Source organism: Paraburkholderia sp. Cy-641 (assembly GCF_011752945.1).
In the GTDB taxonomy this organism is placed as follows: Bacteria; Pseudomonadota; Gammaproteobacteria; order Burkholderiales; family Burkholderiaceae; genus Paraburkholderia.
On sequence record NZ_VWWM01000061.1, the window covers coordinates 1 to 47603 of the forward strand.

Genomic DNA, 47603 nt, shown 5'->3' on the forward strand with positions numbered 1-47603 from the left:
ATCAGCGGCGACCCGAAGCGCGATCCCAGCCGCCGCGTGCCGCGGCGCGCGAAACGGCGCGAGGGCGATGATCCGGTGGTGCCGCGCCCGTGAGCCGGGCGTTCGAGATTGTCCTTCGCCATCCTGTAGCCCATAGATCAGTCTTTGGTTTTTAGCTTTTTGACGTCCGCCGGACGGCTTTTGAGCGAACTGCGCAGGTCGTCGTAGATATGCTCGAACAGTCCCGCGATGCCGCGCGCGCCGACGCGCAGCACGTGCGACAGGCCGCGCAGCGGCGTGTCCTGCTCGCGGCCCTCGGCCCAGCCGGTCCACGCGTCCGCGCGCGCGAACGTGGTCTTGACGAACTCGTACTCCTGCTCGCGCGACAGCGACGAGAAGCGCAGCCCCACGCGGCCCGCCTCGCTGAAGCTGACGGTGGCGGGAAACGCGTATTCCTCGTCGCCGCGAAAGAGCGACACGGTCACGCGCTCGTGCATCGGCACCTCGATGCGGTTGGGCAGCGCCACGCCGACGCCGCCTTCCGAGTAGTCGATCGTTTCGCAGGCGAGCGTGCGGCCGGTCGAAAACTTCAGCATGACCGGCATCTTCATCGCGACGCGGTGCACCGCGCGGATCTGCCGGCGCTCGCTCGCGGCGGCCACGCTCGCGCCGAGAATCAGCATGTTGTAGCCGGTCCACGCGAGGTTGAGCAGCGTCGTCTCGACGATGCTGCGCACGTGCCAGTTCAGATAGATATGCACGAGGCCCGCGATGAAGCCGAGCAGGTTCAGCAGCAGCAGGAACAGATACGGCCGCGAGATCGACCAGTCGAAGTAGTTCTTCTCGATCTGCCCGCCCTTGGCCGTCACGTTGAACTTGCCGAGCTTCGGGTTGATGAGCGCGAGCAGCGTCGGCGCGGTGATGTACGAGGCGAGCACCGACTCGTACACCTCGGCCCAGAACGAATGGCGGAACAGGCGCTGCATGCGCGAATTCGTAATGCTCGCGTGCATCATGTGGGGCATCGCGTAGATCGCGATCGTGCTGGCGGCGGCCTCGATCACGTGCGCGCCGAAGAACAGGTACGACAGCGGCGCGGTCAGGAACACGAGGCGCGGCACGCCGTAGAAGAAGTGCAGCATGCCGTTCAGATAGCAGAGCCGCTGGCCGAGCTTCAGCCCGCGGCCGGTGAGCGGATTGTCGATGCGGAAAATCTGCGTCATGCCGCGCGCCCAGCGGATGCGCTGGCCGATGTGGCCGGACAGGCTTTCGGTCGCGAGACCGGCGGCCTGCGGAATCGCCAGATAGGCGGTGGTGTAGCCGAGCCGGTGCAGCTTGAGCGCCGTGTGCGCGTCTTCGGTGACGGTTTCGACCGCGATGCCGCCGATCTCCTCGACCATGCTGCGGCGCAGGAGCGCGCACGAGCCGCAGAAGAACGTCGCGTTCCACAGGTCGTTGCCGTCCTGCACGAGGCCGTAGAACAGCTCGCCCTCGTTCGGCACCTTGCGGAAGGTGCCGAGGTTGCGCTCGAACGGGTCGGCGGAGAAGAAGTGGTGCGGCGTCTGCAGCATCGACATCAGCTTGTCGCGCAGGAACCAGCCGAGGCCGATCTGCAGGAACGAGCGGGTCGGAATGTGATCGCAGTCGAAGATCGCGAGGTATTCGCCGTTCGTGATCTTGAGCGCCTCGTTGATGTTGCCGGCCTTCGCGTGGCGGTTGTGCGTGCGGATCGTCCAGTTCACGCCGACTTCCTCGCAGAACGCCTTGAACTCGGGGCGGCGGCCGTCGTCGAGCACGTGGATCGACAGCTTCTCGACCGGATAGTCGAGTGCGAGCGCGGCGTAGATGGTCGGCTTCACGACGCCGAGCGGCTCGTTGTAGGTCGGGATGAAGACGTCGACGCTCGGCCATTCGTCGCGGTTGGCGGGCAGCGGCAGCGGCTTGCGCTGCAGCGGCCATGCGGTCTGGAAATAGCCGAGCATCAGCACGAGCGTCGAATAGACCTCGGCGGTGACGAGCAGCAGACCCCAGGCGGCGTCGAGCGGATGCTCCCAGTAGGTGGTCTCGGTGAGGCGCCAGTACATATAGCGGCCCGAGGCCACCAGCGACAGCATGATCATCACCATCGTCGCGTAACGGCCGGGCAGGCGGCGAAACAGCAGCGCGAGCAGGAAGCAGCAGGTCGCGAAGGTGAGCTGCTGGGCGAAGCCGAGCGGCACCGTGAACACGAAGTACAGCATGTACAGCGCGAACAGCGTGACGAGCCCGGTGACGATGCGGCTGTTCCAGAAGCGCGCGTCGATGAAGCGGGCGAAGCGCGAGGGCTCGCTGCCCTCGGGCTCCCGCGAGGCAGCGGGACGGCTCATGCGACGCTCCTTGGCGCGGCGATCGCGTCGACCGCCGCCGCGAGCCATGTGCCGCACGAACGGAAGTCCGCGGCGGCCTGGCTCAGTGGGTCGTAGTGAATCAGCGTGGTGTCGCACGCGAGCGCTTCGCCCACGCCTTCGTCGAGATGGATCACGCCCGGGAAGACGCGCGGGCCGAGCATCTGGCGCAGCACCTTGAGCACGTCCTTGGTCAGCTGGCGCGACTGGTCGATCTGGTTGACCACGTAGCCGACGCCGCCGAATTCCGCGCGCGGCGCCGCGTAGGCTTCGATGAGCCGTTCCATCTGCGGGATCGCCGCGTACGAGGCCGCATCGGCGAGCACGGTGTTCAGCGCGAAGGTAGCAGCGGTGAGCGCGGTGCGCACGTAGGCCGACGAACCGGGCGGCGTGTCGACGATGACGATGTCGGACGCGTCGAGCCGCAGGTTCTGCAGCGACTGCGCAAGCCACTGCGGATGCTGGTCGATGTAGGCCTCGAAGCGGCGGCGGTCGTCCTCGAGCACGGCGCCGTAGGGCAGCACGGTCACGCCGTCGACGCCGTCGAACATTACCGTTTGCCACGGGTCGCCGGCGAGCGTCGCGCGCGAGAGGCCGTCGATGCTGTCGAGCGGCACGCCGAAGTGCAGACGCAGCGCGTTCTGCGGGTCGAGGTCGAGCGCGATCACGCGCCGGCCGCTGCTCGCGAGCACCGAGGCGAGATTGGCGGCGAGGGTGGTCTTGCCGACCCCGCCTTTGGCGGACACCACCGCAATGACTTTCATGAGCGACGCGGACCGTTGTTGAGCCACGAGGGGCGGGCGCCGGGCGCGGCGGGGCTGGCTGCGTGGGTCTGTGCCGGTGTTTGCGCTTGTGCCGGCGTTGGTGTCGGTATCGCGGCGGCTTGCGCGGGCGTGCCGCGCAGACGGTCGAATACCGATTGCAGCGGCGGGGGCGCGTGAGCGGCCACCGCCGGTTGTTGCGGGGCGGTGAAGAGTTTGCCGAGGATCGAGGCGGGTTGGGCGGGTTGCGTGGGTTGTGTTGCTTGGGCCGGTGCGGTGGCGTGCGCCCATGCGGGGGCGGCCGGCTGTGCGGGTTGTGCCGGCGGAATCGGTTGCGGCGCAGTTGGCGCCCGGAACTGCGGCGCGGACGACGCGCTTGCGCGCGGCATCGCAGTTGGCGTTATGGCTGGCATCGCGGGCGGGATCGGTGCGCTCGGTGCTGCCGACGCGGTGGTGGTTCCCGATGCGTACCAGGCGGGTGTCGTTGGTGCTGGCGGGATCGGCGCGGCAGTGGGTTGGGGCGGTGTTACGGTAGCGGCCGGCGGGATGGGCGCCGTGGGTTGGGCGGCCGTCGGAGCGGCGGCGAAAACCGGCGCGGTTGATGAAGCGATTCCCGAAGCACCAGCCGGTGCAACAGCGGCCGCCGTAACCGCAGCGAACCCAGGCGCCGGGGTCGTGGCCGGCACAGCAACCGAAGCCGCCGCAGACGCACCCGCCGCACCAGCACCACTCGCGCCAGCACCCGCACCTTCCGCTTCCGCCCGCGCCAGCGCCTCGTCCTGCGTGCCGAAGCGCCACGACGCGTCGCTCGGCATGACGGGCTTCCCGGCGGCCGCGGCCACCGGTGGAATGTCGCGCCGATGCGGCCGGGCGAAGAGCGGCGCATTCGCGCGCGTCACCGCGGTGTCGTCCTTCAGGGTGGCATCGCGACGCTGCGCGGCCACGGGCTGCTGCGGTGCCGCTTCGCGAGGCTGTCCGATTTCCGGAATCGCCGGTTGCGTCAGATCCAGCGTCACGAGCAGCGGCCAGCGTGTGCGCGCGATGCGCGCATCGTTCTCGCGGCTGATTTCCTGATACGCGTTGGCGTCGCCGCCAAACTGCTCGAACAGTTTTTCGATATCGCTCGATGAACTCATGATGCCGTTGTTTGTAATAGCAGTTTTAGCATGCGCGGCCTCACGGCCTCGGCGGCGGTGTTCCCGTACTCGCCGGCGCCCCTCAGCACCGATGCTGCGAGCACGTACGTTCGTATCAGGCCGGATGACGGCCCAGGCGAAACTCGAGCGCGCTGTCCGCGCCGAATGCGCTCGTCTGCGCGACCGACAGGCCCTGTGCGCCCAACGCGCACATCCACGTCTGGTAGACGCCTTCGAGAAACGCCGGCGTCCAGGCGAGCGCCGCGTCGCCGAACGCCTGGAGCGGCGCGCAGTAGTGCACGATGCGCAGCGCCTCGGCTTCGTCGGCGAGTTCGACGTAGCCCCAATCCATCTCGTGCCAGTAGAGATTCAGCGCCTGCTCCAGCTCGACCGTCGACGCGCATTCGGGCAGCGGATGCGCGGCGGCGAAGCGGCTGCCGACGCGATGCATCAACTGGCGCAGTTCGTCATGCCCGATCTGTGCCTCGAATTCGCTGGCGAGCGCGCTCAGCATGCCGCGCCACTGCGGCGAGATTTGGCGTTGCAGCAGGTAGTCGAGAATTGGGACCATGTTTTCCGGAAGCGATCGTCGTTCAATCCGCATGAGCGGATACAACGGTCGGGCAGGTTGAAAGGCATTTCGGAAATTCGCGCATTGCGTGCCTTACGTCTCTTTTACCGCGCTGTCTAGTCTGTCCGGCACACTTCGGACGAAGTTTACTGAAGGCACTGACTTTTAGCTACTTTCCAATCGTCAGCTTGTACATTGATTGACCTGGATTGGCGGCGACGCAACAGCGTAATTTTTGCCTGTGACGTTCTATTGAAACGTTTTCTCCCGCTGGACGCCGCATGGTGCCTGATTCGCCTTCGGCATATCGGCCGACCATGACGGCCTGTTTCGCGTCTTCGCATTGCGCGCCGGATGCGGTATCGGGGTCGCGCCGGAACAACGTCTGCCGCGCCGGCGCAGGCCGCGCGACGATCGCTGTCACAGGCATGAGGCACAATAGGGCCAGGCGCATGGGGATGCGCCGGTAGCGGAATTTTTTTCCGCAGGCTCGTCGGGCGAGCGGGGCGACATGAAAGCGGACAGGCGCGGACCAACAGCCGCCTCGAGGCTCGATGTATGAATCGTCCGTACGAGTTGCAGGAAATAATCGGCGCGAGCCGATCAAAGAGGCCAGCGCAAAGCACGCCGAATGCTTTGCGACGTTGTTCGATTCAAACAGATTGCAATGCTCAATCCACTTACGATTCTGCTGGTCACGGTCTTGTCGGGCGCGATGGCAATGGCCGTGCTCGGCTCGTTATGGCGCGCGGCGATTCCGGGCGTCGGTTGCTGGATTGTGGCAAACGTGTGCGCGATCGTCGCGCTGCTCGCCTTTGCCTCGCAGGGGCACGCGTCGCGCTGGCTGACCTTCGTCGCGGCCAACGGACTGCTTGCCCTCGCCCTGCTGCTCGTGCTCGAAGGCGCGTTGCGTTTTCTGGGGCGGAACACGCGGCCGTGGTGCGCCTATGCGGGCCTCGTGGCGCTGCTCGCCGCCATCGGCTACTGGACCTTCGTCGCGCCGAATTTCAACGCGCGCGTGACGGTCGTGTCGGCGTATCACGCGGTGCTCTATGCGGAACTGTTCGTGCTGATGATGGGCGGGCGTCCCGAGCACCGGCCGCGCTACAGCTATTACTTCATCGCGACCGTGGCGCTGCTGCTGGGCGCCGGGCACGCCTCGCGCGGCATCCTCTACGGCTTCGGCCTGATTGCGCAGACCGATCTGATGCAGGTCACGCCGTCCAATATCGTGTTTCTCGCGGTCGGCGTTCTCGCGCCGCCGTTCCTGTCGATCGGCGTCGTGATGCTCGCGCACGACCGCCTCGCCGAGCGGCTCGAACGGCTCGCCAACGTCGACGACCTGACCGGCGCGCTATCGCGCCGCGCGTTCCTGCAGATCGGCGGCGCGCTGCTGAACGCGTCGCTGCGCAGCGGCTCGCCGGTCGCGCTCGCGATCGTCGACATCGATTCGTTCAAGTCGGTCAACGATACGCACGGTCATGCGGCCGGCGACGAGGTGCTCGGTCATTTCTCGGCGTTCGTCGCGCGCGAGCTGCGTGTCGGCGACGTGTTCGGGCGGCTCGGCGGCGAGGAGTTCGGCGTGCTGTGTCCGGCGACTTCGGTCGCCGAGGCGGTCGTGCTGCTCGAACGGCTGCGCGCGCGGCTCGCGGCGAGCGCACCGGGTGTGCTGCCGCGCGGCCTGCGCTATACGTTCAGCGTCGGCGTGGACCAGCACCGGCGCGGCGAATCGCTCGAGCAACTGATGAGCCGCGCCGATCGTGCGCTCTATGCGGCGAAGGCGGCGGGGCGCAACCGCGTGATGGCGGCGTAGGCGGGGTAGGAGATGTAGGCAGTGCAGGCGGAGCGGCCGCTCGCGGGACGAGCCCGCATCGTCACCTCGCTGCGCGCCGCCGTGAAGTGAGCCATAAATATTTGTAAGATGTTTGCCGTTAACCGTTGGCGGAGTCACCCGAACCCCAGTCCGATACCGTTCTATGTCTGCCATCCCGACGCAGCACCAGCCTGAGCCCGGTTTGCGCGAGCGCTTTCATCGGCGCTCGCTCGAACATCAGCGGCCGCTGTCCACCGTGACGATGGCTTTCACGGTGATCGCGTTCCTGTGCATGGTGGCGGCGCGCGATCTCGCGGGCGGCACCGTCGCGCCGCTCGGCTATCGGCTGCTTTGCGCGCTCGTGCTCGCGCTGCTGGTGCTGGCGATCCCGGGCACGAAGTCGACGTGGCTATTCGGCGCGATCGGCGTCGTGTACATGCAGGTGCTGATCGGCGGACTCGTGCTCAATGCCAGTGGCGTCGCGCATCCGTTGATGTGGCTGTTGCCCGCGCTCGTCGTGATCCCGATCTGCGCGGCGCCGCTGTGGCTGACGCCCGTGCATTTTTTCACCGGCAGCGCATTGTTCTATGCGGTGGCCGTCGCGCTACTGCTGCTCGGCAAGAGCCATCCGCGCGACATCGACGCGGCCGTGTGGGCATGGGTCGTCGCGGTCGGCGCACCGACCGCGGCGGTGTTTCATTTCGGCTTCTACCGGTTCCGGCGCAATCACTTTCTGCTCGAGAGCCAACTGGCGCAGCTCGCCGCAACCGATCCGCTGACCGGCCTGCAAAACCGCCGCGCGTTCGTCAAGCGCGCCGAGGAGCGGCTTGCGATGCTCGCGCCGGACGCGCGCATCAGCGCGATCTTTCTCGACCTCGACAGCTTCAAGTCGCTCAACGACCGCTTCGGCCATGCGGTCGGCGACCGGGCGCTGCACGAGGTCGGGCAGGTGCTGATGGGGCAGGTGACGCCGTGCGACGGCGCGAGCCGCGTCGGCGGCGAGGAGTTCGCGGTGCTGCTCGACGCCGATCTCGCCGGCGCGCTGCAACTGGCCGAGCGGCTGCGCGGCGCGATTGGCGCGATCGAGCGGCCGGACGGTCTTCTGACCGCGAGCTTCGGCGTTGCCGAATATCGGCGCGGCGAAAGCTTCATGGTGCTGCTCGATCGCGCGGACGAAGCGCTGCTGCGTGCGAAGCATTCGGGCAGGAACCGCGTTTGCGCGGAACGTGCCCTGCCGCTCGACGCGCGGCAGCCGACGTTCGGCGGCCTTTCGGCGCAGGACGGCGCGCGGGATGGTGCGCGGGATGGTGCGCAAGATAGTCAGGGCAGCGAACAAGGCAGTGGCGAGGCGCCGCGCTATCGCTGGGACGGCTTCCGTCTGATCTCGCACTTCCAGCCGCTCTACAGCCTCTCGCATCAGAAGCAGGTCGGCTTCGAGGCGCTGTTGCGCGGCGAGCGGGACGACGGCACGCTCGTGCCGCCGGTCGTGATGTTCGCGCCGAAACCGTCGAGCGACGAAGGCGCGCTCGATCGCGCGAGCCATGCGGTACACCTCGGCAACGCATGCCGCCAGTTGCCCGGCGGCGCATGGCTGTTCCTGAACATCCTGCCGGCCACCTTCATCGCCGACGGCTACGCCGATCAGTTGACGAAGATCGTGCGCGGCGCGGGGCTCGAACCCGAGCGCGTGATCCTCGAAATTCTCGAATCGCACGGCGGCAGCGTCGACGATATGTCGCGCGCGGCCGCGCTGTACCGGCGGCATGGCTTTCTGATCGCCGTCGACGATTTCGGCGCGGGGCAATCGAATCTCGACCGGCTGCTGCGGATTCGCCCCGACCTCGTCAAGCTCGACGGCGAACTGATTCGCGCGACCATGCAGCATACGCAGCAGCCGATCCTGCCGACGCTCGTGTCGCTGCTGCATCAGGCGGGCATGCTCGTCGTCGTGGAGGGCGTCGAGACCGCCGACGAGCTGATTCTCGCGGTCGAGTCGAACGTCGATTTCGCGCAGGGCTATCTGCTTGGCCGGCCCGCGAGCGAGATTGCGTCGCCCGAGTCGGTGCGCCGGCAGATCGACGATGCATTCGACGTGATCGCGCAGGGGCGCGCGCATCAGCATGCGTTGTTCGAATCCGAGGTGGAGCCGTACCGGCGCGAACTGCGGCGCGCCGCCGATGCGTTGCTCGCCGGCGCCGCGATGGCCGACGCGTTCGAGGCGCTCGCGCGCCTCGAACACAGCATCAGTTGCTTCGTGCTCGACGAGACCGGCCGGCAGATCGGCCACGAAGTGCGCGGGCCGGCATGGAGCGAGGCCATGGCGTCGCTGCAGCCGGTCGCGAATCCATACGATGCGCGCTGGGACCATCGGCCGTACTTCCGCAATGCGGTGCTGATGCCGGGCGAGGAGATCACGAGCAGTCCGTATCTATCGCTCGCGTGCGGGGGACGGCCCTGTATCGCGGTGACGCTAGCCGAGCATCTTGCTGCCGGGCGGTGTGTGATCGGTGTCGAGCTCGACTGGTCGGCGCGCGGGTTGCCGTGGCCGGGGCGGGATTAACGCCTTGGATACCCGATGCATGCTCAAGTCCACGTTGGGTGCTTGCCCGTAGCCGCTCTGTATCTGCGCAATATCCCGTTCAATACCCACCCTTAACCGCCGCCGCCACAGCCGGCGCATTTCTATACGACGCCGCGAGATCCGCGGCCGCGCGGCTCAGCAGACCCGTATCGGTGCCGACTGCGACGAAGCTCGCGCCGGCCGCGAGATATTCGGCGGCAAGCGCCGGGTCGGGCGCGAGCACGCCTGCTGCCTTGCCCGCGCCGCGCACGGTATCGATGCCGTGGCGAATCGCGTCGCGCACGCGCGCGTCGCCCGGCTTGCCGAGTAGACCCATCGACGCGCTCAGATCCGATGGCCCGAAAAACACGCCGTCGACACCCTCCACGCGCGCGATTTCCGCGAGATTGTCGAGGCTCTGCACGGTTTCCGCCTGCACGATCACGCACAATTCCTCGCCCGCGGTGTGCAGATAATCGGGCACGCGATTCCAGCGCGACGCTCGCGCGAGCGCGCTGCCGACGCCGCGAATGCCCTGCGGCGGATAACGCGTGGCCGCGACCGCGTCGAGTGCCTGCGCGGTCGTGTCGATCATCGGCAGCAGCAGCGTTTGCGCGCCGATGTCGAGCAGTTGCTTGATCAGCGCGGCGTCGCTGCGCACCGGTCGCACGACCGGATGCGACGGGTACGCGGCCACCGCCTGCAATTGCGACAGTGTGCTGCGCACGTCGTTCGGCGCGTGCTCGTTGTCGATTAGCAGCCAGTCGAAGCCGGCGGTGGCGAGCAATTCGGTCACGTACGCGTCGGCGAGCGCGGCCCACAGGCCGAATTGCGGCTTGCCTTCGGCGAGCGCGCGTTTGAAGGGGTTGTTCGGCAGGACCATGTCGATGCTCTCAGATGAAATTCAAACCGATGCCGCCGAGCGGACCATAGTCGACGTGAAACGTGTCGCCGGCGCGCGCCGGAATCGGGCTCGTGAACGAGCCGCTCAGGATCACGTCGTGCGCGTTCAATGATTCGTCATACGGAGCAATCTTGTTCGCGAGCCAGGCGACGCCGGTGGCCGGATGGTTGAGCACGGCTGCCGCGAGTCCGCTTTCCTCGACCGCGCCGTTTTTATAGAGCAGCGCGCCGACCCAGCGCAGATCGACGTCGAGCGGACGCACGGGCCGGCCGCCGAGCACGACGCCCGCGTTCGCGGCGAAGTCGGAGATCGTGTCGTAGACCTTGCGCGGTGCGTGCGTCTCGCGATCGAACTGCTCGATGCGCGCGTCGATGATCTCGACGGCCGGGCTCACGTAAGCGGTCGCGTCGAGCACGTCGAATAGTGTGACGCCGGGGCCTTTCAGCGGCTTGCTCAGCACGAACGCGAGTTCCACTTCGACGCGCGGCGCGATGAAGCGGTCCGCGCGAATGTCCTGGCCGTTTTCGATAAACATGCTGTCGAGCAGCGGTGCATAGTCGGGTTCGTCGATCTGCGACGAGCGCTGCATCGCGCGCGAGGTCAGGCCGATTTTTCTGCCCTTGATTACGCGGCCCTCGGCGAGCTTGAGCCTGACCCATTCGCGCTGGATCGCATAACCGTCCTGTACGGTCATCTGCGGGTATTGCGCGGAAAAATGGCGCAATTGCGTGCGGGTCTTCTCCGCGCGATCGAGTTGCGCCGCGAGATCGCGGATGGTCTGTTCGTCTAGCATGGTGAGATTCTCGGCTCTTTGCTTTTAGCTCTTGCGTTTAACCCCGCGCTTTTAACTCCGCTCCTAACCCTTCAACCGCGCGTGCAGATTGTTATGCTTCCAGGTGCCCGCTTCGCTGAACTCACTGATTTCGAGCGACAACGCGAGCCCGTGCTGTTCGAACTCCGTGGCGAAGTGCTGCTTGATCCGCGCGAAGAGCGCATCGCCGCTCGCCTTCCTGACCGCTTCCGAACGGCCCGCGGCAATCTTCAGGTTCGCGTGCAGGAACGCGGCGTCGGGCCGGCCGTCGGCGATGCAGTACTGCTCGCAGCGCAACGCGCGCACGCGAATACCGCCGAGCGGAAACACGCGCTCGCCGTTCTCGCGCTGCGCATCGAGGCACTGCGCGAGGTCTTTGCATAACCGGCCGATGCGTTGTGCGTCGGCGAGATTGGCGCTGTATTCGAGTGTCAGATGGGGCATGGCGATTCCTTTGCGAGTGTCAGACGGGTAGCGGCGTAACCGGGAAGATCGCGTTGATCTGCCCCGTGCCCGAACTGCCGAAATACGGCGTGACGACCTCGGCCTTGCCGTCGTAGCGATCCCAGCCGAGCGCGCCGAGCAGCATTGCGGTGTCGTGCATGCCGCCTTCGCCCCAGCATTTTTCGTTATAGAGCGGCAGCATGTCGCAGAACGTCTTCCAGTCGCCGGTTTCCCACAGACGCACGGCGCTGCGGTCCATCTGTTCGAGAAACGGGCTCCATACCTTGTGCATGAATTGCTCGGCCGTGCCGTTGTTCGCGAAGTGGTGGGAGAGCGAACCGCTCGCGAGAATCGCGACCGTGCCGTCGTAACGCTCCTCGATCGCGCGGCGCACCGCGAGACCGAAACGCGCGCTCGTTGCGAGGTCGTGCCACATGCACCAGCCTGCTATCGACACGGTCTTGAAGTGCTGGTCGCTATTCATATAGCGCATCGGCACCAGCGTGCCGTATTCGAGTTCGAGCGTGGTCTCGCTGTGCGCGCGGCTTTTCACGCCCATTTCGTTGGCGACGTCCGCGATCAGATGGCCGAGCCCGGCATTGCCGGGGTAGGCGTACGGCATGTTTCTGATGAAGTGCGGCAGTTCGTTGCTCGTGTACACCCCTTCGAATTGCGGCGCGCAATTGATGTGGTATTCGCTATTCACGAGCCAGTGCACGTCGAAGACGACGATCGTATCGACGCCGAGTTCGCGGCAGCGCCGGCCGATCTCATGATGACCGTCGATGGCGGCCTGACGGCAGCCCTTGTGCGGACCGTCGAGTTCGGACAGATACAACGACGGTACGTGAGTGACTTTTGCTGCCAACGCGAGTTTGCCCATCGCGATCTCCTTTATCGGCCTGGCGTCGCGCGGCGTGTGCCTGCGCGGATGCCGCCGTGGTCAAACGCCCCAGCGCGGAATGTGATGCGAGCCGAGCGACACGCAGACGTTCTTCGGTTCGAGAAACACTTCGTAGCTCCAGGTACCGCCTTCGCGGCCCACGCCCGAGGCTTTCGTGCCGCCGAACGGCTGGCGCAGATCGCGCACGTTCTGGCTGTTGACGAAGCACATGCCGGCTTCGACGGCGGCGGCCACGCGCAGCGCGCGGCCCGTGTTCTCGGTCCAGATGTAGCTCGACAGGCCATACGAAATATCGTTGGCGAGACGGATCGCCTCGGCTTCGTCGTCGAACGGAATCAGGCAGGCGACCGGTCCGAAGATTTCTTCCTGCGCGATGCGCATGCGATTGTCGACGTCGACGAATACGGTTGGCATGACGAAATTGCCTTGACGCAGTGTGGCGGGCAGAGCGGGCGTATCGAGCCCGCCGCAGGCGAGCGTTGCGCCTTCCTTCGGGCCGAGTTCGATATAGCTGCGCACTTTCGCGAGATGCCCCTGGCTGATCATCGGGCCGACGATCGTGCTGTCGGCAAGCGGATCGCCCACGCTCAGACGCTTCGCACGCTCGACGAAGCGCCCGGCAAAGCGCGCGTAAATGGAGCGCTGCACCAGAATGCGCGAGCCCGCCGTGCAGCGCTCGCCATTGTTCGAGAAGATCATGAACACAGCGGCGTCGAGCGCGCGCTCGAAGTCGGCGTCGTCGAAGATCACGAACGGCGATTTGCCGCCGAGTTCCATCGAGAACTTCTTGAGGCCCGCGGTTTGCACGATGCGATTGCCCGTTGCCGTCGAACCCGTGAACGACACCGCATGCACGTCGCGATGCGCGACGAGCGGTTCGCCCGTTTCCTTGCCGAAGCCGTGCACGACGTTGAGCACGCCTTTCGGAATGCCCGCTTCGAGCGCGAGCTGGCCGAGCATCGACGCGGTGAGCGGCGACAGTTCGCTCATCTTCAGCACGGCCGTGTTGCCGAATGCGAGGCAGGGCGCGACTTTCCACGTGGCCGTCATGAACGGCACGTTCCACGGCGAGATCAGCGCGCATACGCCGACCGGATGGAACAGCGTGTAATTCAGGTGCGAATCGGTCGGGTACGTATGGCCGTCGACGCGCGTGCACATCTCGGCGAAATAGCTGAAGTTGTCGGCGGCGCGCGGCACGAGCTGCTTGCGCGTTTGCGAGATCGTCTGGCCGGTGTCCTTCGTTTCGGTTTCCGAAATTTCCGGTACGTGCTGCGTAATCAGTTCGCCGAGCTTGCGGATCAGCTTCGCGCGCTCGGCGGCGGGCTTCGCGGCCCACGCGGGGAACGCGTTCTTCGCGGCGCTCACGGCCGCGTCGACTTCCTTCGCACCGCCGCGTGCGACTTCAGCGAGCACATCCTGGGTGGCCGGATTGACGGTTTCGAAGTACTCGTTCGAGGCGCACGCTTCGCCGTTGATCAGATGGTCGATCGTCATTGCGTTGTCCTTTTCCTGTTCGCTGCGGATCACGCGCGGCCGAAGTCCGCGTCGGATGCGATCGTATTCACGAGACGGCCGAGGCCGTCGATTTCGCAGACGACTTCATCGCCCACGTCGACGTTGACGATGCCTTCGGGCGTGCCGGTCAGGATCACGTCGCCGGGCGCGAGCGTCATGAAGCCGCTCAGATATTCGATCAGTGCGGGGATGCCGGTGACGAGATCGCGCGTGTTGCCGCATTGCTGGCGCGTGCCGTTCACGAAGGTGCGCAGTTCCAGCTGGTTGACGTCGGCGACGTCGGCCGCGTCGACGAACCAGGGGCCGAGCACGGTGCCGCCGTCGCGATTCTTCACGCGCAGGTTCGGGCGATAGTAGTTTTCGAGGTAATCGCGAATCGCGTAGTCGTTCGCGATCATGTAGCCGGCCACGTGCTGCATGGCGTTTTCACGCTCGACGTTGCGCACGGTTTGGCCGATCACGACCGCGAGTTCGCACTCGTAGTGCATGAACGCGACGTCGGCGGGACGGCGCGTGACGCCGCGATGGCCGAGCACCGTGCCCGGTCCCTTCAGAAACACGAGTGGCTCTTCCTGCTTGCCGAACTGCAATTCCTTCGCGTGCTCGGCGTAGTTGAGGCCGAGCGCGAAGATCGTGCCGACTTCGATCGGCGCGAGCCAGACCACTTCGTCTTCGCGGCGCACGCGGCCGTCGGCGAGACGCACGCCATGTTCATGCGGATAGGCTTCGTGAATCGCTCCCGCGTAGGCAACCCGGCCGCGCATCATGACGGTTCTCCGTTGTGACGATGCGCGCCGACGAACGAGACGACGAGCGGCGGCAGCGTGCCGATCGACAAGGTGGCCGTGTCGCCGCTGCGCGCGACCGGCGAGCCGTGGGGCACGCCGAGCGTGATGACGTCGCCCGCATCGAGCGTCATGAAGTCGGTGATGTCGGCGAGCAGTTGCGCGACGTTGCGTAGCGACGACGCAGTGTTCGCGGTGAACCGCGGCTTCGCATCGTTGAGCGACACGCTGATCTCGAGCGCATCGGGCGTTGCGACGTGGCGCGCGGCAACGAGCGCCGGGCCGATCACGCAGAAGCCGTCGCGGGCGCGCAGGCGCACGTTCGGGCGGTACACGTTGGTATGCGGCACGCTCAGATCGCCGATCAATGTGTAGCCGGCGATATAGTCCGCCGCGTGTGCGACGCTCACGCGCGTCGCGGTGCGGCCGATCACGATGCCGAGCGACGCGCCGACTTCGACGCCGGGCGCATCGTCCGGCACGACGACGCGCGCGCGATGACCGGCGAACGTGTTGCGCGGTTTCAGATAGAGCACCGGCGCTTGGGGCGGCGCCTTGTAAGGCGCGGCGTTCACCGCATCGCCGAGCGCCGCGAGCGCGGCGCGGTCGTTCAGCAGCGTGCCGTAGACGGCGCCGCCCACCGGCGCGCGGCATGCGATGCCACGCGCGAGCAGCGCGGCCGCGGCGTGGGCGTCCATCTCGAGAGGCAGCGCGTCGCCTTCGGGATGCAGCAGATGATCGGCAAGGGCAAACATGAATGCGCGGCCTCGTGGAAGAAATCCCGACGAACGTTCTGGTGGCCGTTCGACGAAAACACTAATATGTTAGCAGTATCGTGCTTGATATGATGCACGGTCAATAGGCTGTTGGTTGATCGCGGGTTTTCCCTTAAGCTTCGAGAACCGCTCTCAATTCCTCGTCAATATGTCCGCTGCGTCCATCCGAGTTTTGCACCGCAATCTGCCCATGCTGCTGCTACGCGCCCGCGAAAAAATGATGCAGCGCTTTCGTCCGCTGATCACCGCGCATGGGCTGACCGAACAGCAATGGCGGGTGATACGCGCACTCAACGAGCATGGTCCGATGGAGCCGCGCCATATCTCCGATATCTGCACGATTTCGAGCCCGAGCATGGCCGGCGTGCTCGCGCGCATGGAGAGCATGGAGCTCATTACCAAGGAGCGTTTTGCCGAAGATCAGCGCCGCGTGCTCGTGTCGCTGACCGATACGAGCGTCGAACTCGTGCGCGTGATTTCGAAGGACCTCGAGGCGCACTATCGCGAACTCGAACGCAAGGTGGGGCCGGAGATCGTCGAGCGCGTGTATCGCGCGGTGGACGACCTGCTCGCCGGTTTGTCGGAAGAGGACGAGTGACGGTACTGTACGGTTGAGTCGCTGCCCACGCGGCACCGGTCGTTATCGTGTTTCTATCCGACGCTGCCGTCGCACAAGGTAAAGTGGCGGCTTCTGCCACGGCGGTTTTTCGTTTGCGCCGATGCGCCGCCGCTTTCATTCGATTTCCGGAAGAGAAGTCCCATGTCGTTGCCTCCCGAGTTGCCTTCTGAATTGCCCGCTACGTCATCGACGAATTCGACGATGAACTCATCGATCAACGACGCCACGCCGCAACAAAACCCGCTGAAACAGGCGGTATTTCTGCACACGGGCTGGCGCAGCGCGGGAACGTGGGTCTGGTCGCGCTTGCGCGAACTCGAGCGCGCGACCGGCTTCTACGAACCGCTCAGCAACGTGCTGGCCGAACTGAGTCTCGCCGACGTCGCGGCGTCGCGCCCCACGCTGACCTCGGGGCATCCGCCGCTCTCGACGCCATACTTCGACGAATACCGCCCGTTTCTGCGTGAGAACGCGCGCGGCGTGGCCGGCTACGACCGGCGCTTCAGTCTCGACCGTTTCGGCCACGCGCCCGATGCGCAATTTCCGGCCCTGCACACGTATCTGCGCAATCTGTGCGAGCGCACCGCCGAACAGCGGCGCGTGCCGGTCTTCAAGTTTTGTCGCTCGGGCGGACGCCTGCCGTGGTTCAGGCAGGCGTTTGCCGACGCCATGCACGTGGGCGTGCTGCGCAATCCCGCATCGCAATTCGCGTCGGGTTGGCTGCTCAGGCAGCAGTGGAGCAATCCGTTTTTCGTCGCGGCGCCGTTTCGCGTGCTCGGACTGAATCAGTCGGACCCGCTCGTGAAAGAGGTGCTCGGGCTCTGCGGCGCGAGTCTGCCGCCGCTCATGGCGTCGATGCCGGACGACGCCTATGCGATGGCCTGCGAGCAATACGCGCGCACGGTGGAAGGCGAGAACGCGTATCGCGCCTTCGTCGCGTTGTGGATGCTTTGCGCGTTGCGCATGGGGGAGGGTGTCGATCTGCTGATCGACATGGACCGGCTCGGCCAGTCGCGCGAATACGCGGCGAGCTTGCGCGCCGGCTTCGACGCGCAATGCGGTTTGGCGCCCGATTTCACGAGTGCGCGCGATCTGGTCGAAGAAACGCGGCGCGGCGCGGCACGGATGAAAGGCATCGACGGTGGGGCGATGCGGGTCGTGCATTCGGCCGCGCTGAAATTCCTGAAGGCGCAGGGTGGTATCGACGCGAGCTTCGTGGAAGCGGTCCGCGAAAAAATGGTGCTGGCGAACGAGCTGACCGAAGCGTGGCGTTAAGCGTGGAGTCAACCCGTCCGTAGGCTTGTGCGGCCGCTCAGTGCAACTTGCTCAGGGCAACCGCGCGACCGTGCAACGTCAGGCCGCCGCCGACACCGCCGCGCGCAGCCCGAGCAGATAGCTGTCCACGCCGAACCCGCAAATCTGTCCCTTGGCGATCTCTGCGAACACCGACAGATGGCGGAACGGCTCGCGCGCATGAATGTTCGACATGTGGATCTCGACCACTGGCACCGTCAGGATCGCGAGCGCGTCGCGAATGCCGTAGCTGTAATGGGTCCACGCGCCCGCATTGATCATCACGCCGTCGGCGTTGTCGAGGAACGCCTTGTGGATGCGCTCGCACATCTCGGCTTCGCTATTGGTCTGAAAGCTCTCGACGCGCACGCCGAGTTCGTCGCCGAGGACGCGCAGACGCTCGTCGATTTCGGCGAGCGTGATCGTGCCGTATTGCGCGGGGTCGCGCTTGCCGAACATGTTGTGGTTGATACCGTGCAACATCACGAAGGTTTTCATTTAGCTTTAGCGTATCTGAATGGTGAATTGAAGGGTTGCAGCCTGCCTGCGCATTTTAATGCGCGGCCGCCGCCGTGGACACCGTTTCGACGACCGAGCCCGTTCTGGCCGCCTCGACGATCGCCTCGGTAATGCGCAGATTCTGCAAGCCGTCGCGCGCGCTGACGAGCGGCGGTTCCTCGCGACGAATCACGCGCACGAAGTGTTCGAGTTGCAGCTTGAGCGGATCGTCGCGCGTCATTTCGGCAACGCTGACGTCGAACGGCTTCCACCACGAACGGTCCTCGGCCTTGCCGTAGGTTTTCAGGCGCATCGTCGGCACCGAGAGCGAGCCGAACGTGCCGGCGATCACGTAGCAGTCTTCATCGGCATACGACGGGTACGCCTTGTTTTCCTGCGAGGTCTGCTCCCAGCTGCGCGCGCTCGCGGCCGTGTCGGACAGCATGAAGCTGCCGAGCGCGCCGTTGGCGAAGCGCAGGTTGATCGCCACCGTGTCTTCGACCGGAAAGCCGCGCGTCGCATGCGACGAGAAAGCCTGCACCGCGACGATATCGCCGCACAGCATGCGCAGGTTGTGCACCTCGTGAATCATGTTCAGCAGAATCGGGCCGCCGCCCGGCTGGCGCCGCCATTCGGCGTCGGCGAAATACTCGTCGGGCTTGAAGAACACCGCGCTGCCCATGACCGCGACGAGCTGGCCGAGCCGGCCTTCGTCGATCAACTGCCGCGCGCGCGCCATGATCGGGCTGTGCGCGCGATGATGGCCGATCAGCAGCGGCACGCCGCTCGCGTCCGCTTCGGCCACGAGCGCCTCGGCTTCCTCGACGCTCGGCGCAATCGGCTTTTCGAGCAGCGTCGGCACCCGGGCCGCGAGACAGCGCGAGGCGTGCTCGACGTGCAACTGGTTCGGCGTCGCCAGAATCACGCCGTCGGGACGGTCGCGTTCGAGCAGTTCGTCGAGCGTGCGGTAGAGCGGCACGCCGGCCTCGGCCGCGATCGCGGCGGCGGCGGGTGAGGGGTCGACGATCGCCGAGAGCATGCCGGTGGCGCTGCGTTGCGCGACGGCCATATGCGCGCGGCCGATGTAGCCCGCGCCGGCCACGGCGATCCGGGTGCTGTTCATGAAGCGGTTCCTCTGAAGTCGGTGCAATGAAGTGGGTTTAAAAAAATCCGCTCGAGCCCAGGTTCAGGCTCGGGCTCGAGTTCAGATTCAAGCCGGGGCTCAGGCAACGGCCTTTTTCGCGTCGGCCATGCTTTGTGCGCGCATCGTCTCGTAGCTCTGCTTGTCGATCGGCACCGCGTCCTTCTCGCCGAGGTCGCTGAGCTTCACGCGGAAGTTTTCGCGGGTGTTCCACGCGGTGATCGCGCAGACGATCGTGATGCCGAACGTGATCGCGCCGATCGTGAGCGGCACGTTGTTCGATCCCGGCGGCGCGACGTAGGCGAACAGCGCGGGCAGCAGCGCGGTGATCGTCGTGCCGACGTTCTGGCCGATCGCCATCGCCGAGACGCGCGAGCGGGTCGGGAACAGTTCCGGATAGAAGCTCGGGAAGATCGCGTTGTAGCCCTGGTAGATGACGCCCCACATCAGGATCGACATCACCATCGCGAGCGGCACGTTGCGGATGCTGATCGCGTAGAGATAGCCGAAGGCGAGCAGCCCGGAGCCGAGCGCGCCGACGATGATCGGCAGACGCCGCCCGATACGGTCGGACAGATTGCCGACGTACGGAATCACGAGCACCGCGACGATGTTGCCGACCACCGGAATCCACAGGTACACGCTCTTCGAAAAGCCGATCCCGTACGACGCCTGTACCGCATAGGCCGCGCCGAAAATCGTCGCGACCACCGGGATCACGTTCATCAGCGAGCACAGCACCACGCGCAGCATATCGGCCCAGTTGTACTTGAATGCCTCGACGATCGGCGAGCGCGGCACGCCGCCGCTCGCGTCTTCCTTCTCGAACGCCGGAGTTTCCTCGACTTCGCGGCGGATGATGTAGCCGGCGATCAGCACGACCGAGCTGAGCAGGAACGGGATGCGCCAGCCCCACGAGTTGAACGAGCTGTCGTCCATGTAATAGGCGAGCGGCAGGAACACCGCGGCGGCGAGAATCTGCCCGGCCTGCACGCCTTGCAGCGTGAAGCTTGCGTAGTAGCCGCGCCGCCCGAATGGCGCGTGTTCGAGAATCATCGAACTGGCGCCCGAGATTTCCCCGGCGACCGCGAAGCCCTGGATCAGGCGCAGCACGACGAGCAGCACCGGCGCGAGGAAGCCGATCTGGTGATAGGTCGGCAGCAGGCCGACCGCCATCGTCGAGAGCCCCATCAGGAACATGCAGAGGAGCAGCACGTTCTTGCGGCCGTGCGTGTCGCCCCAGTGCCCGAGAAAGAGCGCGCCGATCGGCCGCGCCACGTAGCCGACGCCGTAGGTGGCGAGCGAGGCGACGATCGCGATCTTCGGATTGCCGGAAGGGAAGAACAACTGAGGGAAGATCAGGGCCGCGGCCTGAGCGTAGATGAAGAAGTCGTAGTACTCGAGCGCCGAGCCGATCCAGCCGCTGGCGGTTGCCTTGCGAGCCTGCGAGCCGTGCCCGCCGCTTGCCGATGCGTTCGTTTCCATATCGTCTCCTGATCAGAGTGTGTTTTTGTCAGCTTCTATGGCTGGATCATTGGCGCCTGTAATGCAGGACTTCGCAAGCCAGGACTTTCCTGGTGGGCGTTGCCGCGGTGCGGCATGAATCGCCTGGGCTTGCCGACCGGCGCTTGCTCAACTCAGCCGTTACGACTAGGGTAATAGAGTTCCGTCCCGACACAATGCGACCAGATGTCAAATCAGAATGCGCTCACAGCCACGAATGAATCCTTCCTGCGCGATCTGCAGCTGTTCTGCCATATCGCGCGGCGCGGCAGTTTCGTCGCGGCGTCGACGGAAATGGGCCTGTCGCCGTCGCATGTGAGCAAGCGCATCGCGATGCTCGAAGCCGGTCTCGGCGTGAAGCTGTTTCAGCGCACCACGCGCAGCGTGAGCGTGACGAGCGACGGCGAAACCGCTTTGCAGTGGGCGCAGAAAATTCTCGATGACGTGCAGGGCATGACCGACGCGTTCGCCGATCGCCGCACGGAGCTGCGCGGCGTGCTGCGCATCAGCACGAGCCTGCGGCTCGGCCGCAAGCATGTCTCGCCGATTCTCACGATGCTGCGCGAGCGCCACCCGAACCTCGAAATCTGGCTCGAACTGCTGGACCGGCGCGCCGATGTGGTCGGCGAGAACTTCGACATCGACGTGCGCGTCGGCGAAGTGCAGGAGCCGCATCTGATCGCGCACAAGATGGTGGAGAGCGCGCGCATTCTGTGCGCCTCGCCGGCTTATCTGGAGCGGCGCGGCGTGCCGCTCGAACCCGCCGACCTCGCGCAGCACGACTGCCTGTTGTTTCGCGGCCGCGACGACCGCTTCGGCGTGTGGCGTCTCGCCGGGCCGCATGGCGAGAAGAGCGTGAAGGTGACGGGCACGGTCGCGTCGAATCTGAGCGACATCGTCGTGCAATGGGCGCGGGACGGTTACGGGATCGTGATGGTGTCGATCTGGGACGTCGCCGAAAGCCTGCGCTCGGGCGAACTCGTGCGGATTCTGCCGGCGTATCTGCAGCCGGCCGACGTGTGGGCCGTGACGGCCGAGCGGTTGTCGTCGTCGGCGCGGATTCAGGTGTGCATCGAGTTTCTCAGGGAGCAGTTGACGAGCGGACCTTATGCGCTCGTCACGCGCGGCGTGGGCGGGTTCTGAGGCGTCGAAGCGCCGAGGTTCGGCCACTGCATGGCGCGGCGCGCTTTACACGCTCGAAGCCGCATCCTCTTCGGCTGCGTCGAGCGTGCCGCGCTGCACCGTCGCCACGGCATCCGTCATGACCGCGGCGGCGACCGGGCGCGGGTCGTCGATGCTGTAACGCAGGCGCCCGCCTGCCAGGTAAAAGCGTAGCCCGCGATGCCGCATCAGATAGGCGAGGCCGACCAGCGCCGCGCTGAAGCCCGAGGCCGCGCCCACGCCGAGCGCCCAGCGCGGCCCGAAATGATCGGCGACCCAGCCGACCACCGGCGCGCCGAGCGGCGTGCCGCCGAGCGAAAGCGCCAGCAGGATCGCGATCACGCGGCCGCGCATCGCGGGCTCGGTGGTCAGTTGTACGAGGCTGTTGGTCGAGGTCGTGAAGGTTTGCGTCGAGACGCCGATGATGATGAGCACGAGGCCGAACAGCACGTAGTTCGGCATCAGCGCAGCCGCCGTGCAGCCGGCGCCGAACACCGAGGCGGCGCCGAGCAGCAGCGCCATGCGCGGCCGCGCGCGGCGCGCCGCGAGCAGCGCGCCCGTGACCGAGCCGATCGCCATCGTCGAGCTGAGCACGCCGTACTCGCCCGCGCCCGCATGAAACGCGGTGACCGCCATCGTCGAGATGAAGATCGGGAAGTTCAGGCCGAAGGTGCCGATCAGGAACAGCATCAGCAGCGCTGCCTTCAGATCGGGGCGCTTCCAGACGTATTTGAAGCCTTCGACGAAGCTGCCGCGCGTGCGCACCGCGAGCGGCTTGCTGTGCAGTTCGTGCAGACGCAGCATGCGCAGCGCGCCGAGCACGGCGACGAACGACAGCGCGTTGATCAGGAACACCCAGCCGGTGCCGACCGAGGCGATCAGCAGGCCCGCGACGGCCGGCCCGATCATGCGCGCGGCGTTGAACGAGGTCGAGTTGAGCCCGACCGCATTGGCGAGATCGGCCTCGCCGACCAGGTCGGAGACGAAGGTTTGACGCGCGGGGGAATCGAAGGCGGTCACGCAGCCGAGCAGTCCCGCGAACAGATAGACCTGCCACAACTGCGCGAGCCCGGTCACGGTGAGCAGACCGAGCACGAGCGCCAGCGTGCCCATCGCCGCCTGGGTCGCGAACAGCAGCTTGCGGCGGTCGAAGTGATCGGCCGCATAGCCGGTGAGCGGCAGCAACAGCATCTGCGGGCCGAACTGCAGCGACATGACGATGCCGACCGCCGTCGCGTTGTGATGCGTGAGTTCGGTGAGCACGAGCCAGTCCTGCGCCGTGCGCTGCATCCACGTGCCGACGTTCGAAACGATGGCGCCGCTCGCCCAGACGCGGTAGTTGAAATTGCGCAGCGAACGGAACGTGGAGCTCACGGCAAGGTTTCCTTGGCGCCGGATGGTGGGCGCGCATGCGTGCATACATGTGAGCCATGAACGGCCGCCGCTGACGGCTGTTCATGGCACGGGCTCATGGCGCCCGCTTACGACTCCTGCTTACGGCACCTGCTCGATGACCTGCCCGGAGACACGCTCGATGACCCGCTCGATGAAGCCCGCTCAGGCGCGTGAGCTTTCGAGCAGGGCGAGCACTTCCTGCGTCGTGCCGGTTTCGCCGAGGCGGGGGAAGATGCGCGTGATGCTGTTGACGTGCGCGTCGGCGTTGAGGTCGGTCATTGCGTCGACGACGAGCGTCACGTTCAGGCCGAGTTCGCTCGCGAAGCGCGCGGTCGATTCGACGCCGATGCTGGTCGCGATGCCGGTGAGCACCACCTGCGTGACGCCCTGGCCGTCCAGATACGCGGCGAGGTCCGTGTTCGTGAACGCGCCCCAGGTGCGCTTGGTCACGACGTGGTCCGACGGCTGCTGCTTCAGCTCGGGCAGCAGGTCCGCGAAACCGGCCGGGAAATCGCCGGGGGGACGGCCCTGTTCGGTGCGCCCCGGGGCGCCGGCCGTGACGTTCACGAGCACGACGGGCAGGCCGTGGCGGCGGAACGCGTCGAGCAGCGTGACCGAACGCTCGACGATTTCGCCAGCCGGATGCGCGGTGGGCAGCGCGACGACGCCGCGCTGCAGATCGACGACGACCAGTGCGGTTCTGGCGTCGAGAGTGGTGAGTGCCATGGAGTGCTCCTGCGAGTGGCGAATAGGGTGAGCGCAAATGCGGGTCGCGCGTTATGAATCGACGAGGCGTTTGAGCAGATCGACGCCCGTCGCGAGTTGTTGCTGCTCGGCCGGCGAGAAGTGCGTCTGTATCGTGCGATACAGCCAGTCTTCGCGCGCCGCGCGGCTTGCCTTGACCTTCCTGCGAAAACTCGGCGTGAGCGAGAGAACCGTCTGCCGCCCGTCGTTGGGATCGGGCGTGCCGCTCACGAGCCCGGCGGCTTTCAGTGCCGCGAGCGTTTCCCCCATCGACTGCGGACGCATGCCGTGCGCACGCGCGAGCGCGCTGACGGTCGCCGGGCCTTCGCGTTCGAGCTGCGTCAGCACCTGTACCTGCGACGGCGTGAAGTCGCCCACGTGGGCTTCTTCGCGCAGACGCCGGCGCAGCTTGCTGTTCAGCACGCGCAGGTCTTCGGCCAGCGCATGCAGCGCTTCCGGTGTTACCGGCGAGGGGGGAGTGCTCATGCGGCGAGATGAGGTGAAGGTTAACTATGAAGGTTACCTTCATATCTTGTTCGGGTCAAGCCAGCGGCGATGAGCATGACCCGGCCGGCGAGTCTCATGGCGACGCGAGCGGGAGACTTCAGCAAGCAACATCAGCAAGCAACATCAGCGGGCACGCGCGCGGCGGCCGAGAAAACGCCAGAGCGCGCCGCCGGCCAGCATGGCGGCGCCGAGCACGATGCCGAGCAGCACCAGCGTGCTCAGATGCTCGTGGACCACCGGCACGTTGCCGAACAGATAGCCGGCCGCGATCAGCGAGACGACCCATAGCGCGGCACCGGCGGTGACATAGGTCGCGAAGCGCGCGAAGGTCATGTGCGAGACGCCGGCGGCGAACGGCGCGAACGTGCGCACCACGGCGATGTACGGCGACAGCAGGAAGGTCAGGCGGCCGCGCGCTTCGCTGAACGCGTGCGCGCGTTGCAGCGCGGCGCGGTTCAGCCATGCGTAGTTCGAGGTATAGACCTTCTCGCCGACCGCGCGGCCCAGCCCATAGCCGACGATGCTGCCGCCCACCGTCGCGACGAACAGCACGGGCGCGACGATCCAGACGTTGAGCGCGCCGGTGGCCGCCAGCGCGCCGCAGATGAAAATCAGCGGATCGCCGGGCAGGAAGAACAGCGGCAGAAAACCGTACTCGACGAATACGACAACGAACAGCAGCGCATAGACCGCGGAGCCGAATTGCAGGATCAGCGTGCTCAGGTGCTGGTCGAGGTGCAGCGCGATCTGCAAGGCGTTCATCAGGTTCATCGGCGGCAGCGGCGAGGTAGGTGGCGGGATGCCACGAGTGTAGCCTCGCGCGCGGCCATGTTGGGGCGGGCGCGTTGGGGGGCGCGTGTTGCCGGCGCAAAAAAACGGCGGGCGTGACCGAAGCGATCTCCGGTCACGCCCGCCATACGGGTTTGACGGCAGCGGCGGTCGGCCCGCGCTGCCGCTGATGCCACCCGCTGCTTACTGCACTTCTTCCAGCGTCGGATAGTCGGTATAGCCGACTTCGCCGCGCGCGTAGAACGTGGCCGGATTCGGCTTGTTCAGCGGCGCGTCGGTCTCGAAGCGGCGCACGAGGTCCGGGTTCGCGATAAACAGCTGACCCCACGCCACCGCATCCGCTTCACCGGCGTCGAGCACCTGCTGCGCGGTTTCTTTCGTGAACTTTTCGTTCGCGATGTACGGGCCGCCGAATGCCTTCTTCAATTGCGGGCCGAGGCGGTCCTCGCCGAGCGCTTCGCGCGCGGCGATGAACGCGATCTTGCGCTTGCCGAGTTCGCGCGCGACATAGCCGAACGTCGCGGCCGGGTCCGAATCGCCCATCGTGTGCGAATCGCGGCGCGGCGCCAGATGCACGCCGACGCGGTTTGCGCCCCACACGCCGATGCACGCGTCGGTGATTTCGAGCAGCAGACGCGCGCGGTTTTCGATCGGGCCGCCGTAAGCGTCGGTGCGCTTGTTGGTGCTGTCCTGCAGGAACTGGTCGAGCAGATAGCCGTTCGCGCCATGTATTTCGACGCCGTCGAAGCCGGCGGCCTTGGCGTTTTCAGCGCCCTTGCGGAACGCTTCGACCACGCCGGCGATTTCGTCGAGTTCGAGCGCGCGCGGCGTCACGAACGGACGCTCGGGGCGCACGAGGCTCACGTGGCCGCCGGCCGCGATCGCGCTCGGCGCGACCGGCAGTTCGCCGTTCAGGAACACCGGGTCCGAAATGCGGCCGACGTGCCACAGCTGCAGGAAGATCTTGCCGCCCGCATCGTGCACGGCCTGCGTGACGAGCTTCCAGCCTTCGACCTGTTCCTGCGACCAGATGCCCGGCGTTTCCGCGTAGCCGACGCCCTGCGGCGTCACCGAGGTCGCTTCGCTGAGGATCAGGCCGGCGCTCGCGCGCTCGGCGTAGTGGCGCGCCATCAGCGCGTTCGGCACGCGGATTTCCTCGGCGCGCTGACGCGTGAGCGGCGCCATGATGATGCGGTTCGACAGCGTAAGGTCGCCAATTTGCAGCGGATCGAAAAGAGTCGGCATGAGAGTTCACCTTTGGCGGCGGGCCGGGCCCGACGCCTTGAAAGACTGCGTGAAAAAGGAAGCGCGGCGATGCGAATACGCTGCTCAGAGCTGCGCGTTCATGTGTTCGAGGAACGCCTGAATGACGGGCTCGTTGCGCTTGAAAAACACCCATTGGCCGACCCGTTTCGACGTGACGAGCCCCGCGCGCTGCAGCGCGGCGAGGTGCGCCGACACGGTGGACTGCGACAGTCCGCAACGTTCGTCGATCATGCCCGCGCACACGCCGTGCTCGAGCGGGAACTCCTGATCGGCGAAATGCACGCCCGGCTCGCGCAGCCAGCCGAGAATCTCCCGGCGGACCGGATTGGCCAGCGCTTTGTGGATCGCGTCGAAATCGGGCGTCATCTGGATCGTTTTCAAGCTGATTCGACAACCGGCACACGGAACGCCGAAGGGCGCCCGCGCGATTGCATCGCTACAGGACGAATTATATATCGTAATTTGACGATATGCATGAAGCCACTACTGCCAATGGGGATGCCTAAGGGCCAACGGGCGGCGGCCCCTGGTGCCATTGCACCAGGCATCGATGCGCCTCGCATAGAGGGACGATTCGCACGGCACGCATGGGTTCACGCCGCGCCGCCGCTTTGTATATGATCCTCGCGGGGACACCTGTTCAATAATCGGCGGCAACAACCGCTATTCGTTGGGAAAGCAATGAGTGACACGACGCAGCCACCGTTTTCCGTTCTGTTCGTCGACGACGAGGAGATGTCGCGCAACCATTTCTCCCGTGCGATTCGTGCCGATTACTGCGTGCACGTCGCGCAGAGCGCGGACGAGGCGATCGAGCTGCTCGGCACGCACGGCGCCGAGATCGCCGTGCTCGTGACCGACTACCGGATGCCGGGCCGCGACGGCGACGACCTGCTGCGCCAGGTCGCGCAGGAGTATCCGCAGATCATCCGCATCCTCGTGACCGCCTATGCGGACAAGGACATGCTGCTGCAAACGGTCAATACCGGCGACGTCTTCCGCATTCTCGAAAAGCCGCTGCGCACGGAGAAGGTGCGCGAGGTGCTGCAACTGGCGATCGCGCGCTACGCGGAACGCGAAACGCGGCAACAGCGTCTGCTCGCGATGGACGAAACGCTGGCCTTCCTCGCCCATGAACTGAACACGCCGCTCGCGGCGATTTCGCTGTTCGCGCGCTCGGTCGAGAACGACGTCGCCGAGCAGTACGATCCCGACCGGCAGAAGGAGATCGGCGACGCGGCGCGCTCGATGCTCGACAACGCGCAGTATTGCCTCACGCTGATCTCGTCGTTCTGGGCGACCGTGCACAAGAGCGGCGGCCAGCCGTCGGCCTCGGAAACGGGCGGGCGCGAGATCAAGGCGACCCGGCTGATCGCGTCGCTGCTCGACACCTACCCGTTCGTCGGCACGCAGCGCGACTGGATTCGGGTCGACGTGCAGGGCGATTTCGTCGTGCGCGCGATGCCCAATTGCGTCGCGCTCGTGCTGTCGTCGCTGATGTCGAATGCGTTGCGCGCGCTCGGCGACACGGCCGCACCGTCGCTGTGGCTCGAAGTGGTCGAGAATCCGGAGCCCGAGATCCGCCTGCGCGACAACGGCCCCGGGATCGCGCCCGAGGTCAAGGCGCGGCTGCTGCAGGACCCGGTGACGACCTATGCCGGAGCCGGCGGGCATGGCATGGGGATGATCTTCTGCAATCGCATCATGCAGTCGTTCGGCGGGCGGCTCGGCGTCGAATCGACGGTCGGAGAGGGCACCACGGTCACGATGGGCTTTCCGAACCTCGGCTTTGCCAGCCTGACGAGCCGTGCCGAGGGCGCGGGCGATTGAAATGAGCGGGGGGTGTGCCGGGTTGCGTCTGGTTGAGCCGGGCTGAACCCGGCAACGCTACGCGCCGTCACGCACCATCGCGCACCATCACGCGCCGCTTACCCTCGGGCACGCTCAATCGCTCATCGCATCGCGATGATCGTGCCGCGCGTTCGCCGCTGCATGGTGGCGCTGCAGCGCATCGGCCGAACGCGTGCTCAGCACGCGGATTTGCGCGAGCCAGTCGGTTTCGAGCGGCCACTCGCCCGCGATCACGCGCGGATATATCTGCCGCGCATAACCATGCAGCGCCTTTGCGCCGATGTTGCCGCTGACGCCGAGCAGCGCATGCAAGGCCACGTGCGTCGCCTTGAGGTCGACGGCCGCGGTGCTCGCCACGAGCTGCGTCACGAGCGTGCGGATCTGCTCGATACCGTTGATGAACGATTCGTCGAGCAGATCGAGCGCGGCCAGTTCTTCGAGATGTTCCTCGTCGAGCAGGTTGTCTTCGGGCACGGCCGCAAGCGGGCTCGCGGGAGTGATTGATGCATCTGGCATCGTCGGCGCGAGCGGCGCGTCCGCGGGTTCCGTCTGCGTGGCTGCGGCGAGGCTCGCCGCCGCTTGCGCGGCGCCTTGACCATGCGTGCCGAACTGGCGCGCGAGACATGCATAGAGCGCGCCGGCCTGCACCGGTTTGATCATCACTTCGTTCATGCCGGCTGCGAGACAGGCCTGGATCGATTCGGAGTCGGAATGGCTCGTGAGCGCGATGACCGGCACCGTGGCGTAGGCGTCGGTACGCGCGCGGATCGCCTTCGTCGTGTCGATGCCGCTCATGCCCGGCATGTTCATGTCCATCAGGATCGCGTCGATAAAGCCGTCTTCCTGCAGGCGCGTCAGCACGGCCTGGCCGTGTTCGGCCTCGACCACGCTCGCGCCGCAGCGCTCCAGATAGGCCTTCGCGACGAGCCGGCTGTAGGTGTCGTCGTCGGCGACGAGGATTGAGCGGCCGATCAGGCCGTCGGGCCGCAGCCCCGCATCGTGCCGCGTGCCGTTCTCGAACAGCGCCTGCAGCGCGGTGATCAGTTCCTGCACGCTCGACGTCTTGCTGATGATCTCGTCCATGCCGGCGCGGCGCGAGCGCAGGCGCACCGCGTTGCCGGGCTCGGCGGTATAGGCCGCGATCAGCACGTTGCGGTTCGGACATTCGCGCTCGGCGCGAATCCGCTCGGTCGTCGCATAGCCGTCCAGGCCCGGCATGCTAATGTCCATCAGCACGAGGTCGTAGGGCGACGCGCGGCGCAGCGTGGCGAGCGCGACTTCGCCGCTTTGCGCCTCGCTCACGTAGGCACCGGCCTTGGTCAGCACGCGGCGGGTGCGGGCACGCAGCGTGTTGTCGTCGTCGACGACGAGCACGCGCTTGCCGCGGAACACCGGCATCGCGCGCTCGAAGATCCGCCGCTCGTGGTCCGCGACTTCCTCGGCCGACACGGCCGGAAAGCTCAGCGTGAACTCGGTGAACTTGCCGACTTCCGACTGGCATTCGATGTTGCCGCCGAACGCGCGCATCGCGCGCTGGCAGTAGGCGAGCCCGAGCCCCGTGCCGCCCGAATTGCCGGCCGTGCGAAACGGCTCGAACAGATGCGGAATAAGCTCGGCGGCGATGCCCGCGCCAGTGTCGCGCACGATCACCTTATTGCGCTCGACGATCAGCGTGAGCGTGGCCTGCGGATACGGGGCAATGTGATAGAGCGAGTTCTTGATCAGGTTGAACAGCGTGAACAGATAGACCGTTTCGTCGACCTTGAAGATGAAGTCTTTCCTGACGGCGATGCTGATTTTCGCGCGCTCGTTGTCGTTGTCGAAGCCGTATTCCTCGAGCGCCTTGCGCGTGGTGGCCGCCGCGTGCAGGTAGCTCAGGCTGTCGGAGCGGATCGATTTCGCGCTGACTTCGTCGAGCGTCATCGCGATGATGCGCAGGCCGCGCTCGATCGACAGCTGCCCCTGGGCGAGATGGTTGTACAGCACGGACGCCCGGCCGTGCGTGAGGGTCGTCGCTTCGCCGGGCTCGGTCACGGCGGGCAGCGCTTCCTGGACGCGGTCGAGCACATGGCGCAGCTGGCTCAGCGGATTGCGCATTTCATGCGCGATGGAGCCCGCGAGCGCCTGCAGCGCGCGATTCTTTTCGACGAAGATGCGTCCCTTGCTGATCGCGTGGCTGAATGCCATGCTGCACAGCACGACCACCGGCAGCAGCGCGATATTCGATTTGTCTTCGGCGCTGAGCACGACCGGGTGCGGCGCGCTGAGCACCGCGGCGAAGCCGCCGGAGAACACGCCGATGCCGATGCAGGCCATCAGCAGCAGCGGATTGTCGATGCACAAGGCCAGAATGAAGATCATCATGACCTCGGTCATCATCCACATCGTGGAGAAATCGTTTCTGACCGTCAGAAACGTGCAGACGAACGGCAGCACGTAGATCAGGCAGCAATGCCAGTAGATCAGCAGATAGTGGTTGTCGCGCTTCGGCCAGCGCGACTGGAACAGCAGCGGAATGCACACGGCCGCCGCGCTGAGCCGCAGCATCAGGTTGTCGTAGGGCTGCGGAAGGATGTAGGTCCAGACGACGTAATAGATGGGGTGGCACAGGAGGCCGAGTGCGCCTCCCCACCGGATCGCAAACCTGCTTCTTTCGAGCATATCCCGCATCGTTTCGCGTGATATCGCCATCAGGCCTCCGTTCACGTTACGACCCCATCAACTCATGCGTATTGAATCGATGCGCTTCCAGTCCCTCGAGGCTGACCGGCGCGCCGTTCTTGCCGTGGAACGGACCGACCGAAAAGCCGTTTTTCTTGAGGAGACTGTGAGTATAAGAGACGGACCACACGGGCGGGCTGCCAATGATGAAATCGGAGGCGATACCTTCCTGCCAGGCCGAATAGCCTTCGGCGAAGCAGGTGTAGCAGTCGCGCGTGGACGGCAGCCGGAACGGGAACGCGGTATCGAGTCCGGCCGGGCCGCGGGCGAAGCATTCGATATAGAGCGTATGGCCGCGCGAAGCGAGTTCGGCCTCGACGCTCGCCGCGCGCGGATGCGAGTCGTCGATCCAGAACTGCGCGCGCTTGAGATCGGCGGCGGTGAGGTAGGGGACGCTCGTGCTGCTCGCGAGAATCGCGCCATCGAAGGCGGGCAGTTGCGTATCGGGGCTGAACGTATGCACCGAGACCTTCGACTTGCCGAGCAGGTCCGACGCGAGCAGTTCTCTCGCCTGGTCGATCAGCAGGTTCATCTTGTCTGGCAGGTCGATCAGGATCAGTTCGCGCGGCGCGTCCTTGTAGAGCAGATACTTGGCGACCGTCGTACCGAGCCGGCCGGCCGCGCCGAACAGCGCGAGCTTCGTCTTGCCGAATTCGAGGTCGAGCTGGTCGCAGCAGTGCATCGCCCAGTCCTTGAGCATCGCGGCGGTGGCCGCGTGGCCGGTCGTGATGTGAGGCGGCTTGATCGGGCGCGGCAGCGCGCCGTAATTGCACGCGTACGGCGTCGAGGCGCCCATCGCGATCATGCCGAGTCCCGCTTCCCGGGCGAGTTCGAGTGCCGGAAAAAATTGCGTTTCGCGGAAACGCTTGATGCCGCGCGGACTGCCCAGCCACATTTCGAGCGGCACCGGGCACGCGATATTGGCGCCGATCACCTGTGAGCCCGAATAGATCGGCGAGGCGATAAAGGGCTTGGTATTCCAGAGTTCCTCTTCGAACGATTCGCTCCGGGGACGAACGTTGTGAAAAGAAAATGAAAGCGTTTCCCAGTCGGTGGCGTGAAACAGAAAGCCGACGCCGCCTTGGCGGCCCGGCAGATTGTCCCGGATCTGTTCCGGGTGAATTTCGTTCTTGAGGATCAGCGGTGCACTATTTCGATGCACGACTAACCCGGCTTGCCCGTTGGAAATGGTCGACACGTCTTTAAGGAGAGCAGTTTTCATTGGTTTTTCCTTGGAGTTTGAATGTACGCTGGCGAATCAGCGCGGCGTGGCCAGCCCGGATTGACCGGCGACCCTTCAACTCTAGAGAAATCCGCGGCAGTGTGCCCGTCTGTTCGTGCACACAGGATTCACAAGCTACTTAATTATTGACGTGCCCCGGAAGATTGCAATTCGCTTTGGGCGAACTTCGGTCGGGCTGAATGAGCTTCAAGTGAGCTTCTGGTGAGCTTCCGGTCGGGCTTGAGTTGGGATCGGGGAAGAACCCGGGAGAACTTTCGATCAGCTTCCGGCACGAGGTGGCGCCGTTATCGACGAAAGAAAAGGGCCGCGTGCGGCCCTTCGTCTGCATGGCTGAACAACGTCGGCTTAGCGCGTAATGCTATAGCCGATGCGCGCAATCCAGCGGTGCTGATTGTAGTCGAGAATGTCTTCTCCGTATCCTGTGAAGAACCCGACCCACAGGAAGCCGCCCCAGCGGTTATTGATGAGCTTCGCCAATGGATAGGTGAACTGCGTATCGATACTGCCTTTGCCGCCCTTCATGCCTTTGCGAAGCGTCGTCGCGATTTGCCAGCTGTCGGTGCTGCCGTATTTGAGCAGCAGGTCCATATAGCCGCGATAGTCGGTGATGTCGTGGTTCTCGCCGGCAATATGGGCGTAGTAGTAGACCTTCGGCGCCACGGTCAGATGGTTGCCGTTGAGGTCGCCGAAATCCCAGATCGGCTTGACGAAGAAGATGTCGATGCCGCGCGATTCGGGACCGTCGCGTCCATTCGACTCGTGTTCGTAGCCGGCCATCAGCCCCATCTTGCTCCACCGCTTGCTCTTCCAGCCCGTGTCTTCGAGGTAATAGAACAGCGCCGGCATATAGCTCGTGTCGCGGAATGGCGCGGAGTACGCGCCGAGATCCCACAGCGAAGTTTGCGTATAGCCGAAATAAAGATTGTCGGCGAAGCCTCGCGAGCGCGGATCGTCCGGCGTGACGAGGCGGAACTTGAAGCTCAGCTGGAATTTCGCGAGGTTCTCGCCATTCGAGCCGTCGGCGAAATACATGGGCTCGTAGGCGGAGAAGCGGCTGAGGAAGCTGTTGATTTCGGGCACCGGCGCGGCGGGGTGCGCCGGTGCCGGCGACGATGCGATCAGGCTGGTTTGGGATGGTTCGCTCTTCGAAACGCTTGCCGCAGCGTCCGGCGTACCGTCAGCCGACGCGAGCGCCGTGCCCCTGCCGCGCGGCGCTCGCGTGAGCAGGACGAACGAGGGCGACACGTCGAGATCGGGCACGTCGATCTTCATCGCGCCGCGCGCCCATTCGGGCCACGCGCCGACATAGCGGACCGCCTTGAGTTCTCCCGCGGCGAGCTTCAGATGATCGGGCGCGCCGCTTTCGCGCGCGAGCGCCAGCGGCCTCGGTATCACGTCCGGATTGCTGAGCGAGATATTCAGTTGTGCCGGAACGTCGACCTCGGTGCCGTTGGGTGCGTCGCCGGAATAGACGATCGTGACTTCGAGCGGACTATTCGCGAGCGCTTCTCGCGGCGGACGCAATACCGAAACGCCGGCAACGCTATAAGCGGAGTAGCCGGCGCCGAACATCAGCAGGCTGATGCAAAGAGATAGCCTGGGAGTGAGTCTGGAAATACGCGAGCGGTGGCTGCCGAGTACTGCGGATTTGCGGTCTTTCTTCATGCTGGACGTCAATCGATTCCGCACACGGGACTCCTATTGATCTACGAATTCAGGTCGCTTCGAGACGATAACGTCAAAGTGTGCAATTGGGCAAAAAAATAGGGTGGGTATCTGTGGAATCAGTTTGATTTTTTCTCGCTATATTGTGAATTGCGCGAGTGAATAAGAATGGGCCATGCGGTGGAAAGAGCCGGGTGGAAACGATGGAATGGGAGAAAGCGCGGGACAGCAGCGGTAATGGTTTCTCACTGCTTTTCATTGCGTCTTTTCGTTGCATTTGTGCAACGGAGATTCGCGTGACATATGTCGCATGCGGTTGCCGGTTTGCAATCGGTACGCGCGAATCGCGGCACGAGTCATTCCCCGTATGGCAATTACCGCGTAATTCGCTTTCTGGTTTTTTCGCGGTCATTCATTGCGCGATCAATTGCGGCAAATGACTTGTGGCAAATCGTGCCGATCGTGATCGATCGGAAAAGCCCATGCTGAGGTCACCGATTGCAATACGCGAATTTCCAATGGCGCTCGGGCGCCGACATGTTTTTCCGTTCGTCTACGCACGGCATATCGTCTATGCGCCGCATATGACGCAACAGCCGCTTTGTCCGTGAACTCAATTTCCCGGCGAAACGAGCAGCGACACCGGCACGCCGTGACATGCCACTTCCGCGAGAACCGTCGCACCGAGTGCCGCGCCCGATTTCGCGCTTGCCGCGAGCGCGGTCGTTTCCTTGTCGATGCGCAGAATGTTGATCGGCCACGATGGCCGCGACAGCCGTTCGTGCGCCAAAGCGCCGACCCACAGCGGCGCGGCCGAGGTGCCGTTGTCGACCGCATAGCCGCTCGGCCAGAAGCGCAGCACGTAGCGTTCCTCGCGCGACTCGCCCGGCCGCATGAACACCAGCGACGACGGCACGCCGTTGTCGAGCTTCGGCAAGACCGGCAGCGCCACCGCCGCGACATCGGGCGAGGCAAGCGAGAGCAGGCTGCGCGCCGATACGTCGGTGCCCTCGATCCAGCCCTGCGCGCGCAGCCGGTCGCGCATCGTGGCGGGCTCCGACACCCATTGCAGCGTGAACGGCTCCTTGCGGTCGCCACCCATGTCGGAGCGAAAACAGGGCAGCCGCTTCCATTCGGACATCCGCCATGCCGCCTCGGTGAGCCGCACGGGCGGCGGCCGCGGCGTGCTGTCGGGCGGCGTGGGCGCCTCGACGCCGAGTTGCGCGGCCACACTGAACGCCACGACCGCGAGCATGACGAGCGGCATCAAGCGGCGTTGCGGCGGCGGCTGCGGATGCCGCCAGATCGCCGTCAGCGCGACGATCGCGACCCAGCCGCAGGCGAGCGCCGCGCCGCCGATCGCATCCGACACCCAGTAGCGGCCGAAGTACACGCCCGCGAACGCGACGACGATCACGGCGAGCGTGCTTGCGCCCGCGACCAGCACGCCCTCGATCTTGCCGACCCGGCGCGCGAGCAGAAACGCGAGAAAGCCGTAGACGATCACCGTCGCCGCGACGTGATTGCTCGGAAACACGTAGTGGCTCGTCATCAGTTCGTTGGGCGGCGCGCGGCGCATCGCCAGTTGCAGGCCGAGAATCAGCAACTGCGAAAACGCGACCGCCGCGAGCCAGTAGCCGATCGTGCGCCAGCGCCGCTCCCATAGCATCCACAGCGCGACCGTGACGATCAGCGCGCTCAGCGTGATGCCGCTGCCGAGCGTCGCGAGATGGGCCAGCACCGTGTCGCCCCAGGGCGTGCGCACCGATTGCAGGAAGCGATAGACCGACAGATCGACGGTGGTCAGCGGATCGCCGCTGACGACATCGCCAAGGACACCGAAGAAAAGCACGCCGGCCACGAGCACGAGCAGCGAGGTCACGACGATGCTGGTCGCGTCCGGCGCATCGGGATCGAGCATGCGGCGCGCGGCGCGGCCGAGTGGCCCGGGATGGCGGCAGGCCCAGTTGCCGAGATGGCGGCCCGCCGCGCTCGACCACGCGTTCGCGTGCGAGACGAGAAAGCTCGCACCGCGAAAGCTGAGCCAGACGATGCATACGAGCATCGCGATGATGACGACGAGCCGGAACGACACCGCGCCGGCGAGCAGCACCGACGCGCCGAACACGACGCCCGGCAGGATATGCGCCGGCGCCCACAGCAGCGCCGAGAGCACGTTGATCGCGTAGAAGCGCAGCGGGCTCATGTCCATCATGCCGGCGACGACCGGCACGATCGCGCGCAACGGGCCGATGAAGCGCGCGAGCACGACGCTTTTCGAGCCCTGTTTGAGAAAGAAGCGCTGGCCCGCGACAAGCAGCTCGGGGTGCCGGCTCAGCGGCCACATCTGGGCGATGTGCTCCTTGTAGCGGCTGCCGAGCCAGAAGCTCATGCCGTCGCCGGCGACCGCGCCGAGGATCGCCCAGACGAATACCCAGGCGAGGCTCAGCGCGCCGGTGCCGGTTAGCGCGCCGGCGAGGAACATCGCGGTGCTGCCGGGGACGAACGTGCCGATCACGGCGATCGCTTCGAGAAAAGCCGCCAGGAACACGACCGCGAGCATCCACGCCGAGTGGCCGGCAAGCAGATGCAAAAGGTGGATGTAGGCGTGCTCCATCGTGCTGCGTCGTGCTCCCGCGCGTGCGCGCTCGGCCGGTCTGCTGTTACGACCGATCATAACGCGCGCGGGCACGCTCCGTGCGGGTGCAGCGCCGCTGCACGCGTTGGGCGGCGGGCTCAGAATAGGAGGGGAGCGTGCGGCGCTATCGGCGTCGTGCCGTGGGGTCGATGAAATCGAAGCCAGGGGTGAGTCATGAGAAGCGGAACAGGTGGGATCGCGCGAGCGGTGATGGTTGCGGTGGTGCTGATGGCGGGAACCGCGGAGGTGGGATGGGCCCAGCAGTTGGGCAACCCGGGCGGCGGCGCGCAATCCGGCGAATCGGGCGGGAGCAGCGGCACGGGGCACGGCGCGGCCGGCATGGGCCTCGGCACGGGTGTCGGCGGCGGCCCGGCGCCGGGCGTGGGAACGTCGCCGGGCACGGCGTACGGCACCGGTTCAGCCGGCGCCGGCCCCGTGCTCAACGACATGCGCGCCAACGGCACGGCCCTCTATATGAACCCCGATCCACGCGCGCCGAACGTGAGCGGCAGGGCGGCGCCGCTCAGATAGCGTCGCGCGGGGCGCCGGGCCGGCCGGCTCCGGCTCAACGATTGCCGTCGAGCAGATCGCCGAGCATTTCGTCGAAGGCGGCTTGCGCGTCTTCGAGTTCCTGCAAGGCGGCGTCGAACGTTTGCAGGGCAAACTGCGTGGGTTTGCCGGCGCCGGCCGGCGGGAATTGTGTCTGCAGCGACGCAAACGCCGTCTGCACCCGCTTTGTCGCGGTCAGCACGCGTTCCATCGCGGCGGTTTCTTCGGCTCGCGCCTTGTCGTGATCCATGAAAACTCCGGTTCGTCGGGTTGCATCGGAGCGGCTCGCGCCGCTTCGCAAGAGGGCTTCAAAGGCGTGACTATGCCACGTTCGCGTTGATGAAAGCGGCATCAGGAAAGCGGCAGGCCGCCATACGGCTTCACCTCGCGCAACGATAACGACGACTCCACCGAGGTCACGCCCGGCAGACTGCGCAACTCGTCGCGCATGAACGCGCCGTAGTCGTCGAGATCGCGCGCGACGACCTGCAGGATGTAATCGGCGCTGCCCGACACGTTGTGGCACGACAGGATGCGCGGGATCGCCTGCACCTCGCGCTCGAAGCGCGTCGCGGTCGCGCGGTCGTGCACCGCGAAGCGCACGTAGACGAACGCGACCACGCCAAGGCCGAGCGCGGCGCGCGACAGCATCGCGCGGTAATGATCGATATAGCCGTCGTTTTCGAGGCGTTTCAGACGCCGCGCGCACGGCGTTTCGCTGAGGCCGACCGTTTCGGCGAGCCGCGCATTCGGCATGCGGCCGTCGTTTTGCAGCGCGGCGAGGATGGCGCGGTCGGTTTTGTCGAGATCGGCGGCGGGCATGGTTTCGGGGTATCGGCGAGGGGTGGGGGAAAGCTCGTTAAAGTGAACAAATATTAGCGCATTCCGCTTCAAATGAAAGTTTGGGATCGGCAATTCGCCAGCAAACACTCTGCCGCCGATAGCAAGATAGAGCCTCTAAAAACAAGGAGGCTTCCATGATTTCCGCTCACCTGCTGGCCGTGTATATCGCGGCGTTGTTCGTCGTTTATGCGGTGCCCGGGCCGGACATGGCGCTGATTCTGCAAACCAGCATCGCGCGCGGCGTGCGCAGCGGCTTCGCGGCGGCGGCCGGGCTCGGACTTTCGCGCGCCACGCACGTGACGCTCTCGGCATGCGGGATGGCCGCGCTGTTGCGCAACGCGCCGTGGCTGTACGACGCGGTGCGCTACGTCGGCGCGGTTTATCTCGCGTGGGTCGGGATTCAGATTTTCCGCTCGCCGGGCTTCGCTTTGCCCGACGAGGGGCGTGCTGCCGTGGCGTCCAATGCCGCTGCGGCGCGTCCGTTGTGGACCGCGTTCATCAAAGGCTTGCTGACGAATCTGCTGAACCCGAAGGCGCTGCTGTTCTGTTCGGTCCTGCTGCCGCAATTCGTGCGGCCGGAGGCGGGGCCGGTCGCGCTGCAGATGATCGAACTCGGCGTCGTGCTGCTCGTGACCGGCGCATGCTTCGACGCGCTATATGCGACCGGCGCCGCGCGCATCGCCAGCTGGATGCGCGCTCATCCGCTCGCGCAGACCTTGCAGCGCTGGACGTTCTCGGCTGCGCTGATCGGATTTGCGCTGCGGCTTTCGCTCGATTGAGGCGGTGTCGCGAGGGCGGCGGGGCAGCGAAGCGAAGACGCTGATGCCCCGCGGCGCCGTTCACTGTCGCTCACTTCTTCAGCTTGCGCTCGCGCCGCGGCTGGTCCTCGATAATCTTCCTGCGATGCTTGTCCTTCATCTTCTTCCAGGTTTTGCATTCGTCGCGTGTGCGCATGCAGCCGATGCAAAAGCCGGTTTTGTCGTCGAACTTGCAGATGTCGATGCAGGGTGACTCGATGCTCATAACCGATAGCCGTCAGGGTTGAGGTAGCGCGACTGTCGCATGCGCCATGTTCGCGGCGCCAAGTGATTGTGTTAATAAAGCCGATAGCGGCGCGGGCCGTCTTACTTGCCCGCGCTTCACGGATACCCCGCCGCGCCGCGCGCGGCGACACAATGGCTTGCTTCCCTTCATCGATGAAAACCTTCCTGCTGTATGTCGTGACCGCCGTCGCCGAAATTCTCGGCTGCTATCTGCCGTGGCGCTGGCTCAAGGAGGACGGCTCCGCGTGGCTGTTGCTGCCCGGCGCGCTGAGCCTCGCGCTGTTCGCATGGCTGCTGACGCTGCACGGCACCGCCGCGGGCCGTGTGTATGCGGCTTACGGCGGTGTCTACGTGACGGTGGCGATTGCGTGGCTGTGGGGCGTGGACAAGGTGCGGCCCACGCTCTGGGATGCGGCAGGCGTCGCGCTGACGCTCGCCGGCATGGCGGTGATTGCGTTCCAGCCGCGCATCCACGCCTAGCGCCTCGCTGCATAGGGCGCCGGCGCGCGGCGCGGCTTGGCTGGGGTGGTCTCGCGCCGGTCTGCTGCTGCTCCGATGCCGACTGGCTTCAGGCGGGGACCCGGCGGCCCGCCTCCTTATTGCATCGTACCCAGATAATCGAGCTTGCCGAGTTCGACGCCGTTGTGGCGCAGGATGTCGTACGCGGTCGTCACGTGGAAATAGAAGTTCGGCAGCACGAAGCCGAACAGATACGACATGCCCGTGAATTCGAGCGGGCCCACCCGCATTTTCAGCGTGATGGCGCGCGTTTCGGAACCGTCGATCTGCGCGGCGTTGAACTCCTTCAGATAATCGATCGTCTTTTGAAGGCGGGCCTGCAATTCGTCGAACGTCTGTTCCACGTCTTCGAATTTCGGCGGCTCGACGCCGGCCAGCCGCGCGGCGCAACCCTTCGCGGTGTCGCTCACGATATAGACCTGACGCACGAGCGGCAGCATGTCCGGCGCGAGCCGGGCGTTCGTGAACACCGAGGGCTCGATCTGCTTCGCGGCCGCGTGCGCCTCGGCTTTGCCGAGGATGGCTTGCAGGTTCGTGAGACCGCGAATCAGCACAGGCAATGATGCTTGATACATCGAAATTGACATGGGTTCCTCTGATTTTCTCGATCGTGCGCGCGGGCCGGCGCGCGAGGCAACAATGAAGTGGCTGGAATGCCGCTGAAGCATCATAGCGCGCCGCACGTGCGATGCACATTAGCCATTCGGCCAACTGCCGCGCGCGCCGGAACTGTGCTCGAATGCCCGGGTCGGACGGTTGAACGAAGTCCTCGAACAGCAACTTGCCGCCGCGGCGTGAAACGAGGCCAGGCGGCAAGGCGGCGCGCGCGCAGGCGCGTGGCGTGCTGAGGTGCAACCGGGCCGTGCGCGCACCGTGCGGGCCCGCCACGCTAACAGGAGAGTCGACACCATGGTCAACAGGCACCCATTGCCGGGCAGCGAGCGCACGGTCGAGCAAGGCGTAAAGGTCGTCGGGCAATGCGATCCGACGGAGCGGATCGAGGTTTTCGTGATGCTGCGCCGCCGGCAGCAGGCGCAGTTCGATGCGCTGATGAGCCGGATCGAGGCCGGCGACCCGAGCGTCAAACCGCTTTCGCGTGAAGCGCTCGCGCAAGACTACGGCGCCGCGCCGGACGATATCGCGAAGGTCGGGGCGTTCGCGGCCGCGCATGGTCTGACGGTTGTGCGTGAGGACCCGGCGGCGCGTCTCGTCCTGCTGAGCGGCACGATCGCGCAGTTCCAGAGCGCGTTCGAGGTCGCACTCGCGCATTATCAGCATCACACGGCCGGGCAGTTTCGCGGCCGCACCGGCACGATCAGCGTGCCGGACGATCTGCACGGCGTCGTCGAGGCGGTGCTCGGGCTCGACAACCGGCCACAGGCGCGGCCGCACTTCCGCATCCGGCCGCCGTTCGTGCCGGCGCGCGCGCATCAGGCGTCGTTCACGCCGCTGCAGCTCGCCTCGCTCTACCAGTTTCCACAAGGCGATGGCGACGGCCAGTGTGTCGGCATCATCGAACTCGGCGGCGGCTATAACACGTCCGATCTCACGGCGTATTTTTCGAGCCTCGGCGTGGCCTCGCCCAACGTGACAGCGGTCGGCGTCGATCAAGGCGGCAATCGGCCGAGCGGCGACCCGAACGGGCCCGACGGAGAGGTCACGCTCGACATCGAGATCGTCGGCGCGATCGTGCCGCGCTCGACCATCGCCGTGTACTTCACGCAGAACAGCGACGCCGGTTTTATCGACGCGGTGAGCCGCGCGGTGCACGACACGGCCAATAAGCCCTCGGTGATTTCGATCAGTTGGGGTGCGCCCGAGTCGGTCTGGACCAGCCAGTCGATGCAGGCGTTCAACAGCGTGCTGCAGTCGGCGGCGGCGCTCGGCGTGACGATCTGCGCGGCGTCGGGCGACAGCGGTTCGAGCGATGGCTCGGGCGGCGGCGATCAGGTCGACTTCCCTGCATCGAGCCCGTACGTGCTCGCGTGCGGCGGCACGCAGCTCACCGCGTCGGGCTCGTCGATCACGCGCGAGGTGGTGTGGAACGACGGCGAACAGGGCGGCGCGAGCGGCGGCGGAGTGAGCCAGGCGTTTGCGGTGCCGGTGTGGCAGAAGGGCTTGTCGGTGACGTCGCCGGGCGGCGGCAGCGTGGCGCTCGGCGGGCGCGGCGTGCCGGACGTCGCGGGCGATGCGTCGCCCGTCACCGGCTACAGCGTGCTGATCGACGGCACGCAGACGGTGATCGGCGGCACGAGCGCGGTCGCGCCGCTATGGGCGGCGCTGATCGCGCGGATCAACGCGGCGAACGGGCAGCCGGCCGGTTTTGTCAACGCGAAGCTCTACAAGGCGCCGGGCGTCTGCAACGACATCACGCAGGGCAACAACGGCAGCTTCGCGGCATCGGTGGGCTGGGACGCCTGCACGGGACTGGGCAGTCCGATTGGCCAGAAGGTGGCGGCCGCACTATAGTCAACAGGCTGGCGGCGACAGTCGGCAACGGTTCGCGATACGTGGCGGACCGCCGGTAGAGGACGTGAAGCGAGGAAGTGAAGCCGGCAAATGAAGCGGGCAAATGAAGCGCGGAAGTGAAGAAGCGCGGATGTAAACCGAGGATACAAGGCGAATACGCGAAACAAGGACGCGAAACAAGGACGTATAGCGAGGACGTAAAGCGAAGACGCGGCACGTTAAATCGAACCCATGGAGCGATCATGACGAACACAGAGTCTGCTTCCGGTAGTCAGCATCCGTCGCACAACGCATCCACCGAGGCCACGGCGGCTGCGGTCACCACCAGCGAGCCGCACAAGGCCAAGGCCGGCGACCAGCCGTTCTTCGATCCGGTCGCCTACGGGAACGGGCCGGACGATTCGGTGACCGAGACGGCGGAGACCGCCGCGGTTACGCATCACGCGGTGACGATCGGCGGCAGGAAAATCAACTACACGGCGACGGCAGGGCATCTCGTGATCGTCGATCCGAGCAGCTCGCAGCCCGAAGCGCGGATGTTCTACGTCGCGTTCACGCAGGACAACCAGAAGGAAGAAACGCGGCCGGTCACGTTCTTTTATAACGGCGGACCGGGGTCGTCGTCGGTGTTCGTGCTGCTCGGCTCGTTCGCGCCGCGCCGCATCAAAACGTCGATGCCGAGCTTCACGCCGCCCGCGCCGTATGCGATGGAAGACAATCCGGACAGCCTGCTCGACAAAAGCGACCTCGTTTTCATCAATCCGGTCGGCACCGGCTATTCGGCGGCCATCGCGCCGAAGAAGAATCGCGACTTCTGGGGCGTCGATCAGGACGCGGATTCGCTCAAGCAGTTCATCAAGCGCTTTCTGACGAAGAACAACCGCTGGAATTCGCCGAAGTATCTGTTCGGCGAATCGTATGGCACGGCGCGTAGTTGCGTGCTCGCGTATCGCCTGCACGAGGACGGCGTCGATCTGAACGGCATCACGCTGCAATCGTCGATTCTCGACTATACGCAGGCCGGCAATCCGGTCGGCGCGTTGCCCACCGCGGCAGCGGACGCCTGGTATCACCGGAAGCTCGGCGTCGCGCCGCGCCCGACCGATCTCGGCGCGTTTGCCGAAGAGGTCGCGCAGTTCTCGCGCACCGACTATCTGGCCGCGTTGCGCAAGTTTCCGACCACCGATTCCGCGACCGTCGAAAAGCTCAGCGAATACACCGGCATCGACAAGACGACGCTGCTCGCGTGGAGCCTCGACATCGCGGGCTACGACAGCCGCGGCAATTCGCTGTTCCTGACCACGCTGCTCAAGGCGCAAGGTCTCGCGCTCGGCGAATACGACGGCCGCGTGACCGCGATCGAGACCGGCATTGCCGGCAAGATCGATCCGAACTCCGGCGGCAACGATCCGACCATGACCGCCGTGACCGGCGTCTACACGACGATGTGGAACGTGTACCTGAACGAGCAGTTGAAGTACACGTCGAATTCGTCGTTCACCGACCTCAACGACCAGGCGTTCAAGTACTGGGATTTCAGCCATATCGATCCGACCGGCGCGCAGAAGGGCGTCGACCCGAAGGGCAACATCATCCTGTACACGGCGGGCGACCTCGCGGCGGTGATGGCGCTCAATCCCGACCTGAAGGTGCTGTCGGCGAACGGCTTCTTCGACTTCGTGACGCCGTTCTATCAGACCGTGCTCGATCTCCAGCAGATGCCGCTGCTCAGCCAGCAGGTGCGGCAGAACCTGTCGGCGCGGTTCTATCCGTCGGGGCACATGGTCTATCTCGACGGCGGCTCGCGCACCGCGCTGAAGGCCGACCTCGCGCAGATGTACGAGCAGACGCTCTCGAATGAACCGGCGCTTGGCCGGATTCGCGCGTTGCAGGCGCGGGTCGCGAAGTAGCGGCGGGGGCTGCCGCAGTGGGGCGTGTCGATTTTCGTCGTTGCTCGCCTCGCGCAGGAACTGCCATGAAACAGGGGCTTCCAGTCGGCCTGGCCGCCTGTTGCCGCGCACGTTAATGGGCTCATGATCCCGGCTCGCGTCGCAGGCGTGTGCCGGGCTTTTATACCTAAGCATATTGAATATGTTTTAATTGCCCTGCGAATTGAACTACCGCGCGCCTCCGCCGGCGCGCCGACGAATGAATGCAGGTATGGCAGACACGCGTCGCAGCCGTTTTTTCCGCGACGTGACCCGCAGCAACGACGACGCTCGCGCGCCGCTACTCGCGCGCGCGAGCGGTGTTGCCCACCCCGCTCCGAAGGCTCGGCGCGCAGCGCGGCTGGGCGCGAGCTTTATCGTGGCGCTCTGCGCGCTGCATATCGGCGACGCCGCCGCGCAGGGCGGCACGATGCTCGATGAGCGCGTCACGCAGCAATCGATCGGTGAAACGATTTGCCGCGCCGGTTACGCGGATGCGGTCGCGCCGCCTTTCGACGAACTGATGGCGCACAAGGATCGCATGCTGGCCGCGCGCGGCATCGATGCAGACGACGGCGTCGCGTTCGCGCTCGACCGGCGTGTGCCGGTCGTGCTCGGCGGTTCGCCGGACGCGCCGGCCAATCTCGATCTTCGGCCGTGGGCCGGTCCGCAGGGCGAGCGTCGCAAGGCGCGCGCGGCGGTCATGCTCAAGCACTGCGTTTGCACGGGCCAACTGAGTCTCGCGCAGGCGCAGACGGCGATCGTCGGCAACTGGTCGGCGCTTTATTCGGGCTTCGGCCGGGCCTCGTGCGACATGAGCCGGCTTGACGTCGCGGCCGGCGACGCCAACGACGACGCAGGCGAAAACGACAGCGCCGACCGGCGCGGCGAGGCGCACGAACGCGCGCCCTGAGCGCAGGGTTCGAGGCCGCGCGTGCGCGTGGCCGACAGGCCGGATCGGTTTGCATCGTCCGGTTGCGCGCGCTTTCGCGAGAATCCGCCGTGCGCACGTCCATGCGAGTTGCCCGTGCGAGCGACAGTTCGCGGTTCGCTATCCCCAATTTTTCGGAGAAACACCATGACCCATTCCCGTCTCGCCGCCGTGGCGCTCAGCATCGCCGGCCTGTGCGGCAGCGCCGCTGCTCTCGCCGCCGAGCCCGCTCATTGCGCGCGTGCCGACTCGCTCGTGATTCGCGGCGACGTGCCCGCGGCGATCAGCTTCGACGTGTACCGGCAACTGCATCCGCTGAGCGCGCAGCGCATCGCGTTGTTCCAGGCGGCCGGCCAGGTGAAGCCTCTGCCCGATGGCCTGCCGGTGTGCCAGATCGTCGACGACGGTGTCGACGATCCGTCCGCGGTGCTGGTCCGCCTGCCGAAAGGCAAGAATGCGTGGTGGGTGAACGCGACCAACGTGCAAGCGGCGGACTGATCGGCTCGATCAGCCCGCCTTTTGCGCACGTCCCCCGCGGGATGCCGTCCGCGACACGCTTTGCTTTGCGCCGTGGCGGTGCGTGTTTGCCGCAGCGAGTAGCAGCCGGTGGCAGCCAGTAGCCGTCGATAGCGGCCGATCTTGGGCTGAACCGTAGCAGTCGCGCCGGCCGGGCATGCACCGTGCTGAATCCGCCGATGTTTTTCTGTTGTTGGCGCGGCCGATTCAGGTACAGTGCATTGACGGCGACGTTTCACCGTTTCCCGCAGCACGGTTGCGCCGCGCTGCTGGTGTCGAAGATGGCAATCCTGACAACAGGACGAAATTCGCAGAGGAGATTTGAATGATGGCCTTCTATCTGTCCTTGTTCGCTTTGGCTGTCGCGGGCGCGGTCCTGATCCGCGAACTCGCCGCCGCTCGGGCGAAACAGCGCGCGGCGCTGCGGCCGGTGCGCGTCGAAAGCGCGGATCGCCGGACAGGCCGCCACGCGCGTCGAGGGTAGGCCACATGAACCTGACCGTGCGCAATATCGCCGAATCGTGCAGCGAGCAGGAAGTACGGGAGTTTCTGAAGCGCGAACTCGGGCATTACGCGAAAAACGTCGAAGTCGTGGACGCCGGCAAACCCGGCGCCTACGCAATGGTCGAACTGGACGCCAACGTGCCGTATGTCGGCGACGTGATCGCGCGGCAGATTCAGGGCAAGCATCTGGGCGGCCAGCCGCTCGAAGCGAGCGCCGATCTGTTCAGCGACGAACCGCCGCCCGAGCGCTAAGGGCGTCACCCGGTACCCCGATTCCCGGCGGGCTTCCTGGATAGCGTCGACGACGGCGGGGATGCGCGGCCAATCGCGCATCCCCGCCGTTTTCATTGCCGCGCATCAAGCGCCCCGCGCCTCAGCCGCCGGACGTTATTTCTCGTCGTGCCGCGTCGGCCAGTCGAACGGCGTATACGGCAGCGCCCGCTTGTGATGCGTCGCTTCGTAGAACCGCAGAATCACCGCGCGCGCCGCATCGCTGACCGGTTTGCCTTCGAGGAAGTCGTCGATCGCATCGTAGGGGATGCCGTAGGCGTCTTCGTCGGGGCGCAACGGACGCAGCATTTCGAGGTCGGCGGTCGGCACCTTGTGCGCGAGCGCCTCGGGCGCGCCGAGCGCTTGCGCCACCGCGCGCACGCGGCGCTTGTTGAGGCCCGCGAGCGGCAGCACGTCGGCGCCGCCGTCGCCGAATTTCGTGAAGAAGCCCATCAGCGATTCGGCCGCGTGGTCCGTGCCGATCACGACGCCGGCCCGTGCGCCGGCCACCGCGTATTGGGCGATCATGCGCTGGCGCGCCTTGATATTGCCGTGCACGAAATCCTGCTGCGCGCCGTCCTTGAATAACACGCCGCTTTTATCGAGCGATGCGAGCAGCGCATCGGCGGCGGGTTGGATATCGATGGTGAGATTTTCGTCGGCGCGAATGAAGCGTAATGCCTGCTGGGCATCGGCTTCGTCGCGCTGTATGCCGTAAGGCAAACGTATTGCGACGAATTGCGCATTGTAATTATTCGCGCGCAAACGTTCGACCGCGAGTTGGGCGAGACGTCCGGCCGTTGTCGAATCGACTCCGCCGCTAATTCCCAGCACATAAGTTTTCAGGCCGCTGCTACGCAGATAGTTCGCGAGAAAATCGATCCGGCGCTCGATTTCATGCTGTGCGTCGAATTCCGCGGCAATGTGCATTTCGGCTGCAATGCTTGCCTGGCGGGCGGCTGGATCGTGTTGGACCATGATTGTTCTGACTCCTCGCGCAACGGTTAAGTATCGAGCCGCATCACGGTGGCCCGGAAAGGTTTTTTTAGCGGATGAACCGGCCGATCGTTCCACGGTTTTATTTCAGGGATTCGATTTAAATCAGGTCATGGCGATTTTCCGCTTCACACACCGCTTGCCGAAATTTGTCAGCCGCTTCGCAGAATTCGAAAATCGGCTGTATTTTCATCGACATGCAGCCATGCGCTGAGTAATATCGTCGTTCCGCGCGCTGCGCTAAAGCGGCGGGCAATCAATAATAATCATGTTTGCTCTGATACGCGATAAACGACCGGGATTGGCCTGGCCAGCCTGAACTGGAACATGCGGCTTCCGTCCCGGTGGTGCGTCGACGCGAGATGATCGAGATGCCGTTTTCATACCGCACGCCAGGTGCGAGTCGTGTTGCGCATGCTGCTCGTCGCAGCCTGGCGCGCGCCGTTGGCGTGTTGGCATGCGCAGGGACGTGTGTTGGGACGTGCGCGTTGCCGGCGCAGGCGGCGAGTGCGCCGGGTGCCGCAAGTGCGGCGCCGGGGCATGCGGTGTCGGCCGTGCCGGCAACGCCTGCGGTAGCGAAGGCGACAACGCCTGCCGCGAAGGCGCAACCCCCGGCGTCGCGAGTCGCGGCGGCGCATCCCGCCAATCGGCCGTC

Annotated in this window: 45 protein-coding genes; 16 read left to right on the forward strand and 29 right to left on the reverse strand. The window is 65.6% G+C overall.

What is annotated here, in order from left to right:
- Window positions 1-137: 137 nt before the first annotated feature.
- From bcsA to bcsD, 4 genes are all read right to left on the reverse strand, one after another.
- Complete coding sequence (gene bcsA / locus F3J20_RS26010; protein ID WP_167285056.1) at window positions 138-2345, reverse strand: UDP-forming cellulose synthase catalytic subunit; 2208 nt, start codon at window positions 2343-2345, stop codon at window positions 138-140.
- Window positions 2342-3127, reverse strand: a complete 786-nt coding sequence (gene bcsQ / locus F3J20_RS26015; RefSeq protein WP_167285057.1) for a cellulose biosynthesis protein BcsQ — start codon at window positions 3125-3127, stop codon at window positions 2342-2344. The genes bcsA and bcsQ overlap by 4 nt, the downstream gene beginning before the upstream one ends.
- Window positions 3124-4260, reverse strand: a complete 1137-nt coding sequence (bcsP, locus tag F3J20_RS31905) for a cellulose biosynthesis protein BcsP (RefSeq protein ID WP_205299378.1) — start codon at window positions 4258-4260, stop codon at window positions 3124-3126. Before bcsP ends, bcsQ begins: the two co-directional genes overlap by 4 nt.
- Window positions 4261-4375: 115 nt before the next feature.
- On the reverse strand, window positions 4376-4831 hold the full coding sequence (gene bcsD, locus F3J20_RS26025) for a cellulose biosynthesis protein BcsD (RefSeq protein WP_167049669.1): 456 nt from the start codon (window positions 4829-4831) through the stop codon (window positions 4376-4378).
- 667 nt (window positions 4832-5498) lie between these two features.
- On the opposite strand from bcsD, the gene F3J20_RS26030 reads away from it, so the two are divergent.
- Together F3J20_RS26030 and F3J20_RS26035 are read left to right on the forward strand one after the other, a co-directional pair.
- The gene (locus F3J20_RS26030; RefSeq protein WP_167285060.1) at window positions 5499-6644 is read left to right on the forward strand and encodes a GGDEF domain-containing protein; all 1146 of its coding nucleotides are present in this window, start codon (window positions 5499-5501) and stop codon (window positions 6642-6644) included.
- Window positions 6645-6807: 163 nt separating this feature from the next.
- Window positions 6808-9204 (forward strand): bifunctional diguanylate cyclase/phosphodiesterase, encoded by a 2397-nt coding sequence (locus F3J20_RS26035; RefSeq protein ID WP_167285061.1) that lies wholly within the window; start codon window positions 6808-6810, stop codon window positions 9202-9204.
- A 79-nt stretch (window positions 9205-9283) separates the two neighbouring features.
- Here the strand turns inward: F3J20_RS26035 and hpaI are convergent, their stop codons facing one another.
- From hpaI to F3J20_RS26070, 7 genes are all read right to left on the reverse strand, one after another.
- Window positions 9284-10087, reverse strand: coding sequence for a 4-hydroxy-2-oxoheptanedioate aldolase (hpaI, locus tag F3J20_RS26040; protein WP_167049663.1), 804 nt, complete (start codon window positions 10085-10087; stop codon window positions 9284-9286).
- Between the two features lie 10 nt (window positions 10088-10097).
- The gene (hpaH, locus tag F3J20_RS26045) at window positions 10098-10901 is read right to left on the reverse strand and encodes a 2-oxo-hept-4-ene-1,7-dioate hydratase (protein ID WP_167285063.1); all 804 of its coding nucleotides are present in this window, start codon (window positions 10899-10901) and stop codon (window positions 10098-10100) included.
- Window positions 10902-10964: 63 nt separating this feature from the next.
- Window positions 10965-11363 carry a 5-carboxymethyl-2-hydroxymuconate Delta-isomerase gene (locus F3J20_RS26050; protein ID WP_167285064.1) on the reverse strand — a complete coding sequence of 133 codons (399 nt, stop codon included), beginning with the start codon at window positions 11361-11363 and terminating at the stop codon, window positions 10965-10967.
- A gap of 19 nt (window positions 11364-11382) precedes the next feature.
- The gene (gene hpaD / locus F3J20_RS26055) at window positions 11383-12246 is read right to left on the reverse strand and encodes a 3,4-dihydroxyphenylacetate 2,3-dioxygenase (protein ID WP_167285066.1); all 864 of its coding nucleotides are present in this window, start codon (window positions 12244-12246) and stop codon (window positions 11383-11385) included.
- 60 nt (window positions 12247-12306) lie between these two features.
- The gene (hpaE, locus tag F3J20_RS26060) at window positions 12307-13764 is read right to left on the reverse strand and encodes a 5-carboxymethyl-2-hydroxymuconate semialdehyde dehydrogenase (protein ID WP_167285068.1); all 1458 of its coding nucleotides are present in this window, start codon (window positions 13762-13764) and stop codon (window positions 12307-12309) included.
- A 29-nt stretch (window positions 13765-13793) separates the two neighbouring features.
- Window positions 13794-14552, reverse strand: coding sequence for a fumarylacetoacetate hydrolase family protein (locus tag F3J20_RS26065; RefSeq protein WP_167285069.1), 759 nt, complete (start codon window positions 14550-14552; stop codon window positions 13794-13796).
- Window positions 14549-15325 carry a fumarylacetoacetate hydrolase family protein gene (locus tag F3J20_RS26070; RefSeq protein WP_167285071.1) on the reverse strand — a complete coding sequence of 259 codons (777 nt, stop codon included), beginning with the start codon at window positions 15323-15325 and terminating at the stop codon, window positions 14549-14551. The genes F3J20_RS26065 and F3J20_RS26070 overlap by 4 nt, the downstream gene beginning before the upstream one ends.
- A gap of 211 nt (window positions 15326-15536) precedes the next feature.
- Between F3J20_RS26070 and hpaR the strand changes: the two genes are divergently transcribed.
- Both hpaR and F3J20_RS26080 read left to right on the forward strand, forming a co-directional pair.
- Window positions 15537-15944, forward strand: a complete 408-nt coding sequence (hpaR, locus tag F3J20_RS26075) for a homoprotocatechuate degradation operon regulator HpaR (protein WP_167049650.1) — start codon at window positions 15537-15539, stop codon at window positions 15942-15944.
- 222 nt (window positions 15945-16166) lie between these two features.
- Window positions 16167-17240: a hypothetical protein gene (locus tag F3J20_RS26080; RefSeq protein ID WP_167049648.1), complete on the forward strand. Its 1074-nt coding sequence runs from the start codon at window positions 16167-16169 to the stop codon at window positions 17238-17240.
- Between the two features lie 78 nt (window positions 17241-17318).
- Here the strand turns inward: F3J20_RS26080 and aroQ are convergent, their stop codons facing one another.
- The 3 genes from aroQ to F3J20_RS26095 all read right to left on the reverse strand — a co-directional run bounded on the left by aroQ (window position 17319) and on the right by F3J20_RS26095 (window position 20382).
- Window positions 17319-17756 (reverse strand): type II 3-dehydroquinate dehydratase, encoded by a 438-nt coding sequence (aroQ, locus tag F3J20_RS26085; protein ID WP_167049647.1) that lies wholly within the window; start codon window positions 17754-17756, stop codon window positions 17319-17321.
- A gap of 55 nt (window positions 17757-17811) precedes the next feature.
- Window positions 17812-18879, reverse strand: coding sequence for a Gfo/Idh/MocA family oxidoreductase (locus F3J20_RS26090; protein ID WP_167049645.1), 1068 nt, complete (start codon window positions 18877-18879; stop codon window positions 17812-17814).
- Between the two features lie 99 nt (window positions 18880-18978).
- Window positions 18979-20382, reverse strand: a complete 1404-nt coding sequence (locus tag F3J20_RS26095) for an MFS transporter (RefSeq protein ID WP_167049643.1) — start codon at window positions 20380-20382, stop codon at window positions 18979-18981.
- Window positions 20383-20586: 204 nt separating this feature from the next.
- Between F3J20_RS26095 and F3J20_RS26100 the strand changes: the two genes are divergently transcribed.
- Window positions 20587-21543, forward strand: a complete 957-nt coding sequence (locus tag F3J20_RS26100; protein WP_167285073.1) for a LysR family transcriptional regulator — start codon at window positions 20587-20589, stop codon at window positions 21541-21543.
- 45 nt (window positions 21544-21588) lie between these two features.
- Here the strand turns inward: F3J20_RS26100 and F3J20_RS26105 are convergent, their stop codons facing one another.
- From F3J20_RS26105 to F3J20_RS26130, 6 genes are all read right to left on the reverse strand, one after another.
- Window positions 21589-22935, reverse strand: a complete 1347-nt coding sequence (locus F3J20_RS26105; protein ID WP_167049641.1) for an MFS transporter — start codon at window positions 22933-22935, stop codon at window positions 21589-21591.
- Window positions 22936-23118: 183 nt separating this feature from the next.
- On the reverse strand, window positions 23119-23682 hold the full coding sequence (locus F3J20_RS26110) for a cysteine hydrolase (RefSeq protein ID WP_167049639.1): 564 nt from the start codon (window positions 23680-23682) through the stop codon (window positions 23119-23121).
- 51 nt (window positions 23683-23733) lie between these two features.
- A complete protein-coding gene (locus tag F3J20_RS26115) occupies window positions 23734-24186 on the reverse strand; it encodes a MarR family transcriptional regulator (RefSeq protein WP_167049637.1) in 453 nt (150 codons plus the stop codon).
- A 144-nt stretch (window positions 24187-24330) separates the two neighbouring features.
- Window positions 24331-24978: a VTT domain-containing protein gene (locus F3J20_RS26120; protein ID WP_167285075.1), complete on the reverse strand. Its 648-nt coding sequence runs from the start codon at window positions 24976-24978 to the stop codon at window positions 24331-24333.
- Between the two features lie 201 nt (window positions 24979-25179).
- Window positions 25180-26241 (reverse strand): alkene reductase, encoded by a 1062-nt coding sequence (locus F3J20_RS26125; RefSeq protein WP_167049633.1) that lies wholly within the window; start codon window positions 26239-26241, stop codon window positions 25180-25182.
- An 84-nt stretch (window positions 26242-26325) separates the two neighbouring features.
- Entirely contained in the window at window positions 26326-26628 is a 303-nt protein-coding gene (locus tag F3J20_RS26130; protein ID WP_167049682.1) for a helix-turn-helix transcriptional regulator, read from the reverse strand.
- 315 nt (window positions 26629-26943) lie between these two features.
- On the opposite strand from F3J20_RS26130, the gene F3J20_RS26135 reads away from it, so the two are divergent.
- A complete protein-coding gene (locus tag F3J20_RS26135) occupies window positions 26944-28092 on the forward strand; it encodes a hybrid sensor histidine kinase/response regulator (RefSeq protein ID WP_167049631.1) in 1149 nt (382 codons plus the stop codon).
- 114 nt (window positions 28093-28206) lie between these two features.
- Here F3J20_RS26135 and F3J20_RS26140 read toward each other — a convergent pair whose 3' ends face one another.
- The 4 genes from F3J20_RS26140 to F3J20_RS26155 form a co-directional block, all read right to left on the reverse strand.
- Window positions 28207-30804 carry a hybrid sensor histidine kinase/response regulator gene (locus tag F3J20_RS26140; RefSeq protein WP_167049629.1) on the reverse strand — a complete coding sequence of 866 codons (2598 nt, stop codon included), beginning with the start codon at window positions 30802-30804 and terminating at the stop codon, window positions 28207-28209.
- 16 nt (window positions 30805-30820) lie between these two features.
- Window positions 30821-32056, reverse strand: a complete 1236-nt coding sequence (locus F3J20_RS26145; protein ID WP_167049627.1) for a hypothetical protein — start codon at window positions 32054-32056, stop codon at window positions 30821-30823.
- 366 nt (window positions 32057-32422) lie between these two features.
- Window positions 32423-33766 carry a phospholipase A gene (locus tag F3J20_RS26150; protein WP_345889925.1) on the reverse strand — a complete coding sequence of 448 codons (1344 nt, stop codon included), beginning with the start codon at window positions 33764-33766 and terminating at the stop codon, window positions 32423-32425.
- Window positions 33767-34355: 589 nt separating this feature from the next.
- Window positions 34356-36359: a bifunctional DedA family/phosphatase PAP2 family protein gene (locus F3J20_RS26155; protein ID WP_167285077.1), complete on the reverse strand. Its 2004-nt coding sequence runs from the start codon at window positions 36357-36359 to the stop codon at window positions 34356-34358.
- 195 nt (window positions 36360-36554) lie between these two features.
- Between F3J20_RS26155 and F3J20_RS26160 the strand changes: the two genes are divergently transcribed.
- Window positions 36555-36911 carry a hypothetical protein gene (locus F3J20_RS26160; protein WP_167049623.1) on the forward strand — a complete coding sequence of 119 codons (357 nt, stop codon included), beginning with the start codon at window positions 36555-36557 and terminating at the stop codon, window positions 36909-36911.
- A gap of 34 nt (window positions 36912-36945) precedes the next feature.
- Here F3J20_RS26160 and F3J20_RS26165 read toward each other — a convergent pair whose 3' ends face one another.
- Window positions 36946-37179, reverse strand: coding sequence for a hypothetical protein (locus F3J20_RS26165; protein ID WP_167285079.1), 234 nt, complete (start codon window positions 37177-37179; stop codon window positions 36946-36948).
- A 101-nt stretch (window positions 37180-37280) separates the two neighbouring features.
- Window positions 37281-37751, reverse strand: a complete 471-nt coding sequence (locus F3J20_RS26170) for an Lrp/AsnC family transcriptional regulator (RefSeq protein WP_167049619.1) — start codon at window positions 37749-37751, stop codon at window positions 37281-37283.
- 155 nt (window positions 37752-37906) lie between these two features.
- On the opposite strand from F3J20_RS26170, the gene F3J20_RS26175 reads away from it, so the two are divergent.
- Complete coding sequence (locus tag F3J20_RS26175) at window positions 37907-38551, forward strand: LysE family translocator (protein WP_167285081.1); 645 nt, start codon at window positions 37907-37909, stop codon at window positions 38549-38551.
- A 70-nt stretch (window positions 38552-38621) separates the two neighbouring features.
- On the opposite strand, the gene F3J20_RS26180 is transcribed toward F3J20_RS26175, so the two are convergent.
- On the reverse strand, window positions 38622-38795 hold the full coding sequence (locus F3J20_RS26180) for a DUF1289 domain-containing protein (protein WP_167049616.1): 174 nt from the start codon (window positions 38793-38795) through the stop codon (window positions 38622-38624).
- 173 nt (window positions 38796-38968) lie between these two features.
- Here F3J20_RS26180 and F3J20_RS26185 point away from each other — a divergent pair, with 173 nt between their 5' ends.
- Window positions 38969-39295: a YnfA family protein gene (locus F3J20_RS26185; protein WP_167049679.1), complete on the forward strand. Its 327-nt coding sequence runs from the start codon at window positions 38969-38971 to the stop codon at window positions 39293-39295.
- Window positions 39296-39411: 116 nt separating this feature from the next.
- Here F3J20_RS26185 and F3J20_RS26190 read toward each other — a convergent pair whose 3' ends face one another.
- Window positions 39412-39921, reverse strand: coding sequence for a DUF1993 domain-containing protein (locus tag F3J20_RS26190; RefSeq protein WP_167049615.1), 510 nt, complete (start codon window positions 39919-39921; stop codon window positions 39412-39414).
- Window positions 39922-40243: 322 nt separating this feature from the next.
- Here F3J20_RS26190 and F3J20_RS26195 point away from each other — a divergent pair, with 322 nt between their 5' ends.
- From F3J20_RS26195 to F3J20_RS26220, 6 genes are all read left to right on the forward strand, one after another.
- Window positions 40244-41803 carry a S53 family peptidase gene (locus tag F3J20_RS26195; RefSeq protein WP_167049613.1) on the forward strand — a complete coding sequence of 520 codons (1560 nt, stop codon included), beginning with the start codon at window positions 40244-40246 and terminating at the stop codon, window positions 41801-41803.
- Window positions 41804-42045: 242 nt separating this feature from the next.
- Window positions 42046-43713 (forward strand): peptidase S1, encoded by a 1668-nt coding sequence (locus tag F3J20_RS26200; RefSeq protein WP_167285083.1) that lies wholly within the window; start codon window positions 42046-42048, stop codon window positions 43711-43713.
- 238 nt (window positions 43714-43951) lie between these two features.
- The gene (locus tag F3J20_RS26205; RefSeq protein WP_167285084.1) at window positions 43952-44644 is read left to right on the forward strand and encodes a hypothetical protein; all 693 of its coding nucleotides are present in this window, start codon (window positions 43952-43954) and stop codon (window positions 44642-44644) included.
- 165 nt (window positions 44645-44809) lie between these two features.
- Window positions 44810-45160, forward strand: coding sequence for a hypothetical protein (locus F3J20_RS26210; RefSeq protein ID WP_167285086.1), 351 nt, complete (start codon window positions 44810-44812; stop codon window positions 45158-45160).
- A gap of 343 nt (window positions 45161-45503) precedes the next feature.
- Entirely contained in the window at window positions 45504-45662 is a 159-nt protein-coding gene (locus F3J20_RS26215; RefSeq protein WP_167285087.1) for a hypothetical protein, read from the forward strand.
- 5 nt (window positions 45663-45667) lie between these two features.
- A complete protein-coding gene (locus F3J20_RS26220) occupies window positions 45668-45934 on the forward strand; it encodes an RNA-binding protein (protein ID WP_167049603.1) in 267 nt (88 codons plus the stop codon).
- Between the two features lie 135 nt (window positions 45935-46069).
- Here F3J20_RS26220 and nadE read toward each other — a convergent pair whose 3' ends face one another.
- Window positions 46070-46930 (reverse strand): ammonia-dependent NAD(+) synthetase, encoded by an 861-nt coding sequence (nadE, locus tag F3J20_RS26225; protein WP_167049601.1) that lies wholly within the window; start codon window positions 46928-46930, stop codon window positions 46070-46072.
- Here nadE and F3J20_RS26230 point away from each other — a divergent pair.
- Window positions 46929-47162 (forward strand): hypothetical protein, encoded by a 234-nt coding sequence (locus tag F3J20_RS26230; protein ID WP_167285089.1) that lies wholly within the window; start codon window positions 46929-46931, stop codon window positions 47160-47162. The two genes, nadE and F3J20_RS26230, sit on opposite strands and share 2 nt — an antisense overlap.
- The last annotated feature ends 441 nt before the right edge of the window (window positions 47163-47603 follow it).

Excerpts from the sequence above, each read along its gene's own strand:
- bcsA (WP_167285056.1), bottom strand. The coding sequence starts at position 2,345 with ATGAGCCGTCCCGCTGCCTCGCGGGAGCCCGAGGGCAGCGAGCCCTCG.
- bcsQ (WP_167285057.1), bottom strand. The coding sequence starts at position 3,127 with ATGAAAGTCATTGCGGTGGTGTCCGCCAAAGGCGGGGTCGGCAAGACC.
- bcsP (WP_205299378.1), bottom strand. The coding sequence starts at position 4,260 with ATGAGTTCATCGAGCGATATCGAAAAACTGTTCGAGCAGTTTGGCGGC.
- bcsD (WP_167049669.1), bottom strand. The coding sequence starts at position 4,831 with ATGGTCCCAATTCTCGACTACCTGCTGCAACGCCAAATCTCGCCGCAG.
- F3J20_RS26030 (WP_167285060.1), top strand. The coding sequence starts at position 5,499 with ATGCTCAATCCACTTACGATTCTGCTGGTCACGGTCTTGTCGGGCGCG.
- F3J20_RS26035 (WP_167285061.1), top strand. The coding sequence starts at position 6,808 with ATGTCTGCCATCCCGACGCAGCACCAGCCTGAGCCCGGTTTGCGCGAG.
- hpaI (WP_167049663.1), bottom strand. The coding sequence starts at position 10,087 with ATGGTCCTGCCGAACAACCCCTTCAAACGCGCGCTCGCCGAAGGCAAG.
- hpaH (WP_167285063.1), bottom strand. The coding sequence starts at position 10,901 with ATGCTAGACGAACAGACCATCCGCGATCTCGCGGCGCAACTCGATCGC.
- F3J20_RS26050 (WP_167285064.1), bottom strand. The coding sequence starts at position 11,363 with ATGCCCCATCTGACACTCGAATACAGCGCCAATCTCGCCGACGCACAA.
- hpaD (WP_167285066.1), bottom strand. The coding sequence starts at position 12,246 with ATGGGCAAACTCGCGTTGGCAGCAAAAGTCACTCACGTACCGTCGTTG.
- hpaE (WP_167285068.1), bottom strand. The coding sequence starts at position 13,764 with ATGACGATCGACCATCTGATCAACGGCGAAGCGTGCGCCTCGAACGAG.
- F3J20_RS26065 (WP_167285069.1), bottom strand. The coding sequence starts at position 14,552 with ATGATGCGCGGCCGGGTTGCCTACGCGGGAGCGATTCACGAAGCCTAT.
- F3J20_RS26070 (WP_167285071.1), bottom strand. The coding sequence starts at position 15,325 with ATGTTTGCCCTTGCCGATCATCTGCTGCATCCCGAAGGCGACGCGCTG.
- hpaR (WP_167049650.1), top strand. The coding sequence starts at position 15,537 with ATGCTGCTGCTACGCGCCCGCGAAAAAATGATGCAGCGCTTTCGTCCG.
- F3J20_RS26080 (WP_167049648.1), top strand. The coding sequence starts at position 16,167 with ATGAACTCATCGATCAACGACGCCACGCCGCAACAAAACCCGCTGAAA.
- aroQ (WP_167049647.1), bottom strand. The coding sequence starts at position 17,756 with ATGAAAACCTTCGTGATGTTGCACGGTATCAACCACAACATGTTCGGC.
- F3J20_RS26090 (WP_167049645.1), bottom strand. The coding sequence starts at position 18,879 with ATGAACAGCACCCGGATCGCCGTGGCCGGCGCGGGCTACATCGGCCGC.
- F3J20_RS26095 (WP_167049643.1), bottom strand. The coding sequence starts at position 20,382 with ATGGAAACGAACGCATCGGCAAGCGGCGGGCACGGCTCGCAGGCTCGC.
- F3J20_RS26100 (WP_167285073.1), top strand. The coding sequence starts at position 20,587 with ATGTCAAATCAGAATGCGCTCACAGCCACGAATGAATCCTTCCTGCGC.
- F3J20_RS26110 (WP_167049639.1), bottom strand. The coding sequence starts at position 23,682 with ATGGCACTCACCACTCTCGACGCCAGAACCGCACTGGTCGTCGTCGAT.
- F3J20_RS26115 (WP_167049637.1), bottom strand. The coding sequence starts at position 24,186 with ATGAGCACTCCCCCCTCGCCGGTAACACCGGAAGCGCTGCATGCGCTG.
- F3J20_RS26120 (WP_167285075.1), bottom strand. The coding sequence starts at position 24,978 with ATGAACCTGATGAACGCCTTGCAGATCGCGCTGCACCTCGACCAGCAC.
- F3J20_RS26125 (WP_167049633.1), bottom strand. The coding sequence starts at position 26,241 with ATGCCGACTCTTTTCGATCCGCTGCAAATTGGCGACCTTACGCTGTCG.
- F3J20_RS26130 (WP_167049682.1), bottom strand. The coding sequence starts at position 26,628 with ATGACGCCCGATTTCGACGCGATCCACAAAGCGCTGGCCAATCCGGTC.
- F3J20_RS26135 (WP_167049631.1), top strand. The coding sequence starts at position 26,944 with ATGAGTGACACGACGCAGCCACCGTTTTCCGTTCTGTTCGTCGACGAC.
- F3J20_RS26140 (WP_167049629.1), bottom strand. The coding sequence starts at position 30,804 with ATGGCGATATCACGCGAAACGATGCGGGATATGCTCGAAAGAAGCAGG.
- F3J20_RS26145 (WP_167049627.1), bottom strand. The coding sequence starts at position 32,056 with ATGAAAACTGCTCTCCTTAAAGACGTGTCGACCATTTCCAACGGGCAA.
- F3J20_RS26155 (WP_167285077.1), bottom strand. The coding sequence starts at position 36,359 with ATGGAGCACGCCTACATCCACCTTTTGCATCTGCTTGCCGGCCACTCG.
- F3J20_RS26160 (WP_167049623.1), top strand. The coding sequence starts at position 36,555 with ATGAGAAGCGGAACAGGTGGGATCGCGCGAGCGGTGATGGTTGCGGTG.
- F3J20_RS26165 (WP_167285079.1), bottom strand. The coding sequence starts at position 37,179 with ATGGATCACGACAAGGCGCGAGCCGAAGAAACCGCCGCGATGGAACGC.
- F3J20_RS26170 (WP_167049619.1), bottom strand. The coding sequence starts at position 37,751 with ATGCCCGCCGCCGATCTCGACAAAACCGACCGCGCCATCCTCGCCGCG.
- F3J20_RS26175 (WP_167285081.1), top strand. The coding sequence starts at position 37,907 with ATGATTTCCGCTCACCTGCTGGCCGTGTATATCGCGGCGTTGTTCGTC.
- F3J20_RS26180 (WP_167049616.1), bottom strand. The coding sequence starts at position 38,795 with ATGAGCATCGAGTCACCCTGCATCGACATCTGCAAGTTCGACGACAAA.
- F3J20_RS26185 (WP_167049679.1), top strand. The coding sequence starts at position 38,969 with ATGAAAACCTTCCTGCTGTATGTCGTGACCGCCGTCGCCGAAATTCTC.
- F3J20_RS26190 (WP_167049615.1), bottom strand. The coding sequence starts at position 39,921 with ATGTCAATTTCGATGTATCAAGCATCATTGCCTGTGCTGATTCGCGGT.
- F3J20_RS26195 (WP_167049613.1), top strand. The coding sequence starts at position 40,244 with ATGGTCAACAGGCACCCATTGCCGGGCAGCGAGCGCACGGTCGAGCAA.
- F3J20_RS26200 (WP_167285083.1), top strand. The coding sequence starts at position 42,046 with ATGACGAACACAGAGTCTGCTTCCGGTAGTCAGCATCCGTCGCACAAC.
- F3J20_RS26205 (WP_167285084.1), top strand. The coding sequence starts at position 43,952 with ATGAATGCAGGTATGGCAGACACGCGTCGCAGCCGTTTTTTCCGCGAC.
- F3J20_RS26210 (WP_167285086.1), top strand. The coding sequence starts at position 44,810 with ATGACCCATTCCCGTCTCGCCGCCGTGGCGCTCAGCATCGCCGGCCTG.
- F3J20_RS26215 (WP_167285087.1), top strand. The coding sequence starts at position 45,504 with ATGATGGCCTTCTATCTGTCCTTGTTCGCTTTGGCTGTCGCGGGCGCG.
- F3J20_RS26220 (WP_167049603.1), top strand. The coding sequence starts at position 45,668 with ATGAACCTGACCGTGCGCAATATCGCCGAATCGTGCAGCGAGCAGGAA.
- F3J20_RS26230 (WP_167285089.1), top strand. The coding sequence starts at position 46,929 with ATGATTGTTCTGACTCCTCGCGCAACGGTTAAGTATCGAGCCGCATCA.
- nadE (WP_167049601.1), bottom strand. The coding sequence starts at position 46,930 with ATGGTCCAACACGATCCAGCCGCCCGCCAGGCAAGCATTGCAGCCGAA.